Here is a 57,671-nt window from a genome sequence, read left to right as displayed (position 1 = left end):
ACTAGCATTAAAATAACTTTCTAAACTTGGTGTTGCCGAGCCTAAAAGTGTTTTAGCCTTGTGAATGTTAGCTAGCACGACAGCAGCATCTCTGGCATGGTATCGTGGTGCTGGGTCAAATTGTTTGTACGATTGCTCGTGTTCTTCATCTACTATGATTAAGCCTAAATTAGAAAACGGCAACAACAAAGCCGAACGTGCTCCAATAACCAATTGCGCTTTCTCTAAATTGTTCTTTAAATTTTGCCAAACCTCAACGCGCTCGTTACTAGAATATCTACTATGAAAAACCGCAACCTTTTCTCCAAAATAATCCTGAAGACGTTGCACCAATTGCGTTGTTAAAGCTATTTCTGGCAATAAGTACAATACTTGCCTACCCAAATTTAGCTGCTCTTCTATGAGCTTTACATAGATTTCTGTTTTACCAGATGATGTTACACCATGTAAAAGTGTTACTGGTTTAGTCTTAAAATCAACTTTAATGCTCTCAAGTGCTTTGGTTTGAGCATCACTCAATTGCTTGGTTTGCTCATCACCTTCACCTTCAAACTGCACTCTATCGGTTTGAATGTAATATTCCTCTAAAATAGACTTATCAATCAGTGCTTTAATAATAGCTGATGATGCACCACTAGATTCACTTAATTCTGAAACTTTTATTGGTTTTTGTTCTGAAGCTTCGAGTGTAAACAAGGTTAAAATAACCTCGCGCTGTTTTGGTGCTCTGCTTAAAATTTCTAATAACTCCTGAAGTTTTTCTTCAGATTTATGTGATTCATGAAGCTTTACATAGCGCACCAATTTTGGTTTATATTTTTCATAAAGTTCTTCTTGCAATTGCAATACGCCTTTTTCTACTAAACGATTTACGACTGGAAGAATTCGTTTTTTATCTAAAATAGAAACCACATCTTCAATCTTTAAAGACGATTGATATTGCAAAGCTTCATAGATTAAAAACTCATCATCTTTAAGGTCAGCTTCTGAGATGTCAGCATTTTCATTTCTAATAAGAATAGTTTCGCTTTCTATGATAAACGCATTTGGCATTGCTGCTCGCATTACCTCACCAAGACTGCACATATAATATTTAGCAATCCACTCCCAATGCTTCAGTTGTAATTCGGTTACAACAGGCGCTTCATCTAAAATTTGATGAATGGTTTTTGCTTCATATGCTGTAGGTTCATTATTATGAATTTTATATGCTAAAGCTGTATAAATTTTGCTTTTACCAAAGGGCACAGCCACTCGCATACCTGTTTTGAGGAATTGTGCTTCTGCCTCAGTAATATGATAGGTAAACGCTTTTTGAAGCGGTATTGGCAATATGACATCTAGAAAATAGGTCATCTAAAATTCTCTGAAACTGTTTTAATTAGCTTTATTATCGTTGTTGTTTATTTTACTCAGCAATCTTAATGATGCATTTAACTCATATCCTAAAAGCAAAATATTAGCATTTAACCATAGGTAAAATACTAAAATCAGTAGAGCTCCAATAGAGCCATATAACTTGTTGTATTGCGAAAAATTATCAATATAAATACCAAAGAGATAAGATGTAAGAATAATAAGTAAAGTAGTAAGCAATGCTCCTACTGAAAAAAACCTAGTATGTCTTCCTTCCTTTGTACCAAAGTAATATAGGGTTGCTGTGGCTAAATAGACCATAAGTATAAAAAAGAGATACTTTACAACTGCAATCCACTGCTCTGCTGTTGCTTTTTCGGTTTCTAAAGCATCATTTAATGGTGTTATAATATAGATTTCTGTATACCCAAAGAAAGCCACAGTTAAGAGTACTAAAACCGCCAAAATAAGTGCTACACCAAGAGCGTACATGTATTGTTGAAATACATTACGTGTTAACTGCTCGTGATACGAGTTTTCGAAACCAGAAAACACGGCATTTACACCATTTGCCATTAATAACATAGATAACAAAAAAACTGAAGACAACAATCCTGCCCCTGAGCCGCCACTTATATTTTCAAAAATATTCGCAAAGAAAAACTCTGAGGTTTGTGGTGGTAAAAAATCGTTTAGAAAACGCTCAAACTCAACCTGAAATCCATCAATTGGTATGTATGGCATTAAAATAATTACGAATAGTAAAAAGGGAAATATAGCAGTAAAAAAACTAAAAGCAATGGCACTGGCTCTCGTCGTTAATGCGCCTTTAACAATACCTCTTAAATAAAGCTCTAGCAAATCGTAGATAGACAAACCTTCAAAACCTGGCAATCGGACTTGCTTAAAAAAGCGAACTACAATATTAATTACAGGGATTTTATCTAGTTTATCTTCTATATGTTTTGTCATTCAGCTTTAGAGATTTAGACTACTTAGACGGTTAGATTTTTAGACTTTCTAGACAGCTTTTAAACTTAAGTCCATATTATAAACAGAGTGTGTCAATGCACCAGATGAAATATAATCTACACCACATTCTGCATACTGCCTTACCGTTTTTTCATTAATGCCACCAGACGATTCTGTAAGACATTGCTCACCTATAAGCTTTACTGCTTTTCTAGTATCCTCATAATTAAAATTATCGATAAGAATACGATATACACCACCACAATCTAATATTTCTTTAATTTCTTCAAGGTCACGTGCTTCAACAATAATTTTTAAATCTCTATTAGTATCCTTAAGGTATTGTTTGGTTTGCTCAATGGATCTGGTTACTCCACCTGCAAAATCTATATGATTGTCTTTTAGCATAATCATATCATACAATGCAAACCTGTGGTTTTCTCCACCTCCAATCTTTACAGCCCATTTTTCAAGTGCTCTAATACCTGGAGTCGTTTTTCGAGTATCTAAAATTTTGGTTCCTGTACCTTCTAATAAATCCACAAACTTTCTGGTTTTAGTTGCTATAGCACTCATACGTTGCATAGCATTAAGCACCAAACGCTCCGCTTTAAGAATAGACTGTGAAGATCCTTCTACATAAAATGCAATATCTCCATACTTCACCTTACTCCCATCTTCAATAAGTGTTTCAACTTTCATGTCTTTATCTACGTAAGCAAAGACTTGTTTAGCAAATTCAATACCAGCAATAATACCGCTGTCTTTTACTAAAAGTTTAGCTTTTCCGGTAGCTGAAGTTGGTATGCAAGCCAAAGAACTATGATCGCCATCTCCTACATCTTCCCTAATGGCATTGGCTATAATTAAATCTATTTCGGTTTGGAATTGTTCTTTTGAAATCATGAGATGTTTTATTTAGTGTAAAAATAGGAATTGAAATTTGAAAAGTTTAATAAATCTTACGTCAGTTGGAGTGAATTTATCAGCAAAACGAATAAATTTGTACTTCGACAAGCTCAGTAGAACTATCGAGAACCAGCTACACAAGACTTGTTGATACAATTCCAATTTCGATAGCAACCGAAATGAAATTACTCGAAGTGACAAAAGCATATGAATATTAAACTCATCGCCATAGGTAAAACAGACAATAAAAATCTTCAGACCTTAATTGAAGATTACAAAAAACGACTGAGCTACTATATTAAATTTGAATTTGAGATTATACCAGATCTTAAAAAAGTGAAGCATCTTTCTGAAGAACAACAAAAAGAAAAGGAAGGAGAATTAATTTTAGCTAAAACTCAAAACTCTGATGTGCTAATTTTATTGGATGAAAACGGAAAACAAATGGATTCTGTAGCGTTTTCTAACTACCTACAAAAGCACATGAATTCAGGAATAAAAACTTTAATTTTTGTTATTGGAGGCCCTTATGGATTTTCAGAAGAGATTTATAAAAGAGCCAATGGAAAATTAGGATTGTCTAAAATGACATTTTCGCATCAAATGGTTCGCTTATTTTTTATAGAACAATTATACAGAGGGTTTACTATTTTAAAGAACGAACCATATCATCATAGATAACCAACCGAGTAAACCCTCTGGCATAATTAAACGTCGAAACGTTTTATTTCAATTTTAGTGTGTTTTAAAAACTTCTTTTCGCTTTTTTAATTGACGTGTTAAATCGTTTATAGTTTCATTTACAGCCAATTCGTAAGAGGCCTTGTTTGATGTTGCAAAAATGCGTGGACCAGGAAGACTCAATTCTATGTTACAAATTTTACCTGCTTCGTGGTCTTTGTCATCGTGTTTAATGTAAACCTGAGCTGAAATTAAGAACTCAAATTTATCTGCTAATTTTTTTAACTTTTCTGTTGTAAACGCTGATAATGTTTCACTTACATCTGTGTTTACATATTGAAAATTTACCGTCATAATTTTACTTGTTTTAATTAATAATTCCTTTATCTAATATACGACAATTTACAGGAGGTATAACTGATAATTATCATAAAGTAAAGCTAAATATTTAATAATACACGGACTTTCTCAAGCAATAATTATAAGCTATTTTTGACAAAAATATGTCTATGCAAATTGTATTCGCTACCAATAATAAAAACAAGATAAAAGAAGTACAATCTTTGGTTCCAGAACACATCAAACTTCTAAGTTTAGAAGATATTGGTTGCCATGAAGAAATCCCTGAAACCACTGGTACTATAGAAGGTAATGCACAGCAAAAAGCTAATTATGTAAAAGACAATTATGGTTACGATTGCTTTGCAGATGACACAGGTTTAGAAGTAGAAGCCTTAAATGGTGAACCTGGAGTAGACACAGCATACTATGCTGGTCCGCAACGCAATCCTGACGATAATATGAACAAATTACTTTCTAACCTTAAAAATGCGACTTCTCGTTCTGCTCAGTTTAAAACCGTTATTGCTTTGCACCTCAATGGTGAACTAAAAACTTTTACCGGAATCTGCAAAGGTGAAATTACAACAGAAAAACAAGGCTATAAAGGTTTTGGTTACGATCCTATCTTTAAAGCTAAAGACTATACCAAAACTTTTGCTGAGATTTCTTTAGAAGAAAAAAACAAAATAGGCCATCGTGGTAAGGCTGTTTCGCAGTTGATTGAATTTTTAAATCAGTTTTAACAAAAATTATAAGGACTTATCTACTTTACTATTATCTTTAATTGTACATAAAACAAAAGAAGCTTATGAAATTTCATTATTTACTTTTTATAATACTTTTAGTTTTCAGTTGCGAAACGAAAAAAGAAAACACCTCCTTAAATCCTGAAAATTGGTCTAAAAGAGCTGTAAAGTTAAAGGCATCGGACTCCTTAGAGTATGGAAAGTCTTATCTATCCATTTATTCTCAAATATATAGCTTAACGGAACACACAAAGCATAATTTAACCTCTATGGTAAGTATGCGAAACACAAGTGACAAAGACACTATTTATCTTTTAAGAGCTGAATATTATGATACTCATGGTAAATCCGTAAGGAAATACTTTGACTTTCCTATATTCCTTGCACCTATGGAAACAACAGAAATTGTAATAGACGAAATTGACGTTTCTGGAGGTACAGGCTCTAACTTTATTTTTGAATGGAAAACACCAAATAATTGCCCAGAACCACTTTTTGAAGGTGTTATGACCTCAACCATGGGACAACAAGGTTTATCTTTTACAACTCTTGCTAAGAGAATTGAATAGTTATAGTATGGCAGAAATCTTATCAACTGTATTCTTAATATTTGCAGTAATAGATCCTATTGGGTCCATACCTGTTTATTTAGAGGCCACTAAAGAGTTTGATCTTGTACATAAAAAGAAAATAGCAATAAGGGCTTGCATCGTAGCCTTTTTGATACTTCTCTTTTTTATAGTTATAGGACAGCTTATATTAGAAGGTATGTCTGTATCTTTAGATGCTTTTCAGATTTCTGGTGGAGTCATTCTTTTTCTATTTGCTCTAACAATGATTTTTGGTGTAGGGAAACCAGAACAAGAAAAGAGTAGTATTACAGATTATAAGCATGTTACTGTTTTTCCGATAGCTATACCATCTATAGCATCGCCTGGTGCTATAATGGCAGTCGTATTAATGACAAACAATCATATTTATTCTATAAAGCAACAAACTTTTACAACATTGATTGTATTATGCGTGGTTGGTATAACTTGTCTTATTTTACTTGCAGCAACCAAGTTACAGAAAGTTATTGGAGACTATGGTATTACAGTTTTAAGTAAAGTTATGGGACTTATTTTAGCATCTTATGCCATACAAAGCATTTTGAATGGCATAAGTAACTACTTTACTAATATTCAATAGTGATTTGTACTAAAGTTATTTCTTTATTCCTGAATTAAGAGCAGAATCTATTGCTTCTGAATATTTTTTATCTGCACCAACTTCTAGCATTCCTACAAGCATTAAGCAAGTATCTTTATCTATTTCATAGCAATAAACCTTGTTATTTAACTTTACACCTTCTGCTTCAGAGTTTCCATACATATAAAGCACTTTAATGCCATTAATTTCTTTCTCTCCAGAACTTGTAATTTCAAAGTTTTGAGTAGAAGCGTTTTCTTTTAATTTTTTCTTTGCAGCCTCATAGTTTTCAGGCACGTACATTCCCATAACAACTGCTTTAGGACTCTCTGAAACGTAGGTATTCTGCGTTACAGACATAAATAGTTCGCTGTCAACAGTGATGTCTACTTTTTTAGACATTAACTCTATGCCACGTGCTTGTTTTTCTGCTTCAGTTTCTTGAGCATTAGCAAAAACACCTAGAAAAAGTAATGCAATAATTACTAATTTTTTCATTATATAAATTTTAAATTTCTCAAATATAGAATTAATTCGAGCAAAATTTTCTACTTAATTTTATTAATAGCCATATAGTCAAATAAAAGAGTATCTTTGCGCCAAAATTCGCGTATATTAAATCAAACGCGAAAACCTCAGAGAGAGGTGTGTTACAAGAAGTTTTGGTTTAAGTATGTCGATACGCTTCTAATGTAACACTACATTAATTTATCGCATACATTAAAAACAAGAATGAGTACATTCCAACAACTTGGTCTTAATGAAGACCTTCTTAATGGTATTTCAGATTTAGGATTTGAAACACCAAGTGAAATCCAACAAAAAGCAATTCCGGTATTATTAGAAGAGGAGCGCGACCTTGTAGCATTGGCGCAAACCGGTACAGGAAAAACCGCAGCATTTGGTTTTCCGATGCTACAAAAAATTGACGTTAACAGCAGAACCACGCAAGGGCTTATACTTTCTCCTACCAGAGAATTGTGTTTGCAAATCACTAATGAGTTAAAACTTTACGGTAAATATTGCAAAGGCTTAAATGTTGTTGCCATTTATGGTGGTGCAAGCGTAACAGACCAAGCCAAGCAAATAAAAAAAGGTGCACAAATTGTTGTCGCTACTCCTGGTCGTATGAAAGATATGATTAGCCGTAACCTGGTTGACATTTCTAAAATACAATACAGTGTATTAGACGAAGCTGATGAAATGTTAAACATGGGCTTTTATGAAGATATTACAGATATCTTGTCGCACACACCAACAGATAAAAGTACCTGGTTATTCTCTGCAACGATGCCTAAAGAAGTGGCTAGCATTGCAAAAGAATTTATGTACGATCCTATTGAAATCACAGTAGGTAACAAAAACGAAAGTACAAGCAATGTTTCTCATGAGTATTATTTAGTAAATGGTCGTGATCGTTATTTGGCTTTAAAGCGTTTGGCAGATGCTAATCCAGATATTTTCTCGGTAATTTTCTGCAGAACAAAACGTGATACACAAAAGATTGCTGAAAAGCTTATTGAAGATGGCTACAGTGCTGGTGCACTACATGGAGATTTAAGTCAAAATCAACGTGATTTAGTTATGAAATCCTTTAGAAACAAGCAAATACAAATGCTTGTAGCTACAGATGTTGCAGCGCGTGGTATTGATGTAGATGATATTACACACGTTATCAATTACCAATTACCAGACGAAATTGAAACCTACACACACCGTTCTGGACGTACAGGTAGAGCTGGTAAAACTGGTGTTTCAATGGTTATTGTTGCTAAGAGCGAAGTACGAAAAATTAAAAGCATAGAGCGCATCATTAAAAGACAGTTTGAAAAGAAAGACATTCCTTCTGGAATGGAAATCTGCGAAGTGCAATTAATGAGCTTGGCCAACAAGATTCACAATACTGAAGTTAATCACGAAATTGATAAATACTTAGACAGCATTAACGAACTATTTGAAGATACAGAAAAGGACGAATTAATTAAAAAGTTCTTTTCGGTTGAATTTACACGTTTCTTTAACTATTATAAAAACTCAAAAGATCTTGCAGTTTCAGATTCAGGTCGTAGTAGTGATGATGGTGGAAGAGCATCTGGTTCGGACACGCGCTACTTTATAAACGTTGGTCGTAAAGATGGCTATGACTGGATGTCTTTAAAGGATTTCTTAAAAGAAGTTTTAGAACTTGGCAGAGATGATGTCTTTAAAGTTGATGTAAAGGATAGTTTTTCATTCTTTAACACAGAAAAAGAGAATGAAGAAAAAGTCTTGGCATTTTTTACAGATTTTAAGTATAACGGTCGCTTTGTTAATGTAGAAGTTAGTGAAAACAAAGGTCGTAGTGGTGGCGGAAGACGCGACAGAGGTCGTGGTGGAAAACGCAAGGGCAACAATGATAGACCTAGAGGCGAAAGACGCTCTAGACGTAGTAATGACTCTAATAAGCCAGAAGGAAGACGCTCCGAAAGATCTCCTAAAAAAGGAAGACGTTCAGCATCTGACAGACCTCGCAGATCTAGAAGAAAATAAAAGAAGACGTTTAGCGTTTAAGACTAAAATGACCTGTGTAAACTTTATTTTTACCAGGTCTTTTTATTTTGAACCAGTAGTCTGCTGCAGGCATTTTTGCTCCATCATAAGTACCATCCCATCCCAAAGAGTTTGGTGGTATCTGTGCAAGAAGCTTACCATATCTATCATAAATGAGGATTTCATTATCAGGCTCTGAATCTGAAAATTCAATTTGCCAATATTCATTTACACCATCTCCATTGGGTGAAAAAAATCTAGGATAATACAATAAGTAAACCTCTTGTGTTACGATACCACAATTATTTTTGTCCCTAACGTAAACAACATATTCACCTGGTAAAAGGTTAGAAAACACACTCTCATCTTGGTAAGTAACATTATCTAGAGAATATTCATAATCGCCAATGCCATCAACAAAAACTGAAATTGTGTTATCGTTTTCTGTCCAATCTGTAACTTCAACATTAGTAATCAAAGCTTCATCAGATTCAACAACTGTAAACAATCTATTAGCTGCACAAGTTATTTCACCTTGAGATGTTTGTAAACTATTGATCACCTCTACAGCATAATTACCTGTTGTATTTACAGTAATAGATTCCGTGGTCTCTCCATTAGACCAATTGTAATAATCGAAACCCTCACCTGCACTTAACACAACAGATTCATTGGTGCACAAATACACTATATCTTCACTAGATATCGGTGTTTCTAAAACATGTAATTGAAAACTTGTAAGGTCAAAACAATCGGGACTAAGGCTATTCTGCACTCTAACATAAATGGTTTGGGTATTGCTTATATTTTCATAATTGGTTTCTAAAGGATCTATATTATCAATAGCATTTTCTTCAGATAAATGATATGTTATATTAACACCTGGCAGGTTATAAATTTCACTATCCTTAGTACTTAAATCAAAAAATTGGTAACCACCATTCTCAATATCATCACAACGGTACATATCTTCTGGAGTGTTTGCTACCGGAAAATTATTTATAGTAACAATATTAGTTATGTAAAAGGTTTCTCCTGGCGCATTTATTTCTGCAGAAATAGTATACGAACCTGCATTTTGATAGTAATGCGTTGGATTGGTTTCCGTTGAAGTGAAGCCATCACCAAAATCCCAAATTATAGAATTTATTTCTGTGTTAGAATTTAGGCTAAATTCTGTTCCTTGTCCTAGACATGTGCCTTGCGTAATGATTGAAAAATTAAAAAAAGAAGATATAAAAGGTGGCAAGCCAGCTCCACAAAATCGATTTCCTAAACTCACAGCATTTTGTGAATAATTTGACGCAAACCCAATTTCATCAGGGTTTTCAATAACATCCAAAAATTGTTCTTGAGCTCTTGCAATGTATATTTTTCCATCTACAGCAAGCTGAAGTGCTCCTAATATAGTATTAGTACCACTATCATCATAAAGCGTCGTTACAGAATTTATCATATCATTTGCCGTGGATAAGGTTAAATCAAATTGAAATAACCGGCTTGTAGTAAAACCAAATAAAAAGTTTTGATCTGTTACATACAGCAAATTGCTATCTGGTGAAAATTCAATTCCGTATGCTCCTGAAGCTGGACCTGTTGAAAAAAATCCATTGCCAATTAGAATTGGGTTAGAAACAATACCTGTTGTGTTATCGAAATCAAAAATTTCAACTACACTATTTCCAGACCAAGAGGCCAAAGCTAATCGAGATGCATCAGGAGAAATCTTTAAATATCCTTTTGAATCTAAACCGTTATCTCCGTGCTCCTCTCCTACTGAAGATATTACTGGCACGATGTTAACACCTGCTGTTGTTACCTGATAAGACAAAAAGTTATTATTATTCCAATCGTGTGTTACTACCCAAAAATCTATTCCATTTGCATGTTTAACAGCAGATATCTTTTCTGTCGTAAAGGCATTTAATTCTATATTCTTTTGATTAGTAATGTCACCATTTCCGCCATTTAAAGTCATATTTACTTCAGAATATCTAAGGCCATTAGGTCCAGCCAAATCGTCTACAGTGAAAATATAAAAAATTGAAACGTCTCCAGGTTTAGGAACAATAATAGCAGACTGTGTACTCGAGGAGTCACCTGTAAGGCCTGTACCATTAGGCATTATATTATGCTGCTTATCCCAAACAGTAATTCCGTCGGTATAGAAAAGTAAATCACCATTATTTTCAGAAATTGTAGCACAACCTTCATCTGTAACCAGCTCACCATTTGTTAGTGCAATAGGATTCCCTGTACTAAAATCCAATCCTGCATTAATACCAAAATACCATTTTGAAGCTTCAGCTTGTGCCGATATACTGAAATTGACAAGCACCATTAATACTAGTAAGCAGGCTATTTTATTCAAAATTTATTTTTTTCAGCAGTCTTTTATTTGAGAATCTTTTTCAAAAAAGATTAAGCAACAATATAGGAAAAGCCGTTAGATGTTGTTAATATTTAGTCAAATCTTTTGCCAAAAACAGCAAAATCCGTTTTGTTTATTACCTTTACATTGTATTTAACACTATGCGACACCTACTATTAATAATTTTATGCTTCACTACAGTTTATAGCTATAGTCAAGATAGTACTGCCACAAAAACTCCTGAAACAGTTAAAGGAACCATTACTAGTTCTACCACTAATGGTCCTTTGAGTGAAGTAAATATTGTGAATATTAATCAGGTAGTTGGTACAGCTACGGATGATGAAGGAAAGTTTGAACTTAAAGCAAAAGTAAACGATACACTACACTTATCGTATTTGGGCTATAAGTCTATTAAAGTAAGAGTTACAAATGACTGGTTAAAATTTGGTAATACAGAAATTGTAATGACCGAATTAGCCCTAGCGCTAGAAGAAGTTACAGTTAAATCGTTGGAGCTTACTGGATACTTAGAAGTGGATATTAAACAAATACCCATAACCAACAATAACCAATATCGTATTTCTGGGTTGTATGGTAAAGCCTACGAAGGCGGAAAACCTAATATCGCTACCAAAGTTTTAGGTGCTATTTTTAATCCTGCTGATTTTCTTTATAACATGTTTGGCAAAAAGCCAAATGAAATGCACAAGCTCAAAAAGATTAAGGAAGATGACGAAATTAGAAACCAGTTAGCTAAGCGTTTTGACAGAGAAATGCTCATGGTTTTACTACAAGTTACCAAGTACGATTTAGATGAAATCGTTAATCAGTGTAACTATTCTAAAGACTTTATAAACACTGCAAACGATCTTCAAATCCTAGATGCTATAAGCGAATGCTACGAAGAATACAAAGTAATTCAGCGCAGCAAAGAACGTAAAAGCAAGAAGAAAAAAGATAAAGCTTAAAAATTCTTAAGCATTAGAGTGCAAAGCCACTCTGTTTCCTTCGGTATCTATAAACACTCCCATAAAACCGTGTTCATCTGAGATCTTTGTTTTAGGTTGATAAATTTTACCACCTGCAGCTTCTACTCTATCCAACTCATTCTGCACATCTTTAGAGATAAAATAAACCAACGTACCTTCTTGACTTGGAATATACGACTCTTGTTTTATCAAAGTACCTGTTGCCCCTTCGCTATCATTATGATTTGGAAACCATCCCATCTGTAAACCTCCAAAATCTACCTCCTTTATTTCAACTTTAAATACGGTTTCGTAAAAATTTTTAGCACGAGACATATCACTTACAGGAATTTCGAACCATCCTACCATAGCTTCTGTTATTTAATTTTCTTCAATTTCAGTGGTTTTACGTAGAACATTACATCGTGAATTTATGTTGAAAACATTCTCGATACTAATTTTATTCATTTACATTCATAAAATTCACTCGAATTGACGTCAGTTTTATTTAGATTCTAAAATTTGTTTTAAATCATTTAAGCCTTCTTCAAAATCCTTTCCTACTGTTTTATCCATATTAAAGAATAAAAAGAAAATGTTTGAAGGCATCTTATTTACACCTTTAAATCCCCAAACGACCTCAGTTGTATTTTCGTCAATAGCCCTCGTTGTTAAGTAAGCATCAGATTGGGATTTCCATGGCTTGTAAAAACGCAATTGACTTTCAACAGATTGGTTCTCTGTAATATTAGTAATTTCTTGTTCGCCTGTACCAACATCTTTGTTCCCTTCCCATCTTGCAATAAAACCAACGGTAGCATCTGTTCCTGTGTGCTCCTGTTTCATATTAGGGTCTTTCTTTTTCCAAGGTGACCATTCATCCTGATTTTTAATATACTTTAAGTAATTAAAAACTTCACCTATAGGTTTATTTATTGTAATACTTCGGCTAACATTATAGGTCTTTGGTGCAATTAACGCCAATAATACAATTAGGGCTATAATTGACAGTACAATGTAAAGTGCAGTCATCATAATTTTTGATTTTTTTAGTTAGTACTTAAAATTACAAAAATTAATATTGCGATTTGTAGCGTTCTATAATAGCATCGTAATCTTTCAAGTTTTTTTTGATCCAGTCAAAACGTTTTTCAATTACTTCTTCTTTTGTTAATTGCCAATCTAAATCAGACTTACGCAACCTTGAAGTCACATGTTGAAGAATTATTGCTGCTGATACTGAAATGTTTAAACTCTCAGTAAAACCTACCATAGGTATTTTTAAAAAACAGTCGGCTTCATCTAATACATTTTGGGATAGGCCTTCGGTTTCGCGTCCAAAAAAGAAACATGATGGTTTGGTAATATCAAAATCTATAAGATCACAATCTTCTGCATGAGGACTTGTTGCAACAATTTGATAGCCCTTAGCCTTTAAATCCTTTATACAAGATTTGGTGGTATGATAACGGTTAAGGTCTACCCATTTTTGAGCTCCCATAGCTATTTCTCTATCAATGCGTTTAGAGTTTATCTCTTCAACTATATTTACTTCTTGTATACCAAACACATCACAAGAACGAATAACAGCACTGGTATTATGCAACTGATACACATCTTCTGTAGCTACAGTAAAATGTTTGGTTCGCTGTGCTAGTACTTTTTTAAATCGCTCTCTTCTGTTTTCTGTGAGATAGGACTCTAAATATTCTAGAAGCTTTGTTTCATTCATAAAAAGATTATATTTATTGATTAATAAGATACCACTATGAAGCTAAAATACCTTACCTCTATTCTGTTTCTTTTAATTTTTCAATCTGTAATTGCTTTTCAGGACAAATCTATTTGTTCTTGTGAATTACTCAAAGAATCTAAGGAAAATGATGAAAAAGTTGCAACCGTTGCAAAAGAAATAGAAGCTTCATTTCATGACTTAAGTACAGATGGATTCAAAAAATATTTTGACACTAAATCTTTTAAACAAAAACTAGTAAGTGGTATTGATGTTGACTCTAATAAATCTTACGTTAAAGGCTTTTTAAATGGTGTTGGAAAAGCAGGAGATAAATTAGCTCTAAAAATAATTGATGAGATTGAATATGGCGCTTACTACAACCTTATTAATTACAGCTATAATATAGTAGAAAAGTCTTACTACTTTACTTTTAGAATGTATTCTGAAGAAACTGGTATTAATTACCACGATTACAGAGTTTGCTCTGATGGCGAAAATATTAAAGTCAATGACATTTACATTTACTTATCTGGCGAACATCTATCAGAAACATTGAACCGTCTTTTTAAAATGTCTTTAGAAGACGAAATAAATAATACTAATGATTCTAAAGAAAGTACTGTAAATAGTATGTTTAAAGTAACAAGAGCACAAAGGTTATTGCAAAAAGGAAAGTCTAAAGAAGCTTACGAAATTGTTAACAGCATTACAGGACCAATGAAAAATGAAAAGTTCTTCCTTTTGATTAAAGCCTTAATTGCCTCATCATACGATGAGAAAATATATGAAAACACGCTCGGTGAATTTGCTGAATTATATCCTGATGATCCTACTCTATATTTAAAACTTATTGACTATTATTTTCTGAAAGAAAACTACAAAATGGTTCATATTTATATAGACAAACTCATCTTTGAAACAGAAGATGATTTCTTAAATCTAATGAAAGCTCATGCATATTTACTACAAGAAGACTATATAAACGCTGAGAAAAGTTATAACTATATTAAGATTAATTATCCTGCTAGTTTTTCTGCACATATTGGTGAAATGGTAAGCCTTACTTTTCAAAATCGTTTTGAAGAAACCTTAGCTATTGCCCAAAATCTAGTTGATGATGGTTATGACAAAAAGGAATTAACCGATTTTTTTGAAGAAAAGGAACTCGATGGCTCTAATCAACTCCAAGCCTTTGTAGAATCTACAATATATAAGAACTGGAAAGCTAAACCTTAAGAAAATGAAACACATCGTCGTATTAACAGGTGCTGGAATGAGTGCTGAAAGTGGTGTAAAAACCTTTAGAGACCATGATGGACTCTGGGAAGGACATGATGTTATGAAAGTAGCTTCACCAGAAGGTTTTAGAGAAAATCCTGAATTAGTTTTAGACTTCTACAATCAAAGACGTCGACAACTTAAGGAAGTACAACCCAACCAAGCACATAAAAATATCGCTTTACTCGAAGCCAACCACAAAGTTACAATTGTAACTCAAAATGTAGATGATTTGCATGAGCGTGCTGGTAGCACAAATGTAGTACATCTTCATGGTGAACTTAAAAAAGTAAGAAGCACAGGAAACCCAAGAGATATAAAGGTCTGGACAGAAGACATAAACCTTGGTGACACGTGTGAAAAAGGGTATCAATTAAGACCACACATTGTTTGGTTTGGGGAAGATGTACCTATGATTGAAAAAGCTGTTGAAATTTGCATTACAGCAGATATACTTTTAATAATTGGTACAAGTATGCAAGTGTATCCTGCAGCTGGTTTAATGCATTATGTTAGTGATGATACTCCAATTTACTACATAGACCCTAAACCTGCTGTGGTTAGGAATCAGAATATTAATGTAATTGCTAAAACCGCTACAGAAGGCATGAAAGAGATTCTTAAAATGCTTTAATAAAAATCTTAAATAATCTCTCTATACATCTCGAAAATTGATAACAATCTAAAAGAGGTCCTTCTTTAGCCAAAAATATTCATTCAATCTAGCCAACAAGCTTAGCTACGATATCTTTTACAGGTAAAATTTCTTTAGTATGTTCTATACTTGGCCCAGCAACCCAAACCGTTTTATAGGTGGCCTTTTTCGCTGCTTTTTCAGTAGCTTTCATACCTATTGAAAAACGAATCATTTTTACCCACTTTTTAAGCTTTCGATTTTTGTTAAGTAAATTTTCTATCCAAGTAGCTTTAGTTCCTATTTTTTGAACATAAGGTGTATTAATCACAGTACAAGGAGTACCAGAAATACGCTCTGTCATTACAATATCCTTTGCACCATAATCGACACAAGCCTGCTTATATTCGTCTGTAACTCCAGCTTCTTCTGATGCTATAAACGGACTACCAACCGATACACCAACAGCTCCATAACTCAACATTTTGTCTATATCTGACTTCTGCCCAACTCCACCTGCTGAGATTACTGGTATTTTTAAATTTTCAACCAAATTAGAAATTAAATCCTTTGGTGAAATATTACCACGATGTCCACCAGCTTCATTATTAACAGCAACAACAGCATCCGCACCCAAACCTTCAACCTTTTGCGCAAAACGTAGATCTGTAATATCACAAAACACTTTAATACCAACAGCGTGTGCCTCTCTAATGGTTTCCTCTGGACTTCCTAATGAGGTTAAAATAAAATCGCAACCTTCTTCACAAATTACTCTTAGTTGGTCCTTTGCTTTTGGGTTAGATTTATTAACTATTAGGTTAAAACCAAAAGCTCCTCCTTCTACCTTATTAGCTTTTAATTCCTTTATTGCTGCTCTTAATTCATCTAGTGTTCTATAGTTAAGAGCCGGAATACAACCTGCAATACCGCATTTCATAGCTTCGGTAACCATAGCTACGTTAGACACCAAAAACATAGGCGCTTGTATTATAGGGTATTTTATATTGAGTAGTTCGGTTAGTTTAGTTTGCATCTTAATTAAGTTTGTTCAAATATAAAAAATATTATGCATGCATAACACTTTTATTCTAAAAAGCGATAATAACCGCATTTTAAGTAAGCACCTTCAGGAAAGGTAACAGGATGATCAATATCGTGCTTTGTTTTTAAAAGGGTTTCAAACAATCGACCTTGAGCATTTAAAACATTTTGATTTAAATCGAAAAACGACTGTCCTGTAACTCTAGATGAACACGAAGCCAGCACCAACAAACCTTGTTTTGCCGTGAGCTTTTCACCTAATTCTGCCAACTGTTTGTATTTCTTCTTTGCCAATTCTATTTCACTTTGTTGCTTAGCAAAACTTGGTGGATCTATAACAACGACATCAAAAGTCTTTTTTTGTTTTATGAGATTTTCCATTTCCACGAATGCATCACCAGAAATCGTTGTATGAACTCCAGAATAATCGTTTAACTTTCCATTTTCTCTGGCAACATCAAGCGCTTGTTTGCTAATATCTAAGCTGGTGACCTCTGTAGCTCCATTAGCTAATGCATGTACTGAGAATCCGCCAGCATAAGAAAATACATCGAGCATGGTTTTACCTTTACTCCACTCACCAACACGTCTTCTATTGTCTCTATGATCTAAAAAATAGCCTGTTTTGTGGCCTTTTAAAACATTTGCTGAAAAATGGACTCCATGCTCTACAAACTTTACAACTTCATTGTCTAAGGTACCATAAACTACTTCTCCATCGGTAAAAGTATGATGAGTGCTGTTCTCTAATTGTCGGCTCAATCTTAACACTATGGTTTCAGCATTAGAGGTCTCTTGAAGACTTTCTAAAATCCATTCTAAATATGGCAACCATATTTCAGAGTACAATTTTACAACCAAAACGGTATCGTAAACATCTGCTATTAAACCTGGAAATCCGTCATTTTCACCAAACAATAACCGATAGCTGTTGGTTTTGGTTTCAAGTAGTTCTTCACGCTTTTGATTGGCAGTTTCTATTTTTTGTTGAAAAAATTCATGATTAATAACTGCTTTTGTCTGCGCATTATGAATCATCTTAATACAAATTGGCGATTTGGCATCATATAATCCAATTCCAATAACCTTGTTTTTATTCTTGCTAAAAACAATGGCAAGATCACCTGTTTTCGCATCATCATTTATCTTAACAATACTATTAGAAAACACCCAAGGATGACCTTTCACAACAGATTGTTCTCCTTTTGCATTAAGCTTTACTGCTAAGTTTTTAGGTTTTATTTCTACTGAAAAAGATCTATTAAATGCCATAAATTGTCTAAAATTGAAATACTAAATTTCAAAAAATTACTGCAAAAATAGCTCTAAATAGTACAAGATTTTCACATTTAATGGATGAAATTACACTGTTCAGCGTGATTACTGCTGTAATTAACAATGAATGGATATCTTCGAACCGTAACCAAATCTACTTTGACAATTCGATTGTTGACCCTAGACCAATTAATTTGTCAAAACCTAATGAAATGAAAAATATAGTAATTTATGGTGCTTCTGGACATGCTAAAATGATTGTTGACATTATTTTAAAGAATAATGACTACAACCTCATCGGTTTTACAGACTCTTATAAACCTGTTAATTCTGCTGTATATGGTTATAAAATTATTGGAAACCTAGACTCACTTTCCGTTCTAATTAAAAAGTTTAATATAGAAGGTATTGTTATTGGCATTGGTGACAATGACCTAAGATTAAGTATATACAGAAGTATTAAAAAAATAGCACCAAAGATTGAATTTGTACCTGTTGTTCATCCAAGTGCAATTTTAGCAGAAGACATATTAGTACCAGAAGGTGCTGTTTTAATGGCAGGCACTATTGTAAATGCTAATGCTAAGCTAGGTAAATTCTGTCTTTTAAACACAAAAGCATCACTAGGACACGATTCTGTGATGTCTGATTTTTCTAGTCTTTCTTCTGGCGTTACTATCGCTGGAAATGTTAGTATTGGTTTTTGCTCATCTATATGTTTAAGCGCTTCAGTGAGCCAAGGCATTACCATCGGAGATTATACAGTTATTGGTGGTGCTTCATTAGTTTTAAAATCTATAGGCGATTTTAAATTAGCCTATGGTGTTCCTATCCATACCGAAAAAGATAGAACCTTAGATTTGATGCATACTGCCTAATTACTTGTAATACTCGTTTACCACTTCGCGTCGTTTACCAGACGATAAAAGCGGAATTTCATTTACATAGTTAATCTTTATGACAGCATCATCACCAAAATGAGCTTTATAGTCTGTGATGATTTTGGCTTCATCAACTTTAGTATCTGTATTGAGATTGATATGATACTCTTTTTTAGTTTTTTGAACGAGTTGAAACTGTCTAAACTTACCATAATCCATTAATCGCAATGATAAATGTGATGGAATTAAATTTCCTTTAGTATCGTAAAGTTGATCTACTTTTCTACCCGAAATATTAGTAAAGTATTCTATTCCATTTTCTTCTTCCACAATTCCAATATCACCTGTATCGTAGCGCAACAAAGGTGTTGCAAAATTATAAAGATCTGTAAGTACTATTCTACCTGGTTTACCATATGGTACTGTAGCATCTGAATCCAGCTCTAGAACTTCCATAACGTAACTAGAATCATTAATTCTGAAGCGTTGGTCATTAGGGCTAACTTGTTGTGCCATGATACCTGTTTCGTTGTTTGAATAACGTGACAAAGGTGTTACACCAAAATAGTGTTCTGTCTGATTTCTGGTATAATCATTTAAGGCCTCAGACATGGTAATTATGGACTTGGTCTTAAACTGAATTGGGTTGTGTTCTAACCTATCGATGTATTTACAAATTTTTTCTAAGGCTGTAGGATAAGTCAAAAAACTAATCTCTTCATTTCGTTTATTCAATTTTGAAATAAGCTGCTCCATACCATTATCTGAAAGATTGAGGATATTCCATGGCATAAAGTTTTTCAATAAGAAATTAAAACGCAATTTGCTATCAATTCGTTTTGGCCAAATTCTGATAAAGACCAAAAAATCACCAACTTCATAACCCGATTTTTGTGAAAAGTAAATATTATCAGCCTGTACTTTATAAACCTTTTCAGGATTTTGATAAAGACTAAAAGGTGAACCTGTTGAGCCACTTGTTGAAGCTACTTTACATGCTTTCTTGTTAAATTTTGAAGAAAAAAAAGCATCAAAATCTTCTCTAATAATATTCTTATTGATTACAGGAAAATCTTGAAGGGTGTTAAACTCTTTATTTTTGTAAAATGATGTGGTCTGCTTTGCACGTGCAATCAACTTATTCAATTGTTTTGCATTTTCATTTTTAGACCATTCTCGATTTTCTGCCTCTAAAATTGCGTAAGTTCGTTTACATAGCTGCTTTAAAGGCTGACCTTTAATCTTATCTAGAAACCAAAAAATGTTTCGTCTTAAATTCAACTTCTTTTGTTGTTAATTATCTGCATAAAAATAAAAAAACGCAACCAAATGAATGATTGCGTTTTATTTTATTCTTGATTCCTACCTTCGCAGGAATAACAAATAATTACTTCACTTCTTCGAAGTCTACGTCTTCTACATCGCTAGCTTCGTCAGTTGGCTGACCTTGCGCTCCTGCATCAGGACCTGCTGCTCCACCTTGCTGAGCTTCTGCTTGTGCTTTGTACATTTCTTCGCTAGCTACTTTCCAAGCTTCGTTTATTTTCTCTAAAGCTGGTTCTATAACTGCGATATCTTTAGACTCATAAGCCGTTTTTAATTCTGCTAAAGCATCTTCGATTGGCTTTTTCTTATCGTCAGATAATTTATCACCAAATTCTTCTAACTGCTTTTCAGTTTGGAAAATCATTCCATCTGCCTGATTTAATTTATCAGCAGTTTCTTTTGCCTTAGCATCTGCATCTGCGTTAGCTTCTGCTTCAGCTTTCATCTTTTGGATTTCTTCTTCAGTTAATCCAGAAGACGCTTCAATTCTAATATCTTGTTTCTTACCTGTTGCTTTATCTTCAGCAGATACTTTAATGATACCGTTAGCATCAATATCAAACGTTACTTCAATTTGAGGTGTTCCTCTTCTTGCTGGTGGAATTCCATCTAAGTGGAAACGACCAATTGTTTTGTTATCTGCTGCCATTGGACGCTCACCTTGTAATACGTGAATTTCTACCGATGGCTGATTGTCTGCTGCAGTTGAGAATACTTGCGATTTCTTTGTAGGAATCGTAGTGTTAGCTTCTATCAACTTAGTCATTACATTACCCATTGTCTCAATACCAAGAGATAATGGAGTTACGTCTAATAAAAGAACGTCTTTTACATCACCTGTTAATACACCACCTTGGATACCTGCACCAAGAGATACAACTTCGTCTGGGTTAACACCTTTACTTGGTGCTTTTCCGAAGAAAGACTCTACTGCTGCTTGTACAGCTGGTATACGTGTAGAACCACCTACTAAAATAACCTCATCAATATCAGATTTTGATAAACCTGCTGCTTTTAATGCAGTTTCACAAGGCTCAATAGTACGTTTAATTAAATCGTCGATTAACTGCTCAAATTTAGAACGTGTTAATGTACGTACCAAGTGCTTTGGTCCACTAGCAGTAGCTGTTACGTAAGGTAAGTTAATCTCTGTCTGTGCAGAAGATGATAACTCAATCTTAGCTTTTTCAGCTGCTTCTTTAAGACGTTGTAAAGCCATTGGATCTTTACGTAAGTCCATATCTTCGTCTGCAATAAACTCTTCTGCTAACCAATCTATAATTCTTTCATCTACGTCATCACCACCTAAGTGTGTATCACCATCTGTAGATAATACTTCGAATACTCCGTCACCTAACTCTAGGATAGAAACGTCGTGCGTACCACCACCAAAATCGAATACTACTATTTTTTGGTCAGTAGATTTTTTATCTAAACCATAAGCTAATGCTGCTGCAGTAGGCTCGTTAATAATTCTACGAACTTTTAAACCTGCGATTTCACCGGCTTCTTTAGTGGCTTGTCTTTGTGCATCGTTAAAGTAAGCAGGCACCGTAATAACAGCTTCAGAAACATCTTGTCCTAAATAATCTTCCGCAGTTTTCTTCATTTTTTGAAGAATCATAGCTGATAATTCTTGTGGTGTGTATAAACGACCATCGATATCTACTCTTGGTGTATCGTTATCACCTTTTACTACTTTATATGGCACACGTTCTGCTTCGTTTTTAGACTCAGAATATTTGTTACCCATAAAACGCTTAATAGAATAAACCGTTTTTGTTGGGTTAGTTACTGCTTGTCTTTTTGCCGGATCACCAACTTTAATTTCACCACCTTCTACGAAAGCGATAACCGAAGGTGTAGTTCTCTTACCTTCAGCGTTTGGGATTACAACTGGCTCGTTACCTTCCATTACAGAAACGCAAGAGTTGGTTGTACCTAAATCAATTCCAATAATCTTACTCATAATATTAGTGTATATATTTTTTGTGTATTTAATTTTTAAACTCGTTTACTAATAGTCAATGATTATGCCATGACAAAAAATGTGACATGATGTCAGATTACTTTTATGAAAAGATTTTACACCTTTCTATACTTTGGAATATGTTTTGATGTATTATTGGCAAAAAAATTAGTTATTATGAAACGTATTTTATCCTTAATTACCGTATTTACTTTATTATTTACTGCCTGTGAAGGTGATCCTGGACCGCAAGGGCCTCAAGGACCACAAGGAACTTACATTGTTGGACAATCATTTGAAAATGAGATCCCAATTAACTTCACATCAACTAATGGATTTCAAGACACCTTAGAAATTCCTCTTGATATTGAGTTGTTCGAATCGGATATGGTTTTAGTTTACAGACTTGTAGACGTTGTGGATGGTTATGATGTATGGAGATTACTTCCTGAAACTGTTTATACAGATGACGGTTCTCAGTTTACCTATAACTATGAACACAACTATGATCTTGTAACAATTTATCTTGAGGGTTCGCCTTCATTAGATCTAAGCACTTTACCTGATGCTTACAGAATAGACCAGTTCTTTAGAGTTGTTGTTTTACCTGTAGATTTTGCTAGCAGCAATAATATTGATATCAATAATTATAGCGAAGTAATGCAATTTGTTGAATAAAAAGCTCTTATTGAGATACAACATGAAAGTCCGAAAAATAATTTTCGGACTTTTTGTTTTTAATATTCTGCTTTGAAAAACAACTCATATCTTTGTTTAACTAAATTGATTTTATGGAATGTATTTCTGTCTTTGATATGCTGAAAATTGGTGTGGGACCATCGAGTTCTCACACTTTAGGTCCTTGGCGTGCTGCAGAACGTTGGATTAAAGAACTTAAAGACAAAAATCGTTTTCATAAGGTCGAAAAAATAACTGTAGACCTATATGGTTCATTGTCTTTAACAGGAAAAGGACATGCTACAGACCTTGCTGTATTACTAGGTTTAACAGGTGCTGATCCAGAGCGCATTCCAGTTGACACTATAGACATCATCATCTCTTCAATTAAGAATACAAACACCTTAATGTTTAACAACGAAAGACCAATTACTTTTGATGTGAATACAGACATTAAGTTCAACCGTAACTTTTTACCATTTCATGCCAATGGTATGTCATTTTCAGCATTAATTAATGGTCGAAATTACAAGTCTACCTACTACTCTATTGGTGGCGGATTTGTGGTACAAGAAGAACGAAAGATTTCAAAAGCCAATAAGATTATTTTTTATTGCACATTTCCTTATCCTATTTCTTATGGTGATGAACTCATAAAGTTTTGTCATCAGCTCAATTTACCAATTTCTGGTGTTGTTTTAGAAAACGAAAAGTCTATAAGAGATATTGAAATCATAGATTTTGAATTGCAACGTATTTGGGATACCATGTTAGAATGTATGTACGTTGGTTGCCATACCGAAGGCACTCTTCCTGGTGGACTTAATGTACGCAGACGTGCATATGATATGCATAAAAATTTGATTGGTGATTTCACTTATGAAACTCCTCAAGAATGGTTAAAAACCATTAGAAAAACTGAAGTAAAGTTTAGACAAATCCTAAAATGGGTAAGCTGCTTTGCTTTAGCTGTTAACGAAGTTAATGCATCGCTTGGACGTGTAGTAACTGCTCCAACGAATGGAAGTGCTGGTGTAATTCCTGCTGTATTGATGTATTATTTAGTGATTGAAAATCATGATGCTGATTTTGAGGAAATTAAAAAATTCTTACTCGTGGCAGGCGAAATTGGCAGCATCTTTAAAAAAGGTGCAACCATAAGTGCTGCAATGGGAGGTTGCCAAGCCGAGATTGGTGTGTCATCCGCTATGGCTGCTGGTGCATTGTGCGAATTACTTGGCGGAACACCAGAACAAGTTTTAGTGGCTGCCGAAATTGCTATGGAGCATCATCTTGGTCTTACCTGTGATCCTATTGGTGGATTGGTTCAAATTCCTTGTATAGAACGTAATTCTATGGGAGCTATAAAAGCTATCAATGCTGCAGAATTAGCTTTAGAAACTGATCCTAATAATGTGAAAGTTCCTTTAGACAAGGTCGTAAATACCATGTGGGAAACTGCTAAGGATATGAACACAAAATACAAAGAAACCTCTGAAGGTGGTTTAGCTGTTGGTGTACATTTGAGTGATTGTTAATATAGACTTTTTAGATTAGTTAGACTTATTAGATTAGTTAGATTTTTTAGACGCGATAGATTCTTCCATTAATCTAGAAATCTAAAGTTCTAATAATCTAATGATCTAGTTTAAATCTAATATTCTACTTTAGACATCCTTCTCTTCGTCTGGTATCAACTAAATAAATAATTTTCCATTCCTCATCTTCTTTTATTAGTTGGAAGGAATTAACACCGCAATGACTAAAGTTACCATTGTACCAAAATTCGTAAGGTGTCCAAGCGTTTGACATATTTCCATCTACTTGAATATTGAAATCTAATAACTTCTCTTCAAATGTATTTTCCTTAGGAATACTTGCAATGCTTTTTAGAAACTGACTGTATTCACTCTCTGTTAATACTGACTTCCCTTCCTTGTTTACAGTTATAGACTGTAACTTAATGTTTCCTTTTGCCATGATCTTTAAAGCAGTAGTATCTTGTTTATGGAAGGCTTCAAAAAAGTTGATAATCGTTGTTTTTACAGCTTCAGAATCTGTGTCTTGTGCCTGAATACCGAGCGATAAAGAAAATACAATTAATAGTATTAGTTTTTTCATGATTGAAATAATTTTAAATCAAATTAATGATTTGTCAGTATTTGCGCTTTAGATTAAAGAAAGTTTAACAAAACTCTTTATTTTTACAAATATTAATTTAACTATATATGTCAGTCGCAAAAAAAGAATATAAGAGAATTACCGTAAAGAGCCTTGTAGAAATGAAGTCTAGAGGTGAAAAAATATCTATGCTTACTGCTTACGATTATACCATGGCAAAGATTGTAGATGGTGCAGGAGTTGATGTTATTTTGGTTGGTGATTCTGCAAGTAATGTTATGGCAGGTCACGAAACGACATTACCGATAACATTAGATCAAATGATATATCATGCCTCATCGGTTGTTCGTGCTATAGATAGAGCATTAGTTGTTGTTGATTTACCGTTTGGTACGTATCAAAGTGATCCTAAAGAAGCGCTTCGTTCTGCTATCAGAATTATGAAGGAATCTGGTGGACATGCTGTAAAACTCGAAGGTGGAAAAGAAATTAAAGATTCTATAAAGCGTATTTTAAATGCTGGAATTCCGGTAATGGGACATTTAGGTCTTACACCTCAATCCATATATAAATTTGGGACTTACACAGTAAGAGCTAAAGAAGAACAAGAAGCCGAACGCTTAAGAGAAGATGCTAAAATGCTGGAAAAAGCAGGTTGCTTTGCCATTGTATTAGAAAAAATTCCTGCTGCCTTGGCTAAAGATGTTGCTGAGAGCGTAAGTATTCCTGTCATAGGAATTGGTGCTGGAGATGGTGTAGATGGACAAGTTTTAGTATTGCATGACATGATTGGTATGACTCACGAATTTAATCCTAGATTTTTACGTCGCTACATGAATTTATATGAAGAAATGACTAGTGCTATAGGTCAATATGTTGAGGATGTAAAGAGTCAGGATTTTCCTAATGAGAAAGAGCAGTATTAAAAGCCCCTTTTATTCCCCAAAAGGGAAAATCAACAAGTAGTGTCAAAAATTTTATCAAATAAGAACAATCTTCAAATTCTGTATGAAGACAATCACATCATAGTGGTTAATAAACGTGCTGGAGATATTGTACAAGGCGATAAAACTGGAGACAAACCACTAAGCGATATTGTAAAAGACTTTTTAAAAGACAAGTACAACAAACCTGGAAATGTGTATTTGGGTGTTGTGCATCGTTTAGACAGACCAACTACTGGTATTGTACTTTTTGCTAAAACCAGTAAGGCCTTACCTCGTTTAAATAAATTATTTGCCGAAAAGAAAACCAATAAAACCTATTGGGCTTTGGTAAAAAACAAACCACCTAAGTCTCAAGACCGCCTTATTAATTGGTTAAAGAAAAATCCTAAAAATAATAAATCTACTGCCTTTGATAACGAAGTTGAAGGCAGTAAAAAAGCAATTTTAAATTATCGTATCTTAAAAACTTTAGATAATTTCTATTTACTCGAAATTGATTTAGAAACAGGAAGACATCACCAAATCCGTTGTCAGTTAGCTAAAATTGGTTGCCCTATAAAGGGAGATTTAAAGTATGGTTTTCCAAGAAGTAACAAAGATGCCAGCATAAGCTTACACGCAAGAAGATTAGAATTTACACATCCTGTAAAGAAAGAAAAATTGAGTATTACAGCACCTTTACCTAATGATACTTTATGGCAAGCTTGCGAAAATTAAACGTTTCTGTAAGGGTAAATCAAGGTTAGTACTGTACCTTTATCTGGTTGTGACACTAAATTAAATTCTGCTTCTAAAAGCTCTGCTCGCTTTTTCATGTTTGTCATTCCAGAACCTTGTTCAGCACCTTCTGTATCAAATCCTACTCCATCATCTTTAACCTTAATTTTGAGCTTATCTATACCATAGTCTAGATAAACTTTTAAAGTTTCAGCTTCAGCATATTTTAAGGTATTAGAGAAAAATTCTTGTAAAATTCTAAATAAGATAATCTCATCTTTTTTATTCTCAAGATTCTGATCCTTACCTTTAATTTTAAGCGATACTTCTATTAAGCCTGATTTGTTCAAGCGGTTAATTTCATTTTCTATTATTGGCTTAAAACCCATATTTTGTATAACATCACTGTTTAGTGATTTTGACAAGGCTCTGACCTCTGCTAAACTTTCTTTTAAAGCTTCTGAAGCATTTGCTACTTTAGGCTTAAGGTCTTCGGCAGCATTACGCGCAACACTATTCATCTGCATTGTCGCAAATGCCAATAGCTGACCTACGTTGTCGTGTAACTCTCTTCCAACATTTTTAAGCGTTTGCTCTTGAATTTCCTGTTGTGTTTTTATAAGCTCTTCGTCAAATTGTTTTTGCTGCTGAATGTTTTTTAATAATAGTTGGTTTTTTCTCTTTTGAAAGGTCAAAAAGAAAACAACAAAAACAACAACAATAGTTAATACAAAAAAGACAACATATACAATTAATGCAATCTCCTCTTCCGTTATTCTTTTTTGAATTGAATAGTATATAAGAAAGCAAATGTAAAGCATGAATATAAAAACATATTAATAAGGAACATGAAAACGTGTCTAAATTGAACGAACCCTTTATTTACTGCGAAAAAATAACCATCAAACGTAAATAGTGGAGCTGCACACAAATACCACAATAGTAGGCTGGAACTAATATAGAAAACAGGTAATTTATAAAAAAGTAAAATCTTATTACTAGCCAATAATTGTTTGTAGTATAAAATTACAAAAACAAATACAATAAATGTTTCCATGAAAACATCATAAGGCAATGACTTTTCAAAGAATGTTCCTTTAATTAAATAATACAATATTGCAAATGTGACATATACAACAACTGCTACTTTAATAATGATTTTTGATGATTTCTGATGAATAATTTTTAAATAAAACTTTCCGAATATTAGAATTGAGACAAATGAATAGATATTATACAACCAAGTATTAGTGCAAAAAACACTGTTTTTTAGCCATACAAACCAATCGTAATCATAATTGTTTAGTAATACATGACCATACATCCCAACAGTTTCAACAAAAACCACAAGCCATAGATACCAAATGAAAATTTTCATTTGGCTATCCCTAGTTTTTAGATAATAATAAGTACCTGCAAGAGCAGCAATAAGTTCAACAATATGAATTGCTACTATATAATTTGACATTTACTGAGGATAATTAGCACTCGGAGGATCACCTTTGCTACCTCTATTAAGACCATCAGCACCTTGTATATCATTACCTCCACCTTGTAAAGTTGTCAACATAGAACCTTCTGAAACATTTTTAGAGCCTGTTGGCACAAAGAACATAGTCATTAATCCTGGTCCTTCTTTGGTATCTGGATAGGCACCAGCATAAAGTCTTAATCCGTCTAAGGTGTAACCCAAAGAATCAGCTTGTTCCTTGGCATAAGCGATGTAAGACTCAATCTCTTCTATAGAATACCAGGACGACCTATTGTCTGGTCTATCAATCAGTGAATCACTAATAAGAGTATGTCTGCTATTATATGCTTGATCTAATGTTTTAATTTCGGATGGAGTGATCAATCCTTTTGGTTTAGTCATTTCTTCTAAATTTTGATTGCTTGATAAATAATAATACGCCGCGGCAATACCAATTACCACACCTACAATTAGTAATAACAGTTTTTTCATATGTAGAGATTTAAATTAATAGTCTAAACTAATTTATTGAAATTATGAAACATATAAAACTATTATTAATTATTTTCTTACAAATTTATTCTTTTAGTCTAAACTTTATTGTATTTCCCAAAGTTTTTTGAGCAAGGGAATTTATCGCCTCTTGTGTTAACTGCAAAACTCTAGGATAACCTCCTGTAGTTTGGCAATCTCGCATTAAAACAATTAAAGAACCATTGGGTGTCAACTGCACTGTACCTGGTAAAACCGGAGAGCTTAATATCGGCTGTAAGTAATTATCTAGCGCAGGCTCTAACTGATATGCCATACGATTGTTATTCTTTGAGACCGAAAAATCCTTTGAAAACAATTGTTGCTTTTGATTTTCTGAAAGCATACCAAACTCTACACCCTTAAAAACATCTAAAACACTGGACTCTAAGCACGTATCATCATATCTCACTTTAGTAAATGTTTCTTGGACACCTTGAAAAGGCTTATAAATAATCTGGTCATTCGTTTTAAGAACACTTTGAGTTGTAACAGATGGATACATACTCCTACTTCCTAAAATCGTTTCGGTTTTAAAGCCATCTTTTACAGCCAAATATGTCCTAAAACCCTTCACTGCAGCACCAAAATGCAATACATCATTCGGTTGAATTTTAATTAACTTATTTTGACTTACTGGTTCACCATTCAGTTTTGGATTCATAAAAGCTCCAGATATAGCAATTATAGTAGGTTCTAAAAATTGAAATTTCCCACCAAGCATTGTCATTTCAATTATTGCTGAACCTTTAGCATTACCTAATAACGCATTTGCAAACTGCACCGAATATAAATCCATAGCTCCAGAAACGGGAACACCTTTATCTCTGTAACCAAATCGGCCAAGATCTTGTATGGTTGAAAAAAATCCTGGTTGCAAAACCTTAAGCATACAATTCTGGTGTTAGTTGAAACTGATTGTTTATTATGTTCTGTTCTAAATCTAAGAATTGCGCTTTTGAAATTGCAAAAAACTGAAGTTTATCACCTGCATTAAAAAAACATGGTGGACTACTTTTTGGGTTAAAAAAATCAATTGGAGTTTTGCCAATAATATGCCATCCTCCAGGACTGTTTTTTGGATAGATTCCGGTCTGGTTTCCACCTATACCAACAGACCCTTTTTTTATATCTAAATTAGGTGTAGATTTTCTATCTAAATAAAGCTTCTCATCAAGGCCACCCAAGTATAAAAATCCTGGTAAAAAACCAATAAAAAAAATAGTGTATATTGCAGAAGAATGAAGCTCAATAACTTCGTTTTTTGAAAGCTGTTTTTCTTTAGAAAACGCTTCCAAATCTATGCCGAAATCATCATCATAGCAGACAGGTATTCGCCATAATTTTGATGACGACTCTTCATTAGTATCTACTTCAATTTTTAGTGATTTTAATCGTGAAATCTCACCATAGACATCATCAATAGTTAAGTCGTAAATTATTAATAATGAATTATATGTATTGATTATATCAACAATTGATTTAATACATGAATTTTGAATCGATTTTTTGTAATTCAATATGTTTTTCAACATATTTTCATCCATTACAGCAGGCCATTCTATTAAAATGGAGCACTCATTATAACGCGAAAACTTCAATTCAAAATCCATAAAAAACTATTGAATTTTTACATTATATTTTGGTAGTTCTTTGCTTAAAAATTCCAAAATTTCAACTGCATTTTTAGTATCTCCATGCACACAAAATGTTGATGCTTTTATCGGCAATTCTACTCCATTAATGGCAGTTACTTTTTCGCGATGAATCATCCCTAAAATATGGTTCAAAATTCTTGAATTTTCATGCAGAATTGCATCCTCTTTTTTACGCGAAACAAGGCTTAAATTTTCTTCATAATTTCGGTCTGCAAAAGCTTCAAAAGTGACACTGATTTTTTCCTGTTCAGCAAGCTTAGAAATCACAGAATTATAGGGCACATAAAGTTGAATTGGCATAGCAATACTTTTTACAACTTCAATAATTATTCTTGCAGTTTTTTCGTCCTTAGCTGCTAAATTATAAAGCGCACCATGTGGTTTTATATGATGCAATTGTGCATTTTCATTATACAGAATTTGTTGCAAATTTCGGATTTGCGATTTTAAACTACTGTACAAATCTGCAGCAGAGATATCCATAACTGCTCTACCAAAATTCAACACATCAGGAAATGAAGGATGCGCACCAGTCTTCACTTTATGAGTTTTGGCTAAACGCACTACTTCAGTCATGGTTTTGGCATCACCTGCATGACCACCACAAGCAATGTTACATGATGACAGAAAAGGCATCAACATTGTTTCGTTGCCTAAACCTTCACCAACATCGGCATTAATATCTACAGTTTTAAAACTCATATAAGATTAAAAACACTTAGAATTACTTTTAGTCCTAATAAGATAGTGATTACCAAAATAATTAAACCTAAAAAGTTTTGAAATTTTGAGTTTTTAAAATTGCCCAAAACCGATGTTTTATTCATAATCCACAATAAAAAGCCTGCAATTATAGGCAATAGTAAACCATTAGCAACCTGAGCGAATTTTATAATTTCTATGGATTTAAAACCTACCGAAGAAAACACAACACCAAGACCTAAGATAAACATCCAAACTGCCCTAAAACGCATAGATTTTAAGTCTGTTTGCCACCCTAAACAACCACTTGCCACGTAAGCCGCAGCCAAAGGTGCTGTAATGGCGCTTGTAATTCCTGCTGCAAATAAACCAACCGACAAAAAATATTTGGCATTAACACCAAATAATGGCTCTAAAGCCAAAGCCAAATCTGCTGCATTACTTACATCTTTTATATTGATTGCTGCTGCTGAAATAATAATACTCATAGAAACAATACCTCCTAAAACCACAGCCAAAACAGTATCTTTTCTGGCTAATTTAATATCTGATTTATTATTCCATTTCGTTTTTGCCAAAGACGCATGCAAAAACAGATTGTAAGGCACTACAGTTGTACCAATAAGCGCTACAATAGTTAATATACCGTCATCAGGGAATTGTGGTACCAGCATATTTTTCAGTATACTGATAACATCTGGTTTGGTAAGAATTGCTGTTGACAGAAACGCCAAACTCATTAAAATAACGAGACCGACCAAAACTTTTTCAAGCACTTTATAGGTTCCTAAGTACAATAATATAAAGGCTAGCAAGCCCAATATCCATGGAATAACAGACAACTCTACATTAAACACACTAACGGTTGGATGCCCTAAAAGTGTTTCTAAACCCAACGCACCTCCACTGATGTTTCCTGCTTCGTAAGCCGCATTACCAACAACAATAGCAGATAATACTAGAACAACACTAAAACCTCTTAAAACAGGACTTTTTACCTCTTCTCGAATAACCTGAGATAATCCTTTTTGGGCAATAATTCCTAATCGCGCTGCCATCTCTTGTAAAACTATGGTTGCAAAAACCGACAATACCATTGCCCAAAGCAAAGCATAACCAAAATTAACACCTGCTAAAGTACAAACGGTTACAGTTCCTGGACCAATAAATGCAGCAGCTACCAAAGGTCCTGGCCCAATATTTCGGAACCAGTTTTTCATTAGTTTTCTATTGAATTTAAAGCACAAATAGCAAAACTCCCAAGCCAATGACCTCCTTCATAACTATCACCAACAATACTTGGCAAGGAATAGTTAATATGCTTGTTTGCTAAATTTTGAAGATGATTAAACTCTGGTAAATCCTTCGCAATATAGTTTAGACTCCATGCTCTTGAAAAATTCACTCCATCGAGATGCACCAACTTACCATCGGTTCTATCTGACACTTTACCAACTTCGATATCAAAATCTTCATTATTCAATTCCGGAAGAAAATCATTCACCCAAGACAAAAATTCATCTTTAGCCAAAACGCGCTTCATTAATGCAGCTTCCTCTAAACAAGGTGATAAAAAATCGAAACCACTCGGCTCCCACTCTAACGGACAATCTTGATCGTCTGAATAAAATTCCTTTGCTCTGGTTTCAATCAAAGTTTGTAATTGTGTATTATCAGTAGCCAAAGCATAGTCATAAGCAAAACTCAACCCAAAAGCAGTATTAGGATGCTCTCCTACTCTAATTGGATAATTTAGTTTTGGCAGAAATTCCAAATAACGCTCAACAATTAAATTGGTTAAAGGCTGAAGATTTTCTTCTAAGATTTTAGCATCAGCATGATCCCATGTGTGCAACTCTTCGGCCAACTTTAGCAACCAAGCCCAACCATATGTACGCTCGTAAGAGGTATTATGTTTCCCTTTGAAATATAAGACCTCTTGTGCTATATTTTCTTTTGAAATGTTAGCTAATAATTTTTGAATAACAGCTTCACGATTATTCAACTCAGGAAATTCTTTCAACAGTTTTACCAAACTCCAATGGCCATGCACAGCCGAATGCCAATCGAAACAGCCATAAAATGCAGGATGCAATTCTTGTGGAGATTTTAAATCTTCATTACCACCTAAAACCTGTCCTAGTTTATTAGGATATTCGGCATTAATACAATGAATTGGTAATGTTGCTAAACGATTGGCTTGCTCTAAATTAAGTTGTGGCACATCTGCAATTTCAACTTTTGTTTCTGGCTTAGAATCCTTCTTTGCTGTTTCAGAATTCTGGCAGCCTACCAACAAGACAAGTATGATTAGAAGTTTATAATATTTCATGTATTACTTTTTTATGTTTTTAATAAAAACCCTGTGTATCTAGTAAAAATACATTAAAAAGTAATTTTACATAACTTTTGATGCTTTACTCTTGATATACTCACAATACTGTTTATCTTTAAAGTTGAATCTTACACTGTATTTTCAAAAAAAAAGCTATTACCAAAAGTCATGACTCCTGAAACCAAAAAGAAATGGATTAACACACTAAAATTCTTTGCCGCTTACTTGGTTGCCGCCTGGACCTTTCTTCAGTTTGTAGATTGGGTTTTAAACCGTTACAACATCTCGCCGTATTGGGTAGATATTTTATTGTGGTTTTTTATTGGCATTAGTCCTTCACTTCTTATATACTTCTATCACCAAGAGCGATTGAGCAAGCGAGTTATAAAGCTTAGAGAAAAAATAATTATTCCACTTAATTTTATACTGCTATTTTTAGGACTTTACTTTGGCTTTGGAAATAGCGACTTAGGTGCCACTACCAAAGAAATAAACTACACTGACGAATCTGGTAAATCACAAACCAGAACCATAACTAAAGAAGAATTTAGAATTGGAGTTCCTATCTATGGTTTTGAAAATTTAAGTAATAACGATTCTATTAGCTGGATGCGCTACGGAATTGGCAGACTTTTAAAAGAAGATCTATTGCAGAACAAAAGTTTAAGCCCAGATTTTTCTTTTTACACAGACACCTCAACAAAAATTGAAGATGCATCAATTTTTAACGACTTTTATATCGATGGTAGTTTTAATAAAGAAGGTGATCGCTATAGCATTACTGTATATAAACGAAAATCTACCAATGGAAAATCCCTAAAAGAAAAAGAATTTAAGGGAGAAGATCTTCTAGAACTAATTGATGAAATCTCTGTATTTGTAGTAGAAAATTCTGGTTTTGTAGAAAGCAAAGATTTACGCTATTTAGACTACCCTATAAATGAGTTTATGAGTAATTCTCTAGAAGCTGTTAGAGAATATATTGAAGGCAATTACACCAAAGCTGTGACTATAGACAAAGAATTTGCACTAGCCTATTTAGAATACGCAAAACAATCGCTTCATGTAAGTCGAGGGAGATTAGAAGTCCAAGATCTTGCAGACAAAGCATTTAAATATAGATATAGATTACCATTACAAAAACAACTAGAAGTATATATACAGCGAAATTTAGCTTACGAGAATTTTGACGACGCTATAGAGCAAGTAAAATTACAACTAGAAGTCGACCCGCTGAATGAGTTTTACAATCATGTGCTTTTCAGTATTTATGGAGAAACGAAACAAACTGATAAATTTTATGAATCGTCTGCTAGGCTATTTAATATTAATCAAAGTCCAGATACAGGCATAAATCTTGCTATGGCTGCTTTGGTTAATGGCAACGACGATATGCTCATTGAGGAAATTAAGAAATATGAGTTTTTAAGCCCTTCCTTAAAAATGTTCAGGCTTCAACCAACATTGTTTAAAGGAGATTTTAAAAATGCCGAAAAACTATTAGAGGATATAAAATTGCATTTTCCATATACTAAGTATAGAGCAAAAGTCTATGATTCTGCTTTAGCTTACATACAAAAAGAAGGTTATGACATTGCTAAACTCAAAAAATTTGAAGGCACATATCGCTCAAGTTTTAATGAACAAGAACAAACCTATTGGATAGACAACAACAGACTTATTCAGTATATAAAAAATCAGACCATGCATGCGCTCATTCCTGCAGGCGAGCATACTGCTGTATCAGGTTTTTTAAACGATCAGACTTTTCAGCACAAACTCATTCTTAATGAGAATAAAAAACCAATTGGCATCAATTTTATTCAGTATAATTATAAAAACCAAAATGCATTTTGGTATTGGAAAGAAGACGAATTTATACAAAATGCTCACAAAGCATTTGACAAAGGTGATCTTGAGAATGCTTTAAAACTATACGAGATAGCTTTTAAAGAAAATCCTAAACACGGCTATTTACCAAATATAATTGCTTATTTAAGGTATATTAAAGATAACGATGAAGCTTTAATTCTGAAACAGAATGAAGCTTTTGCTGGTGATTATGGCCCAAGGAAATTTTGGCTAGAAGATGGCAAGTTTTATTACAAACGTAAAGATAATGAGACAGAATTGGCCAAAGTAGAATTACTACCAATATCTGAAAACCGCTACATGGATTTAACACGTTTAGGCACTATAATGGCTTTTGAAAAAGACACCTCTGGTAAAATGGCTTCTAATAGCTATAGCTTCATTGTTGAAGAAGAACTTGCTTTTGAATGGAGAGATAGTAAAAGCAATGAAAATGTTAAAAATTATTTCTTAAAAGACGATTAACCCAACCAGCCTTCGCGATCCAAACTTCTATATTGAATAGCTTCGCTAATGTGTGCTCCAGTGACATCATTAGAACCCTCTAAATCCGCAATGGTTCTTGATACTTTTAAGATTCTGTCGTACGCTCTTGCAGAAAGATTTAACCGCTCCATAGCTGATTTTAGTAATTCTAAAGAGGCTTCATCGAGTTTACAATACTCGCGTATTTGTTTAGTATTCATCTGTGCATTGTAGTGCACGTTTTCCAAATTTTCAAAGCGTTTGGTTTGTAATTCCCTCGCAGCTGTTACACGTTTTCTAATATCTACGGAAGATTCACCTTTTCGGTCATCGGATAGTTTCTCAAAAGGAACAGGAGTCACTTCAATATGAATATCAATACGGTCTAAAAGCGGTCCCGAGATTTTGCTCATATAACGTTGCATCTCAGCAGGACTAGATGTTACTGGCGCATCAGGATCATTAAAGTAACCGCCTGGACTTGGATTCATACTAGCTACCAACATAAACGAACTTGGGTAAGTGACTGTAAATTTTGCTCTAGAAATAGTGACTTCTCTATCTTCCAACGGTTGACGCATCACTTCTAAAACTTCACGTTTAAACTCGGGTAACTCATCTAAAAATAAAACTCCGTTGTGCGATAGTGAGATTTCACCTGGTTGTGGATAGCTTCCGCCACCAACTAAAGCGACATTTGAAATCGTATGATGAGGACTACGAAACGGTCGCTGTGCCATCAATCCTGTATGATCTTTAACACGCCCAACAACAGAATGAATCTTGGTTGTTTCTAGTGCTTCATGCAACGTCATTGGTGGCAAGATACTTGGCAGCCGCTTTGCTAACATCGTTTTTCCAGAACCTGGCGGGCCAATAAGAATAATATTATGACCTCCAGCAGCAGCGATTTCCATACAACGTTTTATGCTTTCTTGCCCTTTGACATCTGCAAAATCAAACTCAGGGAAATCAAGATTTTTATAGAACTCCTCTCGTGTATTGATAATGGTTTGCTCTAAGGTTTCATCCTTATCGAAATGATTGATGACTTGTTTTATATTATCGACACCATAAACCTTGAGATCATTAACTATTGCTGCTTCTTTGGCATTTTGGCTTGGCAAAATAAAACCTTTAAAACCTTCCTCTCTAGCCTTTACCGCAATTGGCAACGCGCCTTTAATAGGCTGTAAACTACCATCTAAAGACAATTCACCCATTATGAGATACTCGTCTAAATTTTCTGCTTTAATTTGATTAGATGCTGCTAGAATTCCCACTGCCAAAGTTAAATCGTAAGCAGAACCTTCTTTGCGTAAATCGGCTGGCGCCATGTTTATTGTAATCTTCTTTCCTGGAATTCTGTAACCGTTATTTTGCAAAGCTGCTGCAATACGGTAATTACTCTCTTTTATGGCGTTATCTGGAAGTCCGACCAAATGGTAACCTACACCTTTATCTACATTTACTTCTACTGTAATCGTTGTAGCTTCAACACCAAAAACGGCACTTCCAAAAACTTTTTTGAGCATAAAGAATTGATTTTCTATAAATTACTAAGATAACAAGCTATCTAATAAGTGCAAAATGTCCTGTATAGGTTTTTCCATTTTGGCGTTCTAACATGAACCAATAATCACTACTAGGCATTTGTAAACCATTATAAGTACCATCCCAACCCACTGACCTAGGATCTAGCTCTATCAATAATTTTCCGTATCTATCAAAAATATAAAGCTTATTGAGAAGTTCTTTATTAGCATTATAAAGTTGCCAATAATCATTCTCTGTATCATTATTTGGAGTAAAGAACTTTGGGTATCTCAATAAAAATAACTCTTCAATGTAAACGCCACAGCCATTTCGATCTCTTATATAAACTGTATAATCACCTTGAGTTAAATCATAAAAGATATTTGACTCTTGATATGTTATTCCATCTAAAGAATATTCATAATCTCCTATTCCGCTAGCAATAATTTGAATATCATTTGAGGTTATAGACTCTCCTACAACAACTATTTCCACACTATTAGGTTCTTCAGATTCGTAAACAACAAACGTTTTAGTAACTTCACAAGATATCTCAGGATAGTCTCGAAGTACAGTTACACTGTATTCACCAGCTTCTGTAATTGATATACTAGAAGTTGTCATTCCGTTGGACCAATAATAATAGTCTAAACCATCACCTGCGATAACAATTAAGCTTTCCCCTTTACATATATAATATTCATTTTGAATTTCTGAAATATCAGGAACTGGTTTAACAACAAGATTAAAATCACTTATATCATAACAATCTATATTTTCTTGACTCGAAACTCTAACATAAATTGTTTTATCGTCAGTTGACCCAACCATTTCTTCTAATTGATTTATATTTTCCAAGGCATTATCATAAGATTCAAAATAGGATATGGTATATTGATTTGTTGGCAAATCATTTAATATTTCTTCATTTATTGATTGTAAATCTAAATTTTCGAATCCATCATTACTTTCATCATCACAGAGTATTATATCTGATAAATCACCAATAACTGGTCTTTTTGAAGAAATTATATTGAATGACCCAATAGAATAACATTCTGGGAAATCAGCATTTTCAATTCTGTAATTTATTTCAGCTTGGTTTAAATTTTGAAAATTTACATTTATGATGTCGTCGTATAACACACCATTACTATAGGCATTTATTTCAGAATTTGTAATGCTATATTCTTCTAGTGAAGCATCTAGATACTCTCGTAAATAAAATATTTGCTCCTCTCCTTCTTCAAAACACAGATAAACATCATCAATTTGGATGTCTTCAGGTTTTAAAGCCACTTCGAAATTAATATCAATCTCCAATGGACATAACATAGGGTCTTGATTATTAGTTACAATTGCTCTTATTGTTGCACTTTCGCTTAATGAATATTCATTTGGAAAGGGACTTTCTATTAAGTTACTATTCTCATCAAAATATGAAATTTCTAAGTCATTTTGTCCATTCAAAATAGAGCTTTCTAAATTACTTGTATCAAAAGTAAAGAAGTTGTCTGAAGCGTCTAAGCAGCCGAAGTAATCTGGCACTTCACCTATATTATAATCTGAATTTATAAACAGAGTAATACCAGTTGTTACTTCGCAACCACCAGAAGGAATATTTTGATTTTCAGCAATTATAGAAACCGTAATATTGGTAATAGGATCCGATGTTATAAAAGGATCTGGCAGTGGGCTCGGCAATTCATTTCCATCTTCATCATAATAGCGAAAACTAACATCTAATGTTTGTAAATCAGAAAGTAAATACTCAAAATTCGATGTCGAAAATTCCACTAATCCATCGTTATCATAATCACATTCTTCAATTAACAATGGACCTGTTACTATAGGCATCTCAACTACATGCAATGTTATGTAATGCCCTATTCCTAAACATTCGCTATTTAGAGGATTAACCACCCTAACATATATATCTTGAGCGATAGGTGTTGTGTTGGTATAATTTGAAATATCTTGTATTGAATTTAAATTTCCATATGCATCCAAGAGGTTTTCATAATAAGAAATATTTAAATTCTGACCATTCGGAAACATTGTCTCAATTTCTGAATTTACAATACTGAAATCGAATACAGTAATACCATCATGGATATCCATTAACGTATCGCATTCATAAAAATCCCTAAAATACGTATCAGGAATCTGAGTTGAAGTAACATTTAAATTAACTTGGGAAGTGGCAAAACAACCATTTTCGTTTTCTACTCGTGCCCAGACGATATCAGAATTTATTGTTTCATTTGGATATTCTGTTGGTGCAACTATAGCTTCAATTTCATTTTCGGCATTAAACTGGCTTTCATAAAAAGTTATGGTTTCAGAAAGATAATTCGCTGAAATATTTGAATTCACATTAGTTAAATTAAAAATAGTGAATCCATCAGAGTTTTCGTCACATTGAGATAAATTCACAATTGTGCTGACATTTGGATTCTCATAAATTTCAATGGTCTTAAAACCACTTAAAGTCTCTCCATTATATGTGGCACTAACATTAACATCATAATTACCTGAATTGAGATATAGATGTGAAACATTTAACCCAATAGCTGTTTGCCCATCTCCAAAGTCCCATAAAACAGAATCAAAAGTCTCATTGGAACTTAAGCTAAAATCAACTGTTTCTCCTAAACACTCGTTTTGCGCATTTATAATACTATCAGTTCCTGTAACTTTAATATAAAATCTAGCATTGGGCTTTGGTACTGCTGTATCTAAAGTAGTCAGGTAATCATTACCAACCGCAGCACCACCACAACCTTTATACCAAGAAAAGTCATTATCTAATTCTGTCCCTGCAAAATGTGCTACAAAAGTGGCTACCTCATTTGGATTGTCAATTTTTTCAACCTCTACCAAAATGCGACTTACACCACTCGGAACAACTACAGGACTTTGAAATTCTACATTAATAATTTCCGGGTCACCATAGGTATAAACGTATGGAATATTAACTATTTGACTGCTTCCAATTAAATTGTTTTCATCAAAAGTATCAGGAAAATTTTCATCTATTTCATAAATATTAAACCTAGCCATAGCTCCACCGTATGAAGATGCAATTGCAAATTCTCCAGATGTAATCTCAAATTCTGAACCTAAAGCAATCCCAAAATCTTGAAGCGTAAAAGTTCTTGCAAAATACTCAGGTTCAGGACAGGAAAACATACCTGTATTAATCACCTCATTACCAACATTATGAGTAAGCTCTATCTGAGCATTTAAATAAGAATTAAAGAAAAAATAAACAAAAAGAATAAAAATGTAACGTTTTTTCATTGAAGTAAATTACAGAAAAACCAAATTAACCACTAATTATCTGATTTACAAAATCCAAAGCGCGTCTTTCATTATAATACACATTCTTTTTATCTATAAATCCAACATGTCCGCCGTACTTTGGCATTTCGAGATAAAGATTAGGATTTTGTTTTGCTTCTTTTACAGGATAACATTCAGCAGACAAAAATGAATCGTTAAGCGAATTAATAATTAAAGTTGGAATGATAATGCTCGGCAAATATTGTAGACTACTGGACTTTTCATAATAATCTAAGGCATCCTTAAATCCGTGAGCCTTTGAAGTATAAACATCATCAAAATCAACTAAGGTTTTAATAGAATTAAAATCTGTTATGAAAATATCTTGCGGAAACTGCTCTAATTTAGGTTTCAGTTTCTCCTTGAGATGTGCCAAAAACCTGATTGCGTAGTGTTTGTTTTTCAAACTCATCAAGGCATCACATGAACCCTTCAAATAGCATGGTGACGACACAGCAACAATTCCTTTTAATTCTTTTGGTAAGTCATTGTGCTCACCTGCATACTTTAAGGCCATATTAGCACCAAGACTGATACCTTTTATATAGATTTCGCTGTACTTGTCTTTCTCTAAAATATGATTTATAACCGCATCTAAATCTTCCGTTGCACCAGAATGATAACTTCTGTACAAACGGTTAGGCTCACCACTACAACCTCTAAAGTTTAAAGCGCAAGCATCTATTCCATTTTCATTAAATAATTTGGCGGTTCCTGTAATGTATGGTCGTTGCGCATTACCTTCTAAACCATGAAGTAAGATAATCACTTTGTCCGAAGGGCTTTCAGCATAACTCCAATCCACATCCATAAAATCACCATCCTCTAACTCGATGCGCTCTCTGGTTTGCACAACACCGTTTACTGTTCTGGCTAATCCTGAAAATACTGTAGACACAAAGCTTTTCTTTGCCCAAAATGGTGGTTTATATGTGGATTCTATTATTGGCATTTTTTAGTAATCAGCGATTATTTCTAATCGTCACTTCGAGTGATTCCGAAGTATGAGGAATTGTATCGAGAAGTCAAGAAATTAAGTTCTCGATACAAAATTGCCAGAAGCAATTTCACTCGAACCGACGTTTATTATTTTACTTAAGTATAGTAAACTCAATAGACGAATCATTAAATACCTTGTGCGTCTGCGCTTTAAAATCTGATTCTTTGGCTTCAAAAATATTATCTACATAGGTTTGCGGATTAGCATCTATGTATGGAAAAAAGGTACTTTGTACTTGCACCTGAATTTTATGTCCTTTTTTAAACGTGTGAAACACATCTTGCAACTTAATATTTACTGCTGTCTTTTTGTTTGGCACAAAAGGTTCAGGTGTTTCCATACTATTTCTAAAACGACCACGTAACACTTCGCTACGTACCATCATGTGGTAGTTGCTCAACTTTAAATGATCTTGCACATCGTCAGTATTCTCTGTATCTGCAGGATATACATCTATTACTTTTACAATCCAATCGGCTGCAGTTCCTGTAGTTGATACATTTAACTTTGCTAAAATATCACCTGCAAGCGTAATATCATTTTCTAAAACTTCGGTTTCAAACGTTAATACGTCTGGACGTCTCGATGCAAAACGCTGATCGTCTGTCATAAATTTTCGTGGTGTAAACCCAACTTTAATATCTTCTGTATAAGGTACTGGTTTTTTTGGATCACTTATAAAATCTGAAGTTGCGATATTTCTAGTAGCACGTTGCGTTAAGCGCTCGTAAGGTTGTAAAAAGTAACTTTCTTTAGCTGTGTTTTCTGGTGGCCAACTTTCAAAAGATTGCCATGATTTTGTACCTGTATTAAACATTTGCGCTTCTGGTAATCCTGTTTTACCATCGGCTTCACCTTTTAAGAAATGATTAAAGAACTTTGTTTCAATTTCTTTTTGAAAATAGTCTGAAATACTATCACCAAAGTGAATATTACCCACAACTTGCCTTTCAGAATTTCTTGCCCAATCTCCATGACTCCAAGGGCCAAAAACTACGGTGTTGTAATTATCACTATTGTTCTCAATGTTTTTGTAAGTATTGAATGGTCCATACAAATCTTCAGCATCAAAGAAACCACCAACAACCATCGTTGCTGGTTTTATATCTTTTAAATGTTGAATAATGCCTCTGCTTTTCCAAAAATCATCATACGTCACATGCGTTTTTAACTGTTCCATAAACACATTGGTACTGTCGTAAAATTTATTCAGCTTGCTCAATGGCATATAATCTAAGAAAAACTGATGTTGATCTTCTGTACCTAAATCTGGAAATTTGTACCATGATTCTGTTGTTGGAGTATCCTTCATGTAACCAAATACAGACGTTGCACGCCAATAACTCAATAAATAGGCACCATTATGAATAAAATCATCGAAAAAGAAATCTCCAATACACGCTTGTGGTGACGCTGCTTTTAAAGCTGGATGTGCATCTAACAGCGAATACGTCGTATAAAATCCTGGGTACGAAATACCATATGTACCAACCTTGCCGTTGTTATTTTCAACATTATTGATTAGCCATTCTATAGTATCGTAAGTATCACTGGCTTCATCAGTTTCGTTTCCTGTTTTATTTGGAATATAAGCACGCATATTATCATAAACTCCTTCACTATTCCAACGACCACGAACATCTTGATACACCATAATATTACCCTCTTCCATAAGGTATTTATTTGGTCCTATTTTACTCCTAAACTCATCTTCTCCGTAAGGTCGACAACTGTAAGGAGTACGCATCATTAAGATTGGGTAGGTTTTAGACGTATCTTTAGGTGAATAGATTGTTGTGTGTAATTTAATACCATCTCGCATCTCGACCATCACTTCTTTTTTAGTATAATTATCCTTTACGAAAGTATCTTCTACTTTTTCAGTTTCAGGATTTTCGAGTGCTTGGTGTTGTTCTTCTTTGCAATTAACTAAAGCGATACATAGTAGTAAAATGAGCGTAAAATTCTTAATCATATAAGGGTTGATTTTTTGAAAGGTTTAAAGATAGTGAGATTGTTAGACTTTTGGATGATTAGATTGTGCAGCTCAAAACTTTTAACTTTAATTAACAATGCAAAAAACCTTATGTTGTTTAGATCATAAGGTTTTAAATATGGATTAGTAATCTAAATTTATTGATTAATTCTTTATAAATTTCTTTGTCGATTTGGATTTACCAGATTGTAGTTCTACAAAATAAACACCTTTAGAAAGTTTTGAAATATCTAAATTATAATCTGTAGTTGAAATTTCTAATGATTGTAATGCTCTACCATTAATATCCATAACCGTAAGTTCTTCTATCACTTGATTTGAAGTGATGTAAATCATATTCTTTGCAGGATTTGGATATAATTTCACCGTTTCTGCACTTACCTCATCAATACTTAGAGGCTCAACAATTTCCGTATTGACTGTATTTGTAATAATTGGCGGATTAAAATCGAAGTAAATATCTGCTACTCCACTTATAACATCACCAACCTGAACATTTGACTTAGGTTTAATCTTAAAAGCAATATAACCATGAGAATTAGGCTCATCACTCGTACTGTCTGGTAAGTTGATATTATTGAAAATAAAACTCACATCTGTTTGGTTTTCAATTTCTACACGACCTGTATGACTTAAGCTTTCTAACTGCATCGTTGCCCAATCCAACTTATCATCTAAAATATGTTCTACGCTTACATTAATGGCACTAGCTGTACCTGTGTTTTGAAAACGAATTAAATAATGTAAATACTTATCTGCATCTTCAATAAAAATCTCATAACCTTCTAAAACCGTGATATCATTAGGGTCGTATGAGCCGATTACGGTTTGGTTTAATTCAAATGTATTATCTTCTTCTGTTTCATCACCAGAAACTGGATTTATGGTTGCTGTTGACACTAATACATCATCAATAGTAGTGGTTGGTGGTGCAAAGACATTAAACACTAGATCTATAGTTCTGGTTTCAAAAGGATTTAAGTCTGTGAAATCAAAGTTTAAAGTGTTTGTTGTTTGTGATGTAACAGTTTCACTGGAATTTAAAAATTGTAGCTTGGTATCATCAAACTCAAAACTAACTGAACCGCTTAATTGTGTAGTTCCTATATTTTTATAAACGATTTGGTAAGCTGTATCGAAACCTGGTCTAGGATCGTTTAATGATGGGTAAACTGAGACAACTAGATCGTTGAAGATACTTGAAGGCTCTAAACAGAAATTAATGATATCAATATTTCCAATTTCAGTAAAACTTGATGTTTGGGAATTTGGATTAGAAGTATAATAGTTTGGTAATTCACTCACTATCGATGTTGTAAAACTTCCTTCACTAGGGAATAATTGATAAAAACCATCACCAAGACTGAAAGAAGAGATGCTATTGACACCATCAGTCGTTTCAATCAATAAATTATTGACCCTTATATTACCGGTATTACAACCATCTAGGTTTTCGTCTAATTTTAAAACACCACTTATTTCATTGGTGTTTATTCCTAGATTTTTATGATAAATTATTTTATCCGCATGTGAAGAAACAATATCTGCATTACCATCATTGTCCATATCATGAATGACCACGTAACGTCCCAATACTAAATTTGATGCTATTATTTGTTGAGAACTAAAATTACCTAGACCGTCTTGATTATTGTACCAAGCTACGACACCGTCATCTTCAGATATCGATGCTACGTCCATATCACCATCACCATCCAAATCACCTATTGATAAATCTACAACATCATCTACATTGGTTGCAACAATCCTTTCGGTATTAAAATTTCCATTACCATCAGAATTCTCATACCAAACAATTTTATCTTCAAATCTCCAATAAGTCACAACATCCAAATCTCCATCCAAATCTAAATCAGCTGTATACAAAGTCCCTACACTACTACCACCAGTGTTGTAATAGACAAATTGTTCTTCTGAAAAATTCCCTAAACCATCAATGTTTTCAAACCAAACAATCTTAGATTCGTTAAACTGAAGACCAATTGATGCCAAAATATCATAATCGCCATCACCATCAATATCTGATGTGTGAACATTGGTAGAAGAATTAGCGATAGGAACAGTATTCGTATTATACAATAAGTTTTCTGATGAAAAGGTAACACCATTGCTATTCTGATACCATACTATTTCATTTTCTAAGGTCCTTCCCATAACCAAATCATCAAAACCATCACCATTTAAATCGTTGGTACTAAAACTAAAGGTTGTTGTTTCATCATCAGAATCAAAAACAGTAAAAGGAAAAATAGAGCCATAATAGTTTACACACCAAAATGTAGCATCATCAAGAGAGCTTCTAACAAAAAAATCAATAAATTCATCATTATTGATGTTAGCAGGTAATATGCTCACACCTCTATATCCTGTAGAAATATATTGCGGTGAAATATTTTCAAAACTACCATCAATGTTTTTTAGCCAAAGGAATTTATCATTATTATAACTTGAGTATTGAGATACAATATCAATATTACCATTATTATCCACATCAATAGGATAAAATTCGCCTAAGTTACCAGAGGATGAACTGATGATACTTTCAAAAAAACCACCATCCGAAAAATTATATTCTAATTTTATTTCACTTATTTGAGATGGTGAATTTATGCCTCCTAATATATCATAGACACCGTCTTCATTAACATCTACAACATCCAAGGTTTTAACATTTTCAAAACTATCAGAAATTATTATCTGAGAAGCAAAATCACCTAAGCCACTTATATTCTCATACCAAGCGATTTTACCATCATTATCAGAAGCAGAAACTACATCATTATCGCCATCATTATCAAAATCCAAAGAAACGACAGATAGCGCATATTGTACATCTATATTATTAGAGATGATTTGACTTGAACTAAAATTACCAAAACCATCTAAATTTTCATACCATACAATTCTATCATTTATGACAGCAGCTGTACTATACCCAACTATTAAATCATAATCTCCATCACCATCTATATCAGAAGCATCCATTGAATTAGACACAAAATAATCTAACTGCTCTATTAAATTTTCAGTTCCAAATGTTCCAACACCATCTAAGTTTTCAAACCAAATAACTTCATTATTTGAAAATGAATTAGAAACTAAATCCATATCTCCATCCATATCAATATCAACAGATAAAACTGAATTTGGTTGATTAATTATTGCTATTATTTGCTGATTACCAAAACTTCCCAACCCATTCAAATTTTCATACCAAGCAATTTTACCGTCATTTGAAGAAATTGAAATAATATCATTATCTCCATCACCATCAATATCATCTGATTTGATGTCTGTCAAACCATCAATATTATCCGAAATTAATTGTGAATCACCAAAATTACCTAGTCCATCCAGATTTTTAATCCAAAAAATTTTATTATCGTAAGACGAACCAAAAACTATATCCTCATCACCATCCATATCAATATCAATAGTATACATTGATGTAATATCAGAATTATTTGTTGAAATTTGGGTGATTATATTAAAGCTAGAATAATCTCCTGAATTAATGTCAATTAGTTCAAACCAACCGACATTAGTGGCTGTCGCAACCAATATATCTTTATCGCCATCATTATCTATATCTACAGATAAAGTCTCGTTTACATAACCTATATTATTATTTTTATCAAAGAGTACACTATCAGTAAACCCTAGTTGCCCAAAACAAAATTTTAAACCAAAAACTAATAAAATAAAGGAGTAAAAATGTTTCATAAAATCGTATGTTTAAAACGTTCAAAATATATCATATAATTCTCACAAACAAATAATTAAATATATTGTTTCAAACACAGATATTAAAAATACTTTTTGCCTATTTAAGAAGGATTAACAACTAAATCTGTAAACTCAAACTTCCCTCCATCAAACAAACCTTTGTCACTGAGTTTTAAAGATGGAATCACCAACAATGCCATAAAGGACAGGCTCATATATGGTGCGTGAAGTTTGCTACCTAGTTCTTTAGCCATTTTATCTAATTCTGAATACTGTTTTCCAATAGTCTCAGCGTCTTTATCGCTCATGATACCAGCAACAGGCAGTGCGACTACTTTTTGCTCTGTATCACTAATAGCGCATATACCACCTTCATTTTCAATTAACAGATTAACCGCTTTACAAATAGCCTCATCAGATACTCCAACTGCAATAATATTATGCGAATCGTGACCTACTGAACTTGCAATTGATCCTTCTTTAAGTCCAAAATTCTTTATAAATGCCATGGCTGGTTTATCATTTTGATAACGGTTAACAACAGTCATTTTTAGGATGTCCTTTTCTGTGTTAGAGACTAGATTATTATCTACAACTGTGGCTTCTTCAGTGATTTGATTGGTAACCAATTCGCCATCCAAACATTCTATAACTCTTATTTTTGTTGCATTAGCTTCAACTCTAAAATCTTCAACTGCTTTTTTACTGGTATTGAAGTTGTTTAGATTTTCGAAATTGACATGTTGTATTTTAGATTTACCATTATCGTAAACCAATTCACCATTAATATACGTTTGAAGTGTTTTAAAATCGGTTAAGTCTTCAACCACAATACAATCTGCTGTATCTCCAACTTGCAACAAGCCGACATCTAAATTGTAATGCTTAACAGGATTAACGCAAGCCGCCTGAAGAACCTTAAAAATGTCATTACCTTTAGCTACTGCTCTTGCACAAAGTTGATTGATGTGACCTAACAATAAATCATCTGGATGCTTATCATCACTACAGAACATCATATTTTGAAAATGATCGTCTAACAATCCTATCAATGCTTCAAAATTTTTGGCTGCACTACCTTCTCTTATGATGACTTTCATGCCTTTTTGAAGTTTTTCTAAACCTTCCTCATAGGTAAAACACTCATGATCGGTAGAAATACCTGCAGAAATGTATTTAGTTAAATCTTCACCTCGTAAACCTGGCGCATGGCCATCGATTGGCTTGTTGTAATGTTTTGCCCATTCTATCTTTTTTAAAACTTCAGCATCGTCGTAAATAACGCCAGGATAATTCATCATTTCTGCCAAATACTTAATATCTGGATTCGCCATTAAGCTTTTTATGTCATCAGAGTCTATAACAGCTCCAGCCGATTCAAAACTTGTAGCAGGCACACAACTTGGTGCACCAAAATTGAATTTAAAAGGCGTTTGTTTTCCGTTTTCTATCATAAATTCCACACCTTTTACACCAAGAACATTGGCGATTTCGTGCGGATCAGAAACTGTGGCTACTGTACCATGTTTTACAGCGACTTTTGCAAACTCGCTTGGCACCAACATACTGCTTTCTATGTGAATGTGAGCATCAATAAAACCTGGCAAGATATAGTGGTTTTCTATACAGTCTTTTTTTTTAATTGATTTGATCTTACCATTTTCTATGGTGATTTCTCCTTTATAGATACTGCGGTTTTGTATATCTACGATGTTTCCTTTTAGAGTTAAATTCATATCTACTAGATAGGCTTCGACTGCGCTCAGCCTGACAAAATTATCTTAATTCTATTTTAAAAATTTGATTTGTTTGGTCTGTTACCTTAAAACGGTCATCTGCTCTTCTCCCAACAACCCAAACTATTTTATTTTCTGATGTTAAAATCCAAGTGTCATCTTTTTCTATTGGTGTTAACTTTTCATCTTTAAGATATTTGCTCACCTTCTTCTTGCCTTTCATACCAATAGGATAAAAAACATCTCCTGTTTGCCAATGCCTAAGTTCTAAGGGATATTTCAGCTTTTCTGCATCTACATAAATTGCGGATTGATTATTGTCTTTTAAAGAATCCGCTTCATCAAAAAACAAAATACCGACTGGTGTTTTAACTTGGCCTTTTTGCACTTCGACTGCGCTCAGTGTGACAGGCTTATTTTTTGAAATAGATTCTGAATCAAGTTCAGAATGACAATTTGTTAGAATTAAAAACTCGCGATGCTTGGTAAGTTTGTGCGTGCTTGAAATTACGTACTTTCCTGTTTCAGCATCGAGTAGATTTACAACATCACTCCATTCTGAAAAGCCATAATCCTTAAACATTTCAAATAAGTAGGCTTTTGGATTATTTACTTTTTTAAATTCTGAAATTTTAAATTTTATATGGTTGTCATCCATATCTGTTATGGCTCTTTTAGCCACAGCATTCAGGCTTTCTTCTACGATATCTGCTGTATCATTTAAATACGCTAATGTACTCTGAAAACTATCTAATAATTGCGGATTAATTTCCTTAAGAATCGGCACTACATCGTGACGTAGTTTGTTTCTTAGATATTTTCGGGATGTATTGCTTAGATCTTCTCGCCATTTAATGGTTTCTGCTTTTGCATAGGCTTCAATAACTGCTCTAGAAAAGGGCAATAAAGGCCTTGCAATATTGTCATTCAGTTCCGGAATTCCTGTTAACCCATTAAGTCCTGTGCCTCTGGTGAAATTGATTAAAAACGTTTCGAGATTATCATCTGCGTGATGTGCTGTTAAGATGTAATCGAAGTTTAGTTGTTGTGCTAATTCAGAAAACCAATCATATCGCAATTCTCGCGCTGCCATTTGAATAGAACATTTGTTTTCATTAGCATAGGCTTCAGTATCAAAATTCTGAATAAAAACTTCCACATCTAACTGCTCTCCTAAGTCTAAAACAAAAGCTTCATCTGCGTCGCTTTCCTTTCCTCTTAAATTAAAATTGCAGTGTGCTAAAGCAAAATTAAAATTGAGTTTGTGGCACAAATGTGCTAGCACCACACTATCTATTCCTCCAGAAATTGCAATGACAGATTTGGCATTTTTCAAAAATGAAAAACGACTATTAATATGAGATGAAAAAGCACTAAACATAGTGTAAAGATACGATAATGTACTACTCTTACAATTACGTTAAAATGATAAAAATCATATTGGAATACCTTCTTTATTGGTAACTTTAAAGAAGTAATTTAAAAACTTTGGTTATGAGCACAATAAAAGAACTTTCGGCAAAATCTGCACAAACTACTTTTGACAAAAAAGTGCTAACCGCAGTACAGCACTTGCATCCTTATGTAAAGCACAGAATTTACATAGCAGAATCTACTGGCATTTTACCAAAAAACATGTATTCATCAAACGGTATTATAGATGAATGTATCATTACACTCTACAGTAAAGGCTTTAATATTGAGGCAGAATACGCAGCTGTAAGACTCGAGCTTTTTAAACTTGTTGATAATTACATGAACGAATTATTTAAGAAAGAAGTTTTTCATAAAAATACGATTAGCACAGACGAAATACGTAGAAATGAAATAGCTAAACTTGGTGAAGAATACACAATTGATGCAGACTTAGATTTAATCTTAAACACCGAGCTGAATGATATTTCTTACAGACAGGACATGGATAACGAATTGTACTTATATGAAGACAAGGAAACTTCTATTTTAAGAGCTTTTGAACTTGAAAATCTATCAAAAACTGAATCTCCAAAAGTGTTTAGTCGCTTCTACAATTGGTTACCAATTAATATTTCAAATATTGTTGATTTATACATTTTCGGTAATCTAGAATTTGATGAAATTGCCAAAATAAAGAACATCACAACATCTAGGATAGAATTGATTTTCGACCGCGTTAAAAAAAGTTTTAGAAGTCATTTGGAATAGAATTTCTTAGATCTGTTAGATAGTTAGACGTTTAGATTTGTTAGATAAGATTGCGATTAGAAACAATCTCAAGATCTAAACGTCTAAAAATCTGGCTGTCTAATTATCTAATTTTCCAACACCTCTCGCATAGCTTTAGCCTTAATCAGGCATTCTTCATATTCTTTTAAAGGGTCACTTTGAGCCGTAATAGCGCCACCAACAGAATATGAAAGGTATTTATTACTTGCATTATAAAGAATACTTCTGATGATAACATTAAAGTCGAAATCGCCAGATGGAGTAAAATAACCTACTGCACCAGAATATAATCCTCGCTTAGTTTCCTCTAGGTCTTCAATAATTTTCATTGCCGAAATTTTTGGAGCGCCAGTCATACTTCCCATAGGAAACGTTGTTTTTATAATATCTACAGGATGAACATCTTCTAAAACTTTAGACGTTATTGTAGAAATCATTTGATGCACTTGCATAAAAGAATACACCTTACATAGTTCTTCAACCTTTACGCTACCTCTTTCAGCTGTTTTAGACAAATCGTTACGCACTAAATCCACTATCATTATGTTTTCGCTACGCTCTTTGTTGTCTTTAGAAAGAGTGCTTTTTAACAGCTCGTCCTCTTTTTGATTTTCAGAACGTTTTGCCGTCCCTTTTATAGGTTGCGAAATAACTTTTTGTACTTCTTTTTTAATGTAGCGCTCTGGTGAAGCTGACAACAAATAGTTATTATTAGACTTTAAAAATGTTGCAAAAGGTGGTTGAGATATTGCATTTAATTTGTTGTACACTTCCAATGGATTTATGACATTATTTTCAGCATAAAATTCCTGACAAAAATTAGCTTCATAAATATCACCTCTATGGATGTGAGCTAACATTCTATTGACTTTCTCAAAATATTCATCTTTATGAATTCTGAGTTTTATTTTAATCGGATTGTTAGACTCTTGTGTTTTTAGATGACTAGTTTGTATAATTTCAACTAAATCCCTTTCAATTTCATCATCAACCATTCTCATATATTGAATTTCCACCTCATCATCTTTAAACAAAAAGAGTTTTTTAGGCTGAAAAAAATAGAGATCAGGAAAATATAATCCATCAAAATTCTTTGAACTTAACTTTTCTACATCATTTTTTAAATCGTAAGTGAGGTAACCAAAAATCCAGTCCTCCGTGGTAGAATAATACTCTTTTAAATTTTCAAAAGCATCAAAATAATCTGTTTTCAATGCTGTAAAAGCATCAACTGCCAAAACAGCATCATAACTACTATACTGGTCTTTATGGTTATTAGAGTCTAACCAAACAACATCATCAAACTGCTGGCTCCACAACAAAATGTTTTGTTTAAAAACTTCAATATCTTTTGGCTTATGAAAGGTTGTTGTTCTCAATAGAATTTTTAAATATTTGCAAAAATAACTAGAATAGTTATAATGCAATAAGAATTGTATCTTTCTAAAAACAAACATCATGCCTACAATACAAAATGACCTATTATCTATAGATATAAAAACTGTAGGAGCTGAACTCTGTAAAATTTCGGCTATAAACAACAACAATCAATTTTTATGGCACGCAGACCCTAATGTTTGGGGAAGCCACGCTCCTAACCTATTTCCTATTATTGGAAGTATGAAAGATGACAGCTACATCTATAAAAACAAGCTTTACAATATGACAAAGCATGGTTTTGTGAGGCATAACGATAAAATGATTGTAAAACAACAATCTGAAACTAGCATAACTTTCTTTTTAAATTCTAATGAAGACCTATATGAAATATTTCCTTTTCTATTTGAATTTGAAATTAATTATGAATTGAAAGACAATACAATTATAGTTAATCACACCATCAGAAATATTGATGATAAAACCATGTATTTCTCTCTTGGTGGACATCCTGCTTTTACTTGTCCTTTGTTTGAAGATGACGCTTACTCGGATTATTTTTTAGAATTTGAGAAGGAAGAAACTAGCGAATCTTATTTACTAAATATGAAAACTGGGCTTGTAACCAATAAAACTAAGTCCGTTTTTGATAGTCCAAATACCATCAATCTACGCGGCGATTTGTTTAATGAAGATGCACTTATTTTTAAAGATTTAAAATCTAGAAAAGTAGCTTTAAAGCACAAAACAAACGGAGAAATACTTTCTGTAATATTTGAAGATTTCCCTTACTTAGGTATTTGGGCAAAACCAAATGCACCATACGTTTGTATAGAGCCGTGGCTTGGTGTTGCAGACACTGAAGACACCAATCAGAAGATTGAAGAGAAAGAAGGTATTGTGACTTTAAAGCCAAAAAAGTCTTTAGAAGCGAGTTATAAAATAATTCTTAATCGCAATTTGTTAAACTGATATAGATTATAAATAGTAGCTTTGCACAAAATCTATAGCTGTGACTTTTCAAGATTTAAACCTAAATACTCCTTTATATAATGCCATTGAAGACTTAGGCTTTGATAAACCTACTCCTATACAGGCTGAATCTTTTAATGTAGTTGCTTCTGGAAAAGATGTAGTTGGTATTGCGCAAACAGGTACAGGTAAAACATTTGCCTATATGCTACCTATTTTACGTCATCTTAAATACTCCAGACAAGACAATCCGAGAGTTTTGGTTTTGGTACCAACTCGCGAGCTAGTTGTGCAAGTTGTTGAAGAAATTGAGAAAATGTCTAAATACATCAACAACCGTGTTTTGGGTGTTTATGGAGGCACAAATATTAATACTCAAAAACAAGCTGTAGCTCAAGGCTTGGATATTATTGTAGCAACACCAGGAAGACTTTATGATTTAGCAGTGAGTAGAGTTTTACAGCTTAAATCTATTCAAAAATTAGTTATTGATGAGGTTGATGTGATGTTAGATCTAGGTTTTAGGCATCAACTAATGAATATTTTTGACATCTTGCCAGAACGCAGACAAAACATAATGTTTTCGGCAACAATGACTGCTGATGTTGACGAATTGATTACGGATTTTTTCATTAATCCAACAAAGATATCGATTGCTGTTTCTGGTACACCTCTAGAAAACATAAAGCAAGAACGCTATAATGTTCCTAATTTTTATACGAAAGTCAACTTACTTGAATCGTTACTTAGTGATAAAGATGAATACTCTAGAGTTCTCATTTTTGTAGCTTACAAGAAAATGGCTGACCGCTTATTTGATCAGCTTGAAGAGATTTTCCCAGGAGATTCATGCGTAATTCATTCTAATAAAACACAAAACTATAGACTTAGAAGTATAGAACAGTTTAGTGAAGGACAACATCGTATACTCGTTGCTACAGATGTTATGGCGAGAGGATTAGATATCGATGATGTAACACACGTTATTAATTTTGACACGCCTGATTATCCTGAAAACTACATGCATCGCATTGGTAGAACTGGTCGTGCCGAGAAACAAGGTAATGCCTTGTTATTTTCTACTGAGAAAGAACAGGAAGCCAGAGAACGCATTGAAGGCTTAATGCAAATGAAAATTGATTTAGAGGAACTTCCTGAAGATGTAACAATTTCTACCGAACTGATTGAAGAAGAACGTCCACAAATTCGTGAGCGCAATAATCCTACCAAACGAAGCACAGAAGATATACCTGGACCTGCTTTTCATGAGAAAAAAGAGAAAAACAAAAAGGTAAACTTAGGTGGTTCTTATAGAAGAGAAATTGCTAAAAAATATAAGAAACCTAAAACAAGAGGTGACAAGAATTATAATAAACGTAATAAAAAGAAACGGAGATAAAAAAGAAAACCTCTTCAAAAATTGAAGAGGTCATCCTTATACGTCAAGTACTGCAGGATCACATTTTATTGTAAAATAAAATCTATAACCCTAACCTTATAGTTGATCCTGCATTTGTACTTGATTTTCCATTATTTCATTAACTGGCACTACCAATCTTCCTTTATCATTTTTAAGTATAACTGATATACTTTTCACTTCATCAATTGAATATGTTTCTCCATTAAAGGTAATTTTTTGGCCTGCTTCAAACATTTTTCTGGCATAGAACGTTTGCATTAGTTTACCTACCACCAATCTTGCTCCTAGTCCAAAAGCAATTGCAAATGCTAATAAGAAAGCAGCAATAATCATATTAATATTATTGGTTATAATCTCTGTATCTATACCTGCTTGGTTTAGTGCTGTAATGGCTATAAAAGTTAGCATTAGAAAGAATACCACCTGACTAATCATTTTACCACCTGAAAGCTCCATAGATTCAAATAGCGATTTAAGTCCATTCTTTACAAAATTGGCAAACAATAAACCTAATACGAAAATAACAACAGCTGCTAATAACTGTGGTATGTAGGATAGTAAATTACTTATCTGCTCTGTTATAATATCTAGACCCATAATATCTGAAGCAGTAACAAATATTATGATATACATTAAGTATTTTACTAGGTTAGAAACGACTTTGACCGTATCAAAATTCAGCTTTTTCCCCTCTATTATTTCAATGTCATTTAACTTATCATCTAACTTGTTCGCCTTAACTATTTTAAGAACTTTCTTAATAACCTTAACAATTAGTTTTGTAACAATCCAACCAACTATCAATACTATAAAAGCACCAATAATATTTGGAAATATTTTGGTAATCTCTAACCAAATATTGGTGAGCGACTTTAATGCTACATCCGAAAATTCGTTTACCTTATCCATACTTATTTGTTTTTTGTTAGGGTATTAAGTATTTATTCTTTTCTGCTAGCCGTTACACTATCTATAATGTGGCCAATATTATACGAGAACAACTCAGCCAGCTCCATAAATAGCTTCGCCATGGCAATGTCGTGCATGACTTTGCTTTTCAGCTCTGCTGGAACCTCTTTTAAAGGCTGGTTAATTTGCTTAAATGGATTCTCCATCTTTCGTATAATTTTCGTACTTACGTACAAGTTTTTCTTTTGCTCTTTTGAGACGCATTTTAACTGCGCTCTCTCCTATTTCTAAAGCATCAGACAGCTCTTTTATTGTTAAATTGTCTTCATACTTTAATAATAATATCATTTTTTCTTCTGGCGATATCAACTCCATCACTTTCTTTAACTGATCTACACGCATACTTTCAAACTCACGAGTAGAATCAATATCTTCACCAATATTTTCAATATCTACATTTTCAGAACTTACAGATTGTTTTTCAATCTTCTTTGCTGTATTTCTGGTTACGTAATTTACACAATGATTGTATGTAAATGCGTAAAGCCAAGTTGAAAATTTAGATTTACCCTTAAAGCTAGCTAATTTAATAAAGACTCTCAAAAAAACGTCTTGTGTTAAATCTTTAGCTTCATCGACACCATTTGCAAAACCATAGCACTTGTTGTACACCATAGTAGCATATCTGTCGTACAGCACCTCAAACAACATAGTGTCGTTGGTTTTTACGATTGCTTCTACGAGCGCTTCATCGGTTAGGCTATGAATTGCGTCTTTAGTCAATTTTCTTGGTAAATTCTACTTTAACTTGGTTGGTTATACGTTTAAGACACATAGTTTTTTAACAGGTCACAATTAAATTTATAAAATTTTACTCACTTATTTGGTCTTCCATATCTTTTAGATGATGCTCTAACGCCAATGTTGAAATTTGGATCTCTCGTATTAATAATGCTAAAGACAAAATAAGTAGCAACAAAGCAAATCCAAATATCCAAACTGCCGCATTGTGTTGATCTATATATATTAAAAACATTGTTAGCACACAAAGTAATAGACTGGAGATACCCAAGATTTGCATCCATCTTGTAAGATTCAATCTTAGTTTTAAGTTATTAATTTGTCTAATTAACACTACTTCTTTTCTTTCTAAATACTTATCACTAAGGTTTCTTATGATTGCAGCATAAGCCAAAAATCTATTTGTATAAGCCAACATAATTAAAGATATGGCTGAAAACAAAAGTGCTGGTGTTGTTAATGTTAGCTCTTCCATAGGAAAATTTTTACAAAATTACTTAATTTAATTTCTAGGCGTAAAAAAAGCGAACTTATTAAAGTTCGCTTTTAAAGAATACTTTTATATTCTTTTGTTGGTTGTATAATTAGTTATTCAATTCTAAATCATCAGGTATTTCAGGAATGTAATGAACATCTACTTCGATTTCATTTCCATATTTTATAATTATTGAACACAATACAGAAACAGGTTTTCCTTTATGTATGGCTGGTTTCATTTCTGGTATCTTTCTGAGAACCCTTAAGACTTCTGCCTGGATAGTTACCTCTGCATCTCTAACTTTCATGCCTGTGACTTTTCCGTTTTCGTTGATTATAAAAAAAGCATCAACATGTTTTGGTTCTGAAAGCTTTAAATCTTTAGACAGACTTAAATTAAACTCCTGTTCTACAAATGTTGAAATTTTATTATTAAAACATTT

At 33.4% G+C, this 57,671-nt stretch carries 52 protein-coding genes (2 of these 52 cut by a window edge); 17 read left to right on the top strand and 35 right to left on the bottom strand.

The genetic code is table 11. The annotated features are described in order from the left end of the window. The 3 genes in view from priA to nadC are tightly spaced (at most 48 nt apart) and all read right to left on the bottom strand, a layout consistent with a single transcriptional unit that may run on beyond the window. Positions 1-1,356: the 5' portion of a replication restart helicase PriA gene (priA, locus tag V1468_RS10355; RefSeq protein WP_331810171.1), read on the bottom strand. 1,098 nt of this gene lie to the left of the window's left edge; the window shows 1,356 of its 2,454 coding nt (coding positions 1-1,356); the start codon lies at positions 1,354-1,356; its stop codon lies off the left edge, out of view. A gap of 21 nt (positions 1,357-1,377) precedes the next feature. After that, complete coding sequence (locus tag V1468_RS10350; protein ID WP_331810170.1) at positions 1,378-2,328, bottom strand: YihY/virulence factor BrkB family protein; 951 nt, start codon at positions 2,326-2,328, stop codon at positions 1,378-1,380. Positions 2,329-2,376: 48 nt separating this feature from the next. Then, positions 2,377-3,234, bottom strand: coding sequence for a carboxylating nicotinate-nucleotide diphosphorylase (gene nadC / locus V1468_RS10345; protein ID WP_331810169.1), 858 nt, complete (start codon positions 3,232-3,234; stop codon positions 2,377-2,379). A 210-nt stretch (positions 3,235-3,444) separates the two neighbouring features. On the opposite strand from nadC, the gene rlmH reads away from it, so the two are divergent. Continuing rightward, complete coding sequence (gene rlmH / locus V1468_RS10340; protein ID WP_304140797.1) at positions 3,445-3,918, top strand: 23S rRNA (pseudouridine(1915)-N(3))-methyltransferase RlmH; 474 nt, start codon at positions 3,445-3,447, stop codon at positions 3,916-3,918. Positions 3,919-3,972: 54 nt separating this feature from the next. Here rlmH and hpf read toward each other — a convergent pair whose 3' ends face one another. Continuing rightward, the gene (gene hpf / locus V1468_RS10335; protein WP_304140799.1) at positions 3,973-4,272 is read right to left on the bottom strand and encodes a ribosome hibernation-promoting factor, HPF/YfiA family; all 300 of its coding nucleotides are present in this window, start codon (positions 4,270-4,272) and stop codon (positions 3,973-3,975) included. 155 nt (positions 4,273-4,427) lie between these two features. Between hpf and V1468_RS10330 the strand changes: the two genes are divergently transcribed. The 3 genes from V1468_RS10330 (at position 4,428) to V1468_RS10320 (ending at position 6,197) form a co-directional block, all read left to right on the top strand. Further along, entirely contained in the window at positions 4,428-5,003 is a 576-nt protein-coding gene (locus V1468_RS10330; RefSeq protein ID WP_331810168.1) for a non-canonical purine NTP diphosphatase, read from the top strand. 65 nt (positions 5,004-5,068) lie between these two features. Further along, positions 5,069-5,575, top strand: a complete 507-nt coding sequence (locus V1468_RS10325) for a DUF3124 domain-containing protein (RefSeq protein ID WP_331810167.1) — start codon at positions 5,069-5,071, stop codon at positions 5,573-5,575. Between the two features lie 7 nt (positions 5,576-5,582). Beyond that, complete coding sequence (locus tag V1468_RS10320; RefSeq protein WP_331810166.1) at positions 5,583-6,197, top strand: MarC family protein; 615 nt, start codon at positions 5,583-5,585, stop codon at positions 6,195-6,197. Between the two features lie 15 nt (positions 6,198-6,212). Here the strand turns inward: V1468_RS10320 and V1468_RS10315 are convergent, their stop codons facing one another. After that, positions 6,213-6,695: a hypothetical protein gene (locus tag V1468_RS10315; RefSeq protein ID WP_331810165.1), complete on the bottom strand. Its 483-nt coding sequence runs from the start codon at positions 6,693-6,695 to the stop codon at positions 6,213-6,215. 234 nt (positions 6,696-6,929) lie between these two features. On the opposite strand from V1468_RS10315, the gene V1468_RS10310 reads away from it, so the two are divergent. After that, positions 6,930-8,726 (top strand): DEAD/DEAH box helicase, encoded by a 1,797-nt coding sequence (locus tag V1468_RS10310; RefSeq protein WP_331810164.1) that lies wholly within the window; start codon positions 6,930-6,932, stop codon positions 8,724-8,726. A gap of 10 nt (positions 8,727-8,736) precedes the next feature. Here V1468_RS10310 and V1468_RS10305 read toward each other — a convergent pair whose 3' ends face one another. Then, positions 8,737-11,097 (bottom strand): T9SS type B sorting domain-containing protein, encoded by a 2,361-nt coding sequence (locus tag V1468_RS10305; RefSeq protein ID WP_331810163.1) that lies wholly within the window; start codon positions 11,095-11,097, stop codon positions 8,737-8,739. A 161-nt stretch (positions 11,098-11,258) separates the two neighbouring features. Here V1468_RS10305 and V1468_RS10300 point away from each other — a divergent pair, with 161 nt between their 5' ends. Beyond that, a complete protein-coding gene (locus tag V1468_RS10300) occupies positions 11,259-12,068 on the top strand; it encodes a carboxypeptidase-like regulatory domain-containing protein (RefSeq protein WP_331810162.1) in 810 nt (269 codons plus the stop codon). 6 nt (positions 12,069-12,074) lie between these two features. On the opposite strand, the gene V1468_RS10295 is transcribed toward V1468_RS10300, so the two are convergent. The 3 genes from V1468_RS10295 to V1468_RS10285 all read right to left on the bottom strand — a co-directional run bounded on the left by V1468_RS10295 (position 12,075) and on the right by V1468_RS10285 (position 13,800). Then, the gene (locus V1468_RS10295; protein ID WP_331810161.1) at positions 12,075-12,437 is read right to left on the bottom strand and encodes a VOC family protein; all 363 of its coding nucleotides are present in this window, start codon (positions 12,435-12,437) and stop codon (positions 12,075-12,077) included. Positions 12,438-12,572: 135 nt separating this feature from the next. Then, positions 12,573-13,103 carry an SRPBCC family protein gene (locus tag V1468_RS10290; protein WP_331810160.1) on the bottom strand — a complete coding sequence of 177 codons (531 nt, stop codon included), beginning with the start codon at positions 13,101-13,103 and terminating at the stop codon, positions 12,573-12,575. Between the two features lie 40 nt (positions 13,104-13,143). Beyond that, a complete protein-coding gene (locus tag V1468_RS10285) occupies positions 13,144-13,800 on the bottom strand; it encodes a TrmH family RNA methyltransferase (RefSeq protein ID WP_331810159.1) in 657 nt (218 codons plus the stop codon). Between the two features lie 36 nt (positions 13,801-13,836). Between V1468_RS10285 and V1468_RS10280 the strand changes: the two genes are divergently transcribed. Together V1468_RS10280 and V1468_RS10275 are read left to right on the top strand one after the other, a co-directional pair. Next, a complete protein-coding gene (locus V1468_RS10280; protein ID WP_331810158.1) occupies positions 13,837-15,039 on the top strand; it encodes a hypothetical protein in 1,203 nt (400 codons plus the stop codon). Between the two features lie 4 nt (positions 15,040-15,043). After that, entirely contained in the window at positions 15,044-15,715 is a 672-nt protein-coding gene (locus V1468_RS10275) for an SIR2 family NAD-dependent protein deacylase (RefSeq protein ID WP_331810157.1), read from the top strand. 88 nt (positions 15,716-15,803) lie between these two features. Here V1468_RS10275 and V1468_RS10270 read toward each other — a convergent pair whose 3' ends face one another. Next, a complete protein-coding gene (locus V1468_RS10270) occupies positions 15,804-16,751 on the bottom strand; it encodes an NAD(P)H-dependent flavin oxidoreductase (RefSeq protein ID WP_331810156.1) in 948 nt (315 codons plus the stop codon). A gap of 50 nt (positions 16,752-16,801) precedes the next feature. Next, positions 16,802-18,031, bottom strand: coding sequence for a class I SAM-dependent rRNA methyltransferase (locus V1468_RS10265; protein ID WP_331810155.1), 1,230 nt, complete (start codon positions 18,029-18,031; stop codon positions 16,802-16,804). Positions 18,032-18,246: 215 nt separating this feature from the next. Between V1468_RS10265 and V1468_RS10260 the strand changes: the two genes are divergently transcribed. Next, complete coding sequence (locus V1468_RS10260; protein ID WP_331810154.1) at positions 18,247-18,912, top strand: NeuD/PglB/VioB family sugar acetyltransferase; 666 nt, start codon at positions 18,247-18,249, stop codon at positions 18,910-18,912. Here V1468_RS10260 and V1468_RS10255 read toward each other — a convergent pair whose 3' ends face one another. Both V1468_RS10255 and dnaK read right to left on the bottom strand, forming a co-directional pair. Beyond that, on the bottom strand, positions 18,913-20,196 hold the full coding sequence (locus V1468_RS10255) for a phenylacetate--CoA ligase family protein (RefSeq protein WP_331810153.1): 1,284 nt from the start codon (positions 20,194-20,196) through the stop codon (positions 18,913-18,915). Positions 20,197-20,302: 106 nt separating this feature from the next. Next, entirely contained in the window at positions 20,303-22,210 is a 1,908-nt protein-coding gene (dnaK, locus tag V1468_RS10250; RefSeq protein WP_331810152.1) for a molecular chaperone DnaK, read from the bottom strand. A 177-nt stretch (positions 22,211-22,387) separates the two neighbouring features. Here dnaK and V1468_RS10245 point away from each other — a divergent pair, with 177 nt between their 5' ends. Next, positions 22,388-22,888, top strand: a complete 501-nt coding sequence (locus V1468_RS10245) for a hypothetical protein (protein ID WP_331810151.1) — start codon at positions 22,388-22,390, stop codon at positions 22,886-22,888. Positions 22,889-23,001: 113 nt separating this feature from the next. Further along, positions 23,002-24,426, top strand: coding sequence for an L-serine ammonia-lyase (locus tag V1468_RS10240; protein WP_331810150.1), 1,425 nt, complete (start codon positions 23,002-23,004; stop codon positions 24,424-24,426). Between the two features lie 124 nt (positions 24,427-24,550). On the opposite strand, the gene V1468_RS10235 is transcribed toward V1468_RS10240, so the two are convergent. Further along, positions 24,551-25,009 carry a nuclear transport factor 2 family protein gene (locus V1468_RS10235; protein WP_331810149.1) on the bottom strand — a complete coding sequence of 153 codons (459 nt, stop codon included), beginning with the start codon at positions 25,007-25,009 and terminating at the stop codon, positions 24,551-24,553. Positions 25,010-25,116: 107 nt separating this feature from the next. On the opposite strand from V1468_RS10235, the gene panB reads away from it, so the two are divergent. Further along, positions 25,117-25,935, top strand: a complete 819-nt coding sequence (gene panB, locus V1468_RS10230) for a 3-methyl-2-oxobutanoate hydroxymethyltransferase (RefSeq protein ID WP_331810148.1) — start codon at positions 25,117-25,119, stop codon at positions 25,933-25,935. A 39-nt stretch (positions 25,936-25,974) separates the two neighbouring features. Further along, a complete protein-coding gene (locus V1468_RS10225) occupies positions 25,975-26,673 on the top strand; it encodes an RluA family pseudouridine synthase (RefSeq protein ID WP_331810147.1) in 699 nt (232 codons plus the stop codon). Here the strand turns inward: V1468_RS10225 and V1468_RS10220 are convergent. From V1468_RS10220 to V1468_RS10185, 8 genes are all read right to left on the bottom strand, one after another. After that, on the bottom strand, positions 26,670-27,368 hold the full coding sequence (locus V1468_RS10220) for a sensor histidine kinase (protein ID WP_331810146.1): 699 nt from the start codon (positions 27,366-27,368) through the stop codon (positions 26,670-26,672). The genes V1468_RS10225 and V1468_RS10220 overlap by 4 nt on opposite strands. A 77-nt stretch (positions 27,369-27,445) precedes the next feature. Next, entirely contained in the window at positions 27,446-28,141 is a 696-nt protein-coding gene (locus V1468_RS10215; protein ID WP_331810145.1) for a hypothetical protein, read from the bottom strand. Next, the gene (locus V1468_RS10210; protein WP_331810144.1) at positions 28,142-28,636 is read right to left on the bottom strand and encodes a hypothetical protein; all 495 of its coding nucleotides are present in this window, start codon (positions 28,634-28,636) and stop codon (positions 28,142-28,144) included. 85 nt (positions 28,637-28,721) lie between these two features. Next, the gene (locus V1468_RS10205) at positions 28,722-29,567 is read right to left on the bottom strand and encodes a 5-oxoprolinase subunit C family protein (protein WP_331810143.1); all 846 of its coding nucleotides are present in this window, start codon (positions 29,565-29,567) and stop codon (positions 28,722-28,724) included. Further along, on the bottom strand, positions 29,560-30,288 hold the full coding sequence (gene pxpB / locus V1468_RS10200) for a 5-oxoprolinase subunit PxpB (protein WP_331810142.1): 729 nt from the start codon (positions 30,286-30,288) through the stop codon (positions 29,560-29,562). Before pxpB ends, V1468_RS10205 begins: the two co-directional genes overlap by 8 nt. Positions 30,289-30,294: 6 nt before the next feature. Continuing rightward, a complete protein-coding gene (pxpA, locus tag V1468_RS10195; protein WP_331810141.1) occupies positions 30,295-31,035 on the bottom strand; it encodes a 5-oxoprolinase subunit PxpA in 741 nt (246 codons plus the stop codon). Continuing rightward, positions 31,032-32,255, bottom strand: coding sequence for an Nramp family divalent metal transporter (locus V1468_RS10190; RefSeq protein WP_331810140.1), 1,224 nt, complete (start codon positions 32,253-32,255; stop codon positions 31,032-31,034). The genes pxpA and V1468_RS10190 overlap by 4 nt, the downstream gene beginning before the upstream one ends. Next, positions 32,255-33,367, bottom strand: a complete 1,113-nt coding sequence (locus V1468_RS10185; RefSeq protein ID WP_331810139.1) for a DUF2891 domain-containing protein — start codon at positions 33,365-33,367, stop codon at positions 32,255-32,257. The genes V1468_RS10190 and V1468_RS10185 overlap by 1 nt, the downstream gene beginning before the upstream one ends. Positions 33,368-33,538: 171 nt before the next feature. On the opposite strand from V1468_RS10185, the gene V1468_RS10180 reads away from it, so the two are divergent. Next, positions 33,539-35,707 carry a tetratricopeptide repeat protein gene (locus V1468_RS10180; RefSeq protein WP_331810138.1) on the top strand — a complete coding sequence of 723 codons (2,169 nt, stop codon included), beginning with the start codon at positions 33,539-33,541 and terminating at the stop codon, positions 35,705-35,707. On the opposite strand, the gene V1468_RS10175 is transcribed toward V1468_RS10180, so the two are convergent. The 7 genes from V1468_RS10175 to tilS form a co-directional block, all read right to left on the bottom strand. Continuing rightward, positions 35,704-37,242, bottom strand: a complete 1,539-nt coding sequence (locus V1468_RS10175; protein ID WP_331810137.1) for a YifB family Mg chelatase-like AAA ATPase — start codon at positions 37,240-37,242, stop codon at positions 35,704-35,706. The genes V1468_RS10180 and V1468_RS10175 overlap by 4 nt on opposite strands. A gap of 37 nt (positions 37,243-37,279) precedes the next feature. Then, positions 37,280-40,546, bottom strand: coding sequence for a T9SS type B sorting domain-containing protein (locus tag V1468_RS10170; RefSeq protein ID WP_331810136.1), 3,267 nt, complete (start codon positions 40,544-40,546; stop codon positions 37,280-37,282). 25 nt (positions 40,547-40,571) lie between these two features. Further along, positions 40,572-41,540, bottom strand: coding sequence for a YheT family hydrolase (locus V1468_RS10165; protein WP_331810135.1), 969 nt, complete (start codon positions 41,538-41,540; stop codon positions 40,572-40,574). Positions 41,541-41,679: 139 nt separating this feature from the next. Next, positions 41,680-43,563 (bottom strand): CocE/NonD family hydrolase, encoded by a 1,884-nt coding sequence (locus V1468_RS10160; protein WP_331810134.1) that lies wholly within the window; start codon positions 43,561-43,563, stop codon positions 41,680-41,682. Positions 43,564-43,728: 165 nt separating this feature from the next. Further along, positions 43,729-47,328, bottom strand: a complete 3,600-nt coding sequence (locus V1468_RS10155; RefSeq protein ID WP_331810133.1) for a T9SS type A sorting domain-containing protein — start codon at positions 47,326-47,328, stop codon at positions 43,729-43,731. Positions 47,329-47,432: 104 nt separating this feature from the next. Beyond that, on the bottom strand, positions 47,433-49,067 hold the full coding sequence (ade, locus tag V1468_RS10150; RefSeq protein WP_331810132.1) for an adenine deaminase: 1,635 nt from the start codon (positions 49,065-49,067) through the stop codon (positions 47,433-47,435). Between the two features lie 40 nt (positions 49,068-49,107). Continuing rightward, the gene (gene tilS / locus V1468_RS10145) at positions 49,108-50,403 is read right to left on the bottom strand and encodes a tRNA lysidine(34) synthetase TilS (RefSeq protein WP_331810131.1); all 1,296 of its coding nucleotides are present in this window, start codon (positions 50,401-50,403) and stop codon (positions 49,108-49,110) included. Positions 50,404-50,561: 158 nt separating this feature from the next. On the opposite strand from tilS, the gene V1468_RS10140 reads away from it, so the two are divergent. Then, positions 50,562-51,251: a hypothetical protein gene (locus V1468_RS10140; RefSeq protein ID WP_331810130.1), complete on the top strand. Its 690-nt coding sequence runs from the start codon at positions 50,562-50,564 to the stop codon at positions 51,249-51,251. Positions 51,252-51,358: 107 nt separating this feature from the next. Here the strand turns inward: V1468_RS10140 and pabB are convergent, their stop codons facing one another. Further along, positions 51,359-52,651 (bottom strand): aminodeoxychorismate synthase component I, encoded by a 1,293-nt coding sequence (gene pabB / locus V1468_RS10135; protein WP_331810129.1) that lies wholly within the window; start codon positions 52,649-52,651, stop codon positions 51,359-51,361. Between the two features lie 79 nt (positions 52,652-52,730). On the opposite strand from pabB, the gene V1468_RS10130 reads away from it, so the two are divergent. Continuing rightward, entirely contained in the window at positions 52,731-53,621 is an 891-nt protein-coding gene (locus V1468_RS10130) for an aldose 1-epimerase family protein (RefSeq protein WP_331810128.1), read from the top strand. 40 nt (positions 53,622-53,661) lie between these two features. Further along, on the top strand, positions 53,662-55,020 hold the full coding sequence (locus V1468_RS10125) for a DEAD/DEAH box helicase (protein WP_331810127.1): 1,359 nt from the start codon (positions 53,662-53,664) through the stop codon (positions 55,018-55,020). 96 nt (positions 55,021-55,116) lie between these two features. On the opposite strand, the gene V1468_RS10120 is transcribed toward V1468_RS10125, so the two are convergent. From V1468_RS10120 to V1468_RS10100, 5 genes are all read right to left on the bottom strand, one after another. Beyond that, on the bottom strand, positions 55,117-55,950 hold the full coding sequence (locus V1468_RS10120) for a mechanosensitive ion channel family protein (RefSeq protein ID WP_331810126.1): 834 nt from the start codon (positions 55,948-55,950) through the stop codon (positions 55,117-55,119). Between the two features lie 32 nt (positions 55,951-55,982). After that, complete coding sequence (locus tag V1468_RS10115) at positions 55,983-56,156, bottom strand: hypothetical protein (RefSeq protein ID WP_171032484.1); 174 nt, start codon at positions 56,154-56,156, stop codon at positions 55,983-55,985. Continuing rightward, entirely contained in the window at positions 56,140-56,733 is a 594-nt protein-coding gene (locus V1468_RS10110; protein WP_331810125.1) for an RNA polymerase sigma factor, read from the bottom strand. The genes V1468_RS10115 and V1468_RS10110 overlap by 17 nt, the downstream gene beginning before the upstream one ends. Positions 56,734-56,821: 88 nt before the next feature. After that, positions 56,822-57,226 (bottom strand): DUF2721 domain-containing protein, encoded by a 405-nt coding sequence (locus tag V1468_RS10105; protein WP_331810124.1) that lies wholly within the window; start codon positions 57,224-57,226, stop codon positions 56,822-56,824. Positions 57,227-57,335: 109 nt separating this feature from the next. Beyond that, positions 57,336-57,671, bottom strand: partial view of a hypothetical protein gene (locus V1468_RS10100; protein ID WP_331810123.1) — the 3' portion only. Its footprint extends 225 nt past the window's final position; the window shows 336 of its 561 coding nt (coding positions 226-561); its start codon lies off the right edge, out of view — the gene reads right to left on this strand; it ends in the stop codon at positions 57,336-57,338.

Origin of the sequence: Winogradskyella poriferorum (assembly GCF_036553625.1) — a bacterium.
In the GTDB taxonomy this organism is placed as follows: Bacteria; Bacteroidota; Bacteroidia; order Flavobacteriales; family Flavobacteriaceae; genus Winogradskyella; species Winogradskyella poriferorum.
The sequence above is the reverse complement of the archived record's forward strand: the minus strand, read 5'-3'. Positions and strand labels throughout refer to the sequence as shown.

What these genes read in the sequence shown, in the direction of transcription:
- nadC (WP_331810169.1), bottom strand. Translation starts at nt 3,234, where the DNA reads ATGATTTCAAAAGAACAATTCCAAACCGAAATAGATTTAATTATAGCC.
- V1468_RS10300 (WP_331810162.1), top strand. Translation starts at nt 11,259, where the DNA reads ATGCGACACCTACTATTAATAATTTTATGCTTCACTACAGTTTATAGC.
- V1468_RS10205 (WP_331810143.1), bottom strand. Translation starts at nt 29,567, where the DNA reads ATGCTTAAGGTTTTGCAACCAGGATTTTTTTCAACCATACAAGATCTT.
- hpf (WP_304140799.1), bottom strand. Translation starts at nt 4,272, where the DNA reads ATGACGGTAAATTTTCAATATGTAAACACAGATGTAAGTGAAACATTA.
- V1468_RS10280 (WP_331810158.1), top strand. Translation starts at nt 13,837, where the DNA reads ATGAAGCTAAAATACCTTACCTCTATTCTGTTTCTTTTAATTTTTCAA.
- V1468_RS10350 (WP_331810170.1), bottom strand. Translation starts at nt 2,328, where the DNA reads ATGACAAAACATATAGAAGATAAACTAGATAAAATCCCTGTAATTAAT.
- V1468_RS10155 (WP_331810133.1), bottom strand. Translation starts at nt 47,328, where the DNA reads ATGAAACATTTTTACTCCTTTATTTTATTAGTTTTTGGTTTAAAATTT.
- V1468_RS10185 (WP_331810139.1), bottom strand. Translation starts at nt 33,367, where the DNA reads ATGAAATATTATAAACTTCTAATCATACTTGTCTTGTTGGTAGGCTGC.
- V1468_RS10190 (WP_331810140.1), bottom strand. Translation starts at nt 32,255, where the DNA reads ATGAAAAACTGGTTCCGAAATATTGGGCCAGGACCTTTGGTAGCTGCT.
- V1468_RS10235 (WP_331810149.1), bottom strand. Translation starts at nt 25,009, where the DNA reads ATGAAAAAACTAATACTATTAATTGTATTTTCTTTATCGCTCGGTATT.
- pxpB (WP_331810142.1), bottom strand. Translation starts at nt 30,288, where the DNA reads ATGGATTTTGAATTGAAGTTTTCGCGTTATAATGAGTGCTCCATTTTA.
- V1468_RS10245 (WP_331810151.1), top strand. Translation starts at nt 22,388, where the DNA reads ATGAAACGTATTTTATCCTTAATTACCGTATTTACTTTATTATTTACT.
- V1468_RS10160 (WP_331810134.1), bottom strand. Translation starts at nt 43,563, where the DNA reads ATGATTAAGAATTTTACGCTCATTTTACTACTATGTATCGCTTTAGTT.
- pxpA (WP_331810141.1), bottom strand. Translation starts at nt 31,035, where the DNA reads ATGAGTTTTAAAACTGTAGATATTAATGCCGATGTTGGTGAAGGTTTA.
- V1468_RS10310 (WP_331810164.1), top strand. Translation starts at nt 6,930, where the DNA reads ATGAGTACATTCCAACAACTTGGTCTTAATGAAGACCTTCTTAATGGT.
- V1468_RS10260 (WP_331810154.1), top strand. Translation starts at nt 18,247, where the DNA reads ATGAAAAATATAGTAATTTATGGTGCTTCTGGACATGCTAAAATGATT.
- dnaK (WP_331810152.1), bottom strand. Translation starts at nt 22,210, where the DNA reads ATGAGTAAGATTATTGGAATTGATTTAGGTACAACCAACTCTTGCGTT.
- V1468_RS10315 (WP_331810165.1), bottom strand. Translation starts at nt 6,695, where the DNA reads ATGAAAAAATTAGTAATTATTGCATTACTTTTTCTAGGTGTTTTTGCT.
- V1468_RS10215 (WP_331810145.1), bottom strand. Translation starts at nt 28,141, where the DNA reads ATGTCAAATTATATAGTAGCAATTCATATTGTTGAACTTATTGCTGCT.
- V1468_RS10275 (WP_331810157.1), top strand. Translation starts at nt 15,044, where the DNA reads ATGAAACACATCGTCGTATTAACAGGTGCTGGAATGAGTGCTGAAAGT.
- V1468_RS10165 (WP_331810135.1), bottom strand. Translation starts at nt 41,540, where the DNA reads ATGCCAATAATAGAATCCACATATAAACCACCATTTTGGGCAAAGAAA.
- V1468_RS10270 (WP_331810156.1), bottom strand. Translation starts at nt 16,751, where the DNA reads ATGCAAACTAAACTAACCGAACTACTCAATATAAAATACCCTATAATA.
- panB (WP_331810148.1), top strand. Translation starts at nt 25,117, where the DNA reads ATGTCAGTCGCAAAAAAAGAATATAAGAGAATTACCGTAAAGAGCCTT.
- V1468_RS10320 (WP_331810166.1), top strand. Translation starts at nt 5,583, where the DNA reads ATGGCAGAAATCTTATCAACTGTATTCTTAATATTTGCAGTAATAGAT.
- V1468_RS10120 (WP_331810126.1), bottom strand. Translation starts at nt 55,950, where the DNA reads ATGGATAAGGTAAACGAATTTTCGGATGTAGCATTAAAGTCGCTCACC.
- V1468_RS10240 (WP_331810150.1), top strand. Translation starts at nt 23,002, where the DNA reads ATGGAATGTATTTCTGTCTTTGATATGCTGAAAATTGGTGTGGGACCA.
- V1468_RS10290 (WP_331810160.1), bottom strand. Translation starts at nt 13,103, where the DNA reads ATGATGACTGCACTTTACATTGTACTGTCAATTATAGCCCTAATTGTA.
- V1468_RS10265 (WP_331810155.1), bottom strand. Translation starts at nt 18,031, where the DNA reads ATGGCATTTAATAGATCTTTTTCAGTAGAAATAAAACCTAAAAACTTA.
- V1468_RS10330 (WP_331810168.1), top strand. Translation starts at nt 4,428, where the DNA reads ATGCAAATTGTATTCGCTACCAATAATAAAAACAAGATAAAAGAAGTA.
- V1468_RS10210 (WP_331810144.1), bottom strand. Translation starts at nt 28,636, where the DNA reads ATGAAAAAACTGTTATTACTAATTGTAGGTGTGGTAATTGGTATTGCC.
- V1468_RS10115 (WP_171032484.1), bottom strand. Translation starts at nt 56,156, where the DNA reads ATGGAGAATCCATTTAAGCAAATTAACCAGCCTTTAAAAGAGGTTCCA.
- ade (WP_331810132.1), bottom strand. Translation starts at nt 49,067, where the DNA reads ATGAATTTAACTCTAAAAGGAAACATCGTAGATATACAAAACCGCAGT.
- rlmH (WP_304140797.1), top strand. Translation starts at nt 3,445, where the DNA reads ATGAATATTAAACTCATCGCCATAGGTAAAACAGACAATAAAAATCTT.
- V1468_RS10105 (WP_331810124.1), bottom strand. Translation starts at nt 57,226, where the DNA reads ATGGAAGAGCTAACATTAACAACACCAGCACTTTTGTTTTCAGCCATA.
- V1468_RS10140 (WP_331810130.1), top strand. Translation starts at nt 50,562, where the DNA reads ATGAGCACAATAAAAGAACTTTCGGCAAAATCTGCACAAACTACTTTT.
- V1468_RS10295 (WP_331810161.1), bottom strand. Translation starts at nt 12,437, where the DNA reads ATGGTAGGATGGTTCGAAATTCCTGTAAGTGATATGTCTCGTGCTAAA.
- V1468_RS10180 (WP_331810138.1), top strand. Translation starts at nt 33,539, where the DNA reads ATGACTCCTGAAACCAAAAAGAAATGGATTAACACACTAAAATTCTTT.
- V1468_RS10130 (WP_331810128.1), top strand. Translation starts at nt 52,731, where the DNA reads ATGCCTACAATACAAAATGACCTATTATCTATAGATATAAAAACTGTA.
- V1468_RS10170 (WP_331810136.1), bottom strand. Translation starts at nt 40,546, where the DNA reads ATGAAAAAACGTTACATTTTTATTCTTTTTGTTTATTTTTTCTTTAAT.
- V1468_RS10175 (WP_331810137.1), bottom strand. Translation starts at nt 37,242, where the DNA reads ATGCTCAAAAAAGTTTTTGGAAGTGCCGTTTTTGGTGTTGAAGCTACA.
- V1468_RS10325 (WP_331810167.1), top strand. Translation starts at nt 5,069, where the DNA reads ATGAAATTTCATTATTTACTTTTTATAATACTTTTAGTTTTCAGTTGC.
- V1468_RS10285 (WP_331810159.1), bottom strand. Translation starts at nt 13,800, where the DNA reads ATGAATGAAACAAAGCTTCTAGAATATTTAGAGTCCTATCTCACAGAA.